Origin of the sequence: Bacteroides sp. 1001136B_160425_E2, assembly GCF_015559655.1 — a bacterium.
GTDB classification, from domain to species: domain Bacteria; phylum Bacteroidota; class Bacteroidia; order Bacteroidales; family Bacteroidaceae; genus Bacteroides; species Bacteroides luhongzhouii.
The window spans coordinates 141,506-199,176 of sequence record NZ_JADMQH010000002.1 but is presented as its reverse complement, the minus strand read 5'-3'; the positions used below and the strand labels follow the sequence as shown (position 1 = coordinate 199,176).

Sequence of the window (57,671 nt, the reverse complement as noted above, 5' to 3'; positions counted from 1 at the left end):
GCACCCAGATAAGCTTCAGCACACAAAAGGTAAGTATCTCCCAAACGGAAAATGACATCTTCACGAGAACCGCCTTCCCCCCACTGTATCTTAGTATCACTAAACTTCTGTACCATCGGCATACGGTCTGAAGCCGTTTCCAATACAGGAAGTGCTGTAGATTGCGGATACCACACATATTCATCATCTTGCTTGAATGGATAAAACTTCTTCGCATTATTACTCATGCCCGATTTATCGTTCCAGCGGGGAAAATAGATTCCTAACTTGCCATAATCAGCATTATCAGGGTTGTTTATGTAATATTCACGTTTGAAAGTCACATCATAACGAGTATCTGCTTCCGGATCTGTATAAAGTTCATGCGCTTTGGGATTCACCCAGTATTTACGGGAAATATTAGAATAATCGTTCTGGTTCTTAATAAACAAATCCGGTTCCAATGCAACAATATTAAATCCAAATTGTGCCTGTTGCGGATTTCCGCTACCCCGATAATTCTTATCCAGTCCATACTGAATGGCCCAGATCACTTCTGAATTGGCTTGATTGTTTTCATCAAACAAAGCTGCATAATTTTCCTGCAAGGCATAACCTGAAGCCGGATTCTCTACCAACAAATCGAAGGTCATTGCCGCATTAGAAAAATCATCCGCTTCGGCAAACGATTTATAAGCGCGTGTCAGATACATTTTTCCTAAGAAGTGTATTACCGCTGCATTAGTTACCTTTCCGGCCGAAATAGTGGTCATCTCCAGTTTGTCTTTTATATCATTTAATTCGGTAATGATAAAAGTATAGATAGCCTGTTCACCGGTACGCTCTGCCTGCTGGATAACATTTGTGTTCTCTTCGGTGAGCAAAGGCACAGGACCGAATGTTTCTACCAAATAGTAGTAAGCCATCGCCCGGAAGAAACGGGCTTGTGCAGTCAGCGAAGTATAATCGCTTCCTGCAATATCCGGCGTACAGCGATTCAACAGAATATTGCTTTCCTGCACAATCTTATAGAGAACTTTCCAGTAATCGCCTACGATGGGAGCTGTTGAATTAAAAGTCTTGTCATAACCGTTAAACATACGCTCTGCCGGTTCTTCCGAAATTGCCATATAGATATCTGTTCCATAATACTGCAACTCACCCGTGTTAAAGACATCACGATAACGTGCATTAATATCAGTTAACAACTTCCGCTGCCCTTCTTTGGTATTATAGAAATCATCTGTCACTGCCGAAGGGTTATAACTATCCAAAAAATCAGAGCAACCACTTAGCAAACATATTGCCAACAGTGCTAAATATTTAATTTGTTTTTTTACTCGTTTCATAAGGTTTCAAGTATTTAGAAGGTTAAATTCACTCCAAAAGTAAAGGTCATCGGATAGAGCGATAATGATTTGTATACATCTTCACCAATCGTTTCCGGATCCGGGCCGAGATAGTCGGTAAATGTAAACGGATTCTGAACATTGATGTAAGCACGCGCATTTTTCATTTTCATTTTCTTCATCCATGTTTCCGGAAGGGTATAACCTAAGGTGATATTCTGTATTTTCAGGAATGAACCGGAAATCTTACCTAATACCTGAGTATGATAGGATTGTGCGCCGATTTGTTGGTACTCGTTACTACGATTCTCTGGAGTCCAGTAGTTTACATTTAATTTATTCCAATGTTCATTATCCCATGCAGTAAACATATAAGTGAAGTCATCATTATAAATACCACCGATACGAGCATACATATAGAAAGATAAATCCCAATTCTTGTAGGCAAAGGTATTGGTCATACCTGCTGTCCAATCGGGCGACGGAGTACCGAGTACTTTATAGTCGCGCTCATCAATTACATAATTATCATCCAAATCAGCTACACGAATATGTCCCGGCACCTGCCCATATTTAGCTGCCAGTTCCTTATCTTCTATTTGCCAGATTCCAACCTTTTCTAAATCATAAATCACTTTCATCGGTTGACCGATAAACCAGCGGTTGGCTAAATCATCCTTTTTATCACCATATAGATCTACAATCTTGTTACGGTTTAGAGAGAAAGTCAGGTTTGTTTTCCAAGTAAAGTCTTTAGTAGAAATATTTACTGTGTTCAAACCTATTTCTATACCTTTATTGGATGATGTTCCCACATTTTCAAGAATAGAGCCATAACCATTAAGGCTACCTACCGAACGGGCGAAAATCAAATCCTTGGTAGTACGGTTATAAACATCAATTGTACCATTAATTCGATTATTCAGGAAACCGAAGTCAATACCATAATTCCATTCTGAGGTCATTTCCCAACGAAGATTTTTGTTACCTTTCCGATCACCTAATCCAAACGCATTTTCACCTTTTCCCCCATAGATATAGTGTGCCAGATCCAGCTTTGTCCAAGTAATATCATGGTCGATGCTATTGTTTCCCGATCTACCCCAGCTAACACGAAGTTTCAAACTATTCAGCCAGTCTACATCTTTCAGGAAGTTCTCATTTTTCATCTGCCAACCAATAGCAGCCGATGGCATAAATCCCCATTGATTACCGGTAGCCAAACGGGAAGTTCCATCGTAGCGTCCTGTTATAGTAAACAAGTAACGATCCAGCAATGTGTAATTAGCACGTCCCATGAAAGAAAGCATGGATGATTCCCAATAGTAGCTTTTTACATCACGGATTTCTTCAGCAGTCTCAATTGCATGCCAGTCCGAATTATAAGGCAAACCATCTCCCCGCATTTCTGAACCTTTATGAGTTTCCTTCTGCGCGCTATATAAACCGATAACATTCAAACGATGGATATTCTTCCAGGTTTTATCATAAGTAATGATATTATCCCACACCCAGTTCATATTCCGTCCTTCCTTCCGGTAAGCTTCCGGCGCATTAAGTCCTCCTTTGGCTTGTGTCATTGTACCTACCCATTCTCCATAAACATCCGAATCGTACTGAACGGCAATCTGTGATTTAAAGCTCAATCCTTTTATCGGTTGATATTCCAGATAACCGGAGAAGTTAGTATAATTAGCTTCCTTCTCTCTCTTATTGTTTTCTATCTGAACAAACGGATTGATCTTACTGGAAGTCGGTTGGCAATTAAACAAGTAGCTTCCATCCTTATCATAAGGACTTACTGTCGGTGGTAGGAAGTATGCATTAACCAATGCATCATTCGCTCCTTCATTGGTATTATTCAAAGAAACATAGCTATTAACACCAGTCTTGAACTTATCTGAGAAACGATATTCTAACCCTATATTAGCTGTGATACGTTCAAAACTTTCATCACCTATCATACCATCATCCTTCAAATATCCCAAGCCAAAAGAAAAAGACAGTTTGTCTGTACCTCCAGTGGTGGAAATAGAGTGACTGGTAGTCAATGCATTCTGCGATAATTCGCGCAACCAATCATAATATTCGCCATACTTAATACGACGTTTCTCGTCATCTGTCAGAAAATCCGGACGGCTTAATGAAGCATCCCCATATTTTTTCTTCCACAAAGCGGTACGATAGTCTACATATTCCAAACCGTTACCCATATTACCAATCATTTCAGGAATACGGGTAGGTGTCTTGAAACCGACATATCCCGAATAATCAATATTAAATCCCTGACGTTTGTTAGCTCCTTTAGTAGTGATAATCACAACACCGTTTGCACCACGAGAACCATAGATAGCACTGGAAGATGCGTCTTTCAATATGTCGATAGATTCAATATCGGCAGAGTTCAAATGACGCATTCCTGTTTGAGAAGGTACACCGTCAATCACGTACAAAGGTTCATTTGAGAAATTGAACGAGTTAATACCGCGAATTTCTATTTTTGTATCCGAACCGGGACGATTGGATGTCTTATTCACAAGCACACCTCCTACACGTCCGTTCAGTGTTTCTGTGACATCAGTAGTTACCAGTTTGCTTAATTCTTTGCTAGTCACAGATTGAATAGAACCGGTCAAATCTTTCTTTTCTACTGTTCCATAACCAATTACAACTACTTCGTTCAACTGTTTAGAGTCGTCTTTCAACTGGATAGTAAGGTTTGTCTGATTTTGATTTACAGTCAGTTCCTGTGTCACATATCCTATAAAAGAAATAGCTATCGTTTTTCCTTTCGGAACCTGAATATTAAAGTTACCATCTAAATCGGTTACCGTACCGGTAGACATTCCTACTACCTGAACACTAGCCCCGGGAAGCGGTTCTTTTAATGCGTCCACCACTACACCCTTCACAGTAAGCATTTGCTGTGCTTGTACACTTCCCCACCCGCATAACACAAGAAGCAGGAAAAAGAAAGATCTTATTTTTATTATATTATTTTTCATACTTTCCATCTGTATATTTAAGGTTAGTTCTCAACTTTAAACCACTTGTAGTTACCTACAATTTTTGCAACATGTTTTCCTGTCTTATCAGGGATATTGGTTACATCTTCAGCCACCGTTGTAAAATCCCATGCACACACCAGTCCGCTTTCTGTCCCCGTCACATCCGAGTTCATCAATGATTTTATTTCATCAGCTGATTTTGCAGTACTCCACATACGGAACTTCTTAATGAATCCGGTCATACAACGTGAGTTATCAGTCGGTTCCTGAAATGCCCACATATTTTGGTTACGGGTGTTAGGCATATAGTTTTGTAATACTCCGGCATCATTCTTCACATCATTGGTCTTACTAAAGAATAATTCGCCATTAACATACATCTTCAACTGACCTTCCGAAAGAGTACTGTTCCATACCGTCACAACATGATTCCACTTACCGAAATTATCAGGATATGCACGTCCTTCTTCCAATACGCGACCTTCCTGTGGTCCCATACCGATAGTTGTACGAAGATTAGAACCTAAAAAGTTGATCATCCATCCCTCGTTCGGTTGATTTCCGTCAAAAGTGGAAAGGAAACTACCAATTCCCGACTCAAAGAAGCCGGCATCATATTTCATCCAGCTTTCAACCGTGAATGTGTTGCCACCACCATAGGCCGGATCTGAGCCAAATTCAATACGCCCCTTTCCATCAATACCGAATATTTTCAGTTCAGCGGGAGTACCCGGTTGTAATGTTTGTTGATAAGAATCCTGAAATTCGGCAATAGCTTTTTCAGCCGCGATACAGTAGTTATCTATTTCATACTGTAATACAAAGTATCCTGCCATACCTTTAGAGATACCGATTTGTAATTCTTCAACAGCCTTTTGTAAGTTTTGAGCATTTGCCAAAGGAAAAGTTCCGTCACTTGTACCAATCTTTGCGGTATCAAGCATGTTCGTCATGTCAGTCAGATGTGTATACATGCATTCAAGTGCAACGGGCCGCACCGAATCGCCATTATCGCTCTTGCACGAGCTGATACACCAAACCAACAAACCGAATAAACAAAGTTTCATTAAGAATCTTGTTCTCATACGTATTAGGTTTTAAATAAAACAATAAGTGAATAACATCGCTGCAAACATAATGTAGCGAGGTTAAGCAACTTATTAGTGGTGGGTTAATAGCGGATTAATAAGTGAATAATTATCATTAACCAACTAGCTTTTTATCGATGAAAAGGGGGATTTTTACTCATTAGTTCTACATATGAAATTGAATACTCTTCATTCATCATTTGTTTATACTCACGAACAAACAAAGAATATTGAAGAATTGCCTCTTGTGACGAACCCGTATTATTAAGTGCATGCATACAATATGCCAATGCCAACTCATTAACCGGATCTACCCGGAAAAGCACATTGCAAAAACGAATGACAGCATCATACTTATGTTCCTGATACAAACGTTCAATTTCCAAGGGTAAAAAGGAAGACAAGAATTCTTCTATCTTTTGTTTGAAATGATCCATCATTCCGACATCCAAACCATCAAGAAATTTGCCACGCATCAGTAAAACGCCTAATTCATTTTCCACCTCTTCAACATTCTTCAAAGTACGGAAGCGGAAATAATCACAGTAACAGTCTGTAAATACCAATCTGAAATATCCTTTATCATATACAAGTTCCACTCCATCCAGTGCGGTCAGATTCTTGCGTATTTGATTAATCGTTACTCCTTTCAGATTTTTAACTTTATCGTCAGGCTTATCAGACCAAAATACTTCATTTAATGAAGCAGACAGGACGCCATTATGGGTGCTATGAAGCAATATATAAATGAAAACCTGCCGTAAACGGGAACTGAACAAATGTGTAATATCCCGCCCATTCCGGTCAATCACTGTAAAGGGTCCAAATAAATAAACGGCATTCGGACGAACGATTGATGATTCAAAATCTTTTTTAGAGAAAGTTTCTTTTCCAGATATGAGGATATTCGGTTTCCTTTTCTCGGCTGATGACACGGACGATTGTACCGGAATCACATCAGCCTGTCTCCTTCGCCTCCTTCGGACAATCAAATAACCTCCCAAAAACAATATAACTCCTACTATTATCCATAACCAGCGAATATCAAAAGAAGACTTTGAATTGTAAGAGCGGACTTCATCCAAAGAAACTGGAGGAGCAGACAACACATAGGTCCGAATCACTGTATGCCCCTTTTTATCAAATTCTGTAGTCGTGCAATAATATTCATGCGTCAGTGAATTATAATAAAGGTTAGCATTCGTCATAATTTCTTCCGAACGCATCGGAATTGAATCTCCCAGGATTTTTATAGTTCCATCATCAATAGTCAAACGATAAAGCTGTAAATAGGTTTCTGAAAGATATTCGGGATAACACAAGGCGTAGATATATTTTTCATCAGGCGTTAGTATCATATCTCGAGCCACAACCCAGCGATACTCCGGAGTTTTCTGCCACAAACGTTGAACAGACTGTTGTTTTCTGTCAAGCAAATAAAGATCATGGAGATAATTTCGACCTACGCTCTGTTCACCAGATTCATTTCCCATTCCTCCAAAGATATAGACGTGTTCTCGATTTTTATTTACTGCCATGCCGGAAAAATAACGAGAAATAATCGGGTCACCGGAATATGAAAGGGTATCCCATCGGTCAGCTTCAATATCATATTCCAAAAATGTATTATTAAAACGTTTATTTCCAAAACCGCCAAAAACAAGATATTTCCCAACTGTTTCATCCCAAAAACCATCATGATGATGTAGCTGTACTGGTAAAGCTGCTATTCCAGTCTGCCTCCACTTCCGTTTACCCAGGTCAAGAGCTGCCACAGTAGCATCTCCTAACGGCAGGTTATTCAATTCATAAACATAAAGTTTGCCATCCGTCGTATTCATGAAATGAGTAGCTAACTGCATTTTAACAGGAAGCTTATTGGCATAAGAATATTTTTGTAGCTGACGTTTCAACAGATTAAAAGTAAGGAGTGAATCCTGACTAAAAAGAATCAACCTTTGACTGTCCGGTTCAAAAGTAATCCCAGAAGGAGTCTGGAAAGAATATTCAAAAAGTTTATCCCAATGATATGAACCGTTAATGAGCCACACAGGATTTACAACCGTACCCAACACATCTCCAGTAGAAGTATGTACTTCTTCTCCTTCATTCTCATTCAGTGGAAATATATACGAATATTTTTTATCACCCTCTAGTTTCAAATTACGGATAGCAAAGGTGGGCATATCCAAAATATAGTCATAACGTCCAAAAAACAAATGCGGACAAAAAGTATCTTTCAATCCTAAAGAAGTGATTTTCTTTTCATAATCTCCGATACGAATTGTTAGCAAGTCGTGTTGTAAATCGAATGTAAAAGAGACAGGGATCCACTGATAAGCTAATGCATCATTCCGCAGATTCAAAGAATAATGATTTTCCTTCCCATCAGTATTAAATTTAAATGTACTATTTTCACTATCCAGATATGTATATGTAAAGCTATATTTGGTTTTCCCCCGATTTTCCTTTAGTAAAAACACATATCCAAAAGTATCAAAATCACGAATGGAAAGTTCGAAACTTAACTGAAAGTTTTTTGTAAAACAGGGTATCTTCTCTTCCTGAAATATCTGAAGAGAAGTTCTTTCTTTGATTTGTTTATCATTAGCCTGAAATAACAATCCTTGCGAATAAGCAGACAAGGTCATTCCAGTTAAAAGGTATAAGAGGCGGAGCCTACGTCGTATCATAGTCTTTCGATTTGTTATCACAAATATACAGTATTATTTTAAATAACCACACTAAGCAAATCAAAAGAATCAATACAAGACATGAATTATGTAAATTATAATCGCATCCCCAAATAAACACCTATTAAATAAGGTATAAGCCAAATGCACCAAAACACAATACTGAAACGATTAAAATGCCTCTTTTCTATAGGTGTTCCCTTCACATAGGTCCATATCGCCCATAAAGCATGTACAAACATCAGAAGAATAGCAATTACCCCTGTCACCGTATGCATTTCGTCATGCAGATGAGTCAGTTCGGCAATATGCTCCATCAGGCTTGTGCCAACTGTATCGGCCAGCAACCCGAGAAGAAAGAAAATGATATGCCAAAACTTTAATTTCCTTTGAAGACGTTCTCCCCAAACACCTATCGTATAAAACACAAGCGCAGATGAAATAACACAAATTGCCGCTATTAAATAATGTATATCTATCTGATTTAGTTCCATAAATTTTCATTTTCTAATAACAACAAAGCACAAGATAGATAGTTCTCCCGGTCTCAATCTTTCACAAATGCAATCCCGACTTTACAAACGACGAAAAAACGTAAACAGATTTGTTCCTTTTCACAAAAAAGTAATAAAAGGCGATTTGCAGAAACAAATAAATCGACTACCTTTGTGGGCGATTTAGAGAATCGTGACTACGTATTTTTAATTATATCACTAAAAAAAGAGCTAATTATGACTTATTCACACGAAGTGGAACACATGTGTGTTGTAAAGAAGGGTCCTAACCACGGACCGGCTCCCATACCCGAAGAAGGCAAATGGGTAAAATCTAAAGAAATCGTTGATATTTCTGGTTTGACACACGGTATCGGTTGGTGCGCTCCTCAACAAGGTGCTTGTAAACTGACACTGAACGTTAAAGAAGGTATCATTCAGGAAGCTTTAGTTGAAACTATCGGATGTTCCGGTATGACTCACTCTGCAGCTATGGCTGCTGAAATTCTTCCGGGAAAAACGATCCTTGAAGCATTGAACACTGACCTTGTTTGCGACGCCATCAACACAGCAATGCGCGAACTTTTCTTGCAAATCGTATACGGACGTACTCAATCAGCTTTCTCTGAAGGTGGTTTGATTATCGGTGCAGGTTTGGAAGACTTGGGTAAAGGTCTGCGTAGCCAGGTAGGTACTCTTTATGGTACTTTGGCTAAAGGTCCTCGTTACCTTGAAATGGCAGAAGGTTATATCAAACAAATCTTCTTGGACAAGAACGACGAAATCTGCGGATACGAATTCGTACACATGGGTAAGTTCATGGACGAAATCAAGAAAGGTACTGATGCTAACGAAGCTTTGAAGAAAGTTACAGGTACTTATGGACGCGTAACAGCAGAACAGGGAGCAGTTAAATCTATTGATCCACGTCACGAATAATATAAGGAGGAAAGAAACTATGATTAGAGAAGTAAAATTCGAAAGCCAAGACCGTCGTATCAAAGGTATCATTGAAGCCTTGAACGCTAACGGCATCAAAGACATCGAAGAAGCTAACGCTATCTGCGAAGCTGCCGGACTTGATCCTTATAAAACGTGTGAAGAAACTCAGCCTATCTGTTTTGAAAACGCAAAATGGGCTTATGTAGTAGGTACTGCTATTGCTCTTAAGAAAAACTGCACAAATGCTGCTGAAGCTGCTGAAGCTATCGGTATCGGTCTGCAAGCATTCTGCATCCCGGGCTCTGTAGCTGACGACCGTAAGGTTGGTATCGGCCATGGTAACCTCGCTGCTATGTTGCTACGCGAAGAAACTAAATGTTTCGCTTTCCTAGCAGGTCACGAATCTTTCGCTGCTGCTGAAGGTGCTATCAAAATCGCTGCCAAAGCAGACAAAGTACGTAAAGAACCGTTGCGTTGTATCTTGAACGGTCTTGGAAAAGACGCTGCTCAGATCATCTCTCGTATCAACGGCTTTACATACGTTCAGACTCAATTTGATTACTTTACAGGTGAACTGAAAGTTGTTCGCGAAATCGCTTACTCTGACGGTCCTCGTGCAAAAGTAAAATGTTATGGTGCTGACGACGTTCGCGAAGGTGTAGCTATCATGTGGAAAGAAGGTGTAGACGTATCTATCACAGGTAACTCTACTAACCCGACTCGTTTCCAACATCCAGTTGCAGGTACTTACAAGAAAGAACGTGTTCTTGCTGGCAAACCATATTTCTCTGTAGCTTCCGGTGGTGGTACAGGCCGTACTCTTCACCCGGATAACATGGCTGCAGGTCCTGCTTCATACGGTATGACAGACACAATGGGCCGTATGCACTCTGACGCTCAGTTCGCTGGTTCTTCATCAGTTCCTGCTCACGTAGAAATGATGGGATTCCTGGGAATTGGTAACAACCCGATGGTAGGTTGTACAGTAGCTTGTGCTGTAGACGTAGCTCAGGCTTTGAGTAAGTAATTTATTACTTCATATACAAGGAGAGTGCTTAATACAGCACTCTCCTATTTTTTTTTAAACAAAAACTTTTGGAATAGCGTTTCCATTCTATATTTATTATAAGACATCGTGGCCCATTATTATTATCTAAAAAGCCATAGATTGCAAAAAGCATTTCTTGAAATATGTTCTTTATCCATTTATTTATGATATTAGATTAAGAACTCAATCCTAACGAAAGATCCATTTGAGAACTATTATATAACTTCGATTGTTTATATAACAGATACTAAACATTATACAACAATGCTACTCACATTCTTAAATACACTCGCCACTATCATCAGTGTCATCAGTCTACTGATTGTGACCTATGGTGTGCTCGTTGGTTTTATAGCCTTCCTGCACAATGAGATAAAACGGTTCAACGGAACTTATACCATTAATAATATCCGGCAACTTAGGGCGGATTTCGGCAGTTATCTCTTACTGGGACTGGAATTTCTAATCGCATCCGACATACTGAAAACTGTAGTTGATCCTACTTTGGATGAACTGGCGATCTTGGGTGGAGTTGTTGTAGTAAGAACTGTACTTTCTGTGTTTTTGAATAAAGAGATTAAAGAACTGGCAGAAGATGGTTCATCTAAGGAAATAAAGGAAGTATAAGAAAGGTCAGCATTACTAAGTTTCTCCAAAGCTGCATGTTTTTATTACCGAATATCTCTATTTTTGGCTACCTTTGCAAAAGAAATACCTATGTATATACTGCAAAGAATAGAAACACGTCAAAAATATGGGAATAATACACTTATCTATTGAACTTACACTCGATCTGATAGCTTTAATCATAGGCATCATTCTTATCATACGCGCCAAAGACAATTATCCGAAATTATATTGGGGAATTATAGCTACCGGTATCGGTATCATGTTTTCATGGGAAAATATCGGATGGCTGACAATTGTCACAGACACTCCGGAATACAACTTCACAGAATTACTCAACATCGAGAAAATGCTCAAGTGGTATGCCTTGGCAAATATCGTAGCCTTATTCCCTATTGCTTCTTTATCACCAGGGTATCTGAACCATTTCAGAGTATTCACTTTCCTATTATTACCTATCGTTACAATAACTGTAGGGATTAGCTATTTAGGTTTTAATGGAAATATTACTCCGATTAATTCCATAAATGAAATCATTCCGAACATCGATCAGATGGACATAAAACTTAGAATATTTATATTCTTTCTATCTGTTTTTACCCCGCTCGCTCTTCTCATTTACCCTATGATGAATAACAAAACCTACCGCAGAATGAATAAAAACATGTATCTATTCATCGGTTTTCTATTCGTATTCTTAGGCATATATATCTTGTTCACTCTAAATATCAATGAATTTATTTTCAACCTGTTCGGTATTATGGCAATCGTTTTTACGGTCCTATTTTCCATACAATACTTACGCTACGAAAACCCGTTTTCGGACCATATAGACATGGTTCATAACGCAGAGAATACGAAAGAACCGATAATGTCACAAGTTGAAAAAAGATCCCATCCTCTCCCACTCTTCTCAACAATTGAAACCTATCTTCAGGAACAACATCCCTATACCGATCAACGGTATAACATCGAACTTTTAGCCAAATCTTTAAATGAACAAGAACATACCATCTCAGCAGCAATCAAGAGTCAGGGTTTTACGGGTTTCCGGGAATATATCAATTATCTTCGGCTGGAATATTTCAGACAGTTAGCCGCCGAAAATCCAAAGAGTAACGTGAAAGAACTGATGTTCGCATGTGGTTTTACTTCCCGCGCCACTTTCTACCGGAACTTTTCAGAGAAGTACGGTATATCACCCAGTAAATTCATTGATAATCAAAGAGTAGAACAATAATACCTCCTTTTAAGAAGCACTATTCTTAATAGTAAAAAGTGTCTCATTTCAAGAATGAGACACTTTTTATTTTTGCAAGTAAAACCAATCCGTTACTTTTGAAGCAAAATAAAACTACGACGTTAGCATCATTAATAAACTAATTATATACATAAGATAAACAGAATATGAATATTGATAATTGCAATCACATCAACGTTGAAAAAGATCAAGAAAAAAACATCTTCTTATATACTACAATAACCGGAAACTTACAACTAATCCATTTAGAACAGATTGGTTATTTCCGATATAACTCCAAAAGCAAACTATGGGAAGCTGTATTAAATAACAATCATATCTTAACACTAAAAAGAAATACAAACTCACAAAAAATATTGAGTCTGCATCCCTATCTGATCCAAATTAGCCAGTCATACATTATAAATATAAGCTATCTGGCTTCGATTGAAGACAACAGTTGCATATTGCTGCCTCCATTTAACGAGATGGAACTTTTACAAGTAAGCAAGTCTTTTATGAAGAAGCTAAAAGAAAAATATCCATGCATCTAATTGTATATAGCTCACCTCTATGCAACTCCAAGCAGTTCCACTTCAAATATCAATGTTGAGTAAGCAGGAATAGAATCAAACGATTTAATACCGTATCCCATTGCATAAGGTATATAGATTACCCATTTATCTCCAACGTGCATTCTCTGAAGTGCTACCTGCCACCCTTCTATTACATCACTAAGACGTAAGGCATCGGGACAAGTACGTTCATAAGAATTATCAAATACCCGGCCATCAATCAGACTTCCTTTATAATGCACGGTAACGATACTCCGTGCGCCCGGAGAAATCGTACCTTCGCCAGTCTCCAAAACTTTGTAATAAATTCCACACGGCAACGCAAAAACGCCTTCCTGAAAAGACAGGTTTTTCAGAAATCGCCGATTGGCCTCTTTGTATTCTTTCTTTTTCCCCATAAATAAATTGATTAAGAACTTGCAAAAATAATCAGAATAACAAAGGATTTAGCATAAAAACTGTATATTTGTTTGTTGAATTATAAAAAACTTTTCGCTATGGGACTAATAAAGACTAAACGTAGCATCAGTGCTACCGGACTATTCTTACTTATCATGATGACTGTGGGCCTATATTCATGCACACATGCTCAAAAAGACATCATTCCTTCCGCCGATTATGCACCGTATGTAAATGCGTATACGGGAGGAGTTATTTCACAGAATTCAACCATACGCATAGAGTTGACCCATGACCAACCCATGGTGGATCTGAACAATGAGTTAAAAAACAATCCGTTCAGTTTTTCTCCTTCATTAAAAGGAAAAGCATACTGGGTTAGCAACAACACCATTGAATTTGTTCCGGAAGAAGGAACATTAAAACCGGGAACGCTCTACGAAGGAACTTTCCGGCTTGGAGACTTCATCGAAGTGGACAAAAAACTAAAAGAGTTCAACTTCTCATTCCGTGTGCAGGAACGTAACTTCACTTTGCAGTTGGAGTCGTTACCAATTACAGCGACCCAACCGGATGAAATAAACATTAAAGGAGAAATACGCTTCAGCGATGTAGTGAAAAAAGAAGAGGTAGAAAAAATGCTGACTGCCAGCGATGGCAAGAAGAGTTATCCGGTCGAGGTTACCGCTACTGACAATCTTACCCGGTATCAGTTTAACATCAGACAAATACCCAGAGAAGCTGATGATTACCCATTGACCATTACCGCCAATGGTAACCCGGCTGGCATCGACCGCAAACAAAGCGAAGAAGTACTGATACCGGCTAAGGATTGCTTCCGTTTTATGTCTGCCGAACGCATTGAACAACCGGAAAACGGAATTGAGATTGTTTTCTCCGCTCCTTTATCCACTACCCAAGATTTAAAAGGACTGATTGAGATTCCGGAAGTCTCTTCATCTATCTTCCAAATCAGTGAGAACAGAGTCTTTATCTATTTCGAAGCAAACACGCAGAACAAACTGACATTGAATATCCATGAAGGAGTCAAAGACAGTCAAGGTAAAGCGCTGGGGACTTCTCATACAATTTCGTTCAGTGAAGTAAGTCTGAAACCACAGGTAGAAATGTCTACCTCCGCCGCTATCCTACCCGATTCAAAAAGTCTGATTATTCCTTTCAGGGCTGTCAATCTATATGCTGTGGATTTGAGTGTGATCCGCATCTTCGAAAATAATGTATTAATGTTTATGCAAACCAATTCACTCGCCTCAGCCAACGAGTTGCGCCGTTCGGGACGACTGGTTTACAAGAAAACATTGTGGCTTGCCAAAGATGCTACCAAAGACATCCATCATTGGGGGGATTACTCAATAGACCTTGCCGGATTGATTCACCAGGAACCGGGTGCCATATACCGTGTCATACTTTCATTCCGTCAGGAATACTCCGCTTATCCTTGTGGAGGAAGCGAGAATCAGGATATGAAATTTGCCGCCAGTAACACATCCGACGGGTTGACCAAAGTAAGCGAAAATGTCTTGTCCGAAGAAGATGAAGCCATTTGGAATACGCCCGAAGCTTACTATTATTACAACGGAGGAACAATGGACTGGAGCGTGTATCGATGGACGGAACGCGACAATCCTTGTCATCCATCTTATTATATGAATTCAGACCGAATTGCTGCATGTAATGTATTTGCTTCCAATCTGGGAATGATTGTAAAACGAAACTCACTGAACAAACTATGGATTGCCGTAAGCAATATTTTGGACACCAAACCAATAGGGAAAGCACTAGTAACAGCATATAACTTCCAGTTACAGCCCATAGGAAAGGGAGAAACTAATGGAGATGGATTCGTTGAAATCACTCCGAAGGGCGTGCCTTTCATTATCGTGGCGGAATCGGAAAAGCAAAAGGCGTATGTCCGTGTCGTAGACGGTGAAGAACAGTCTGTCAGTAGATTCGACGTGGGAGGAAAAGATATTCAAAAGGGATTGAAAGGATTCATATATGGCGAAAGAGGAGTATGGCGACCGGGAGACACGCTGCACATCTCCTTTATATTGGAGGACCGCGAAAAAAGAATCCCCGACAAGCATCCCGTAGCACTGGAAATATACAATCCGAGAGGACAGTTCTACACCAAAATGATTTCAACGCAAGGAATGAACGGATTTTATACATTCGACGTTCCGACACAGGCAACAGATCCGACCGGACTCTGGAATGCATATATTAAGGTAGGTGGAACCACCTTCCACAAAGGGTTGCGCATCGAAACCATAAAGCCCAACCGCTTGAAAATAAACCTGATATTGCCGAAGGTTCTTCAAGCTACGGACAAAGATGTCTACGCCCCACTCACTTCAACCTGGTTGACAGGAGCCACTGCCTCCAGATTGAAAGCTAAAATAGAAATGTCTTTATCTAAAGTGAATACACAGTTTAAGAATTACGGACAATATATCTTCAATAATCCGGCTACGGATTTCACGACTATCAAAACAGATGTATTTGACGGTACACTGGATGCGGAAGGAAAAGCCAGCATCACACTGAAAGTTCCGACCGCAACCGAAGCACCGGGTATGTTGAATGCAACATTCACTACCCGTGTATTCGAACCGGGAGGAGATGCCAGCATCTACACTCAAACAATCCCGTTCTCGCCATTCACATCTTACGTCGGTATCAACCTGAACCAGCCGAAAGGCAAATATATTGAAACGGACAAAGACCACGTATTTGACATCGTGACTGTAAACACGCAGGGACAGTTAGTGAACCGTACTAATCTGGAATACAAGATATACCGCATCGGCTGGAGCTGGTGGTGGGAGAACAGTGGTGAATCTTTTGGTACATACATCAACAACAGTTCCATCACACCTGTTGCCAGCGGCAACTTACAAACAAGAGGCGGAAAAACATCCTTCAAGTTCCGCGTCGATTATCCGTCGTGGGGACGATATTTGGTTTATGTGAAAGACAAAGAGAGCGGACATGCTACCGGAGGAACTGTTTATGTAGACTGGCCGGAATGGCGCGGACGTTCGAGCAAAACAGATCCCAGCGGCATCAAGATGCTTGCTTTCTCTCTGAACAAAGATTCTTATGAAATTGGAGAGACAGCCACAGCCATTATTCCTGCGGCAGCGGGAGGACGTGCACTGGTATCCATCGAAAACGGTTCGACTGTACTACATCAAGAATGGATAGAAGTCTCCAACGGAGGAGATACGAAGTATACATTCAAGATTACACCGGAGATGACTCCGAACGTATATTTGCATATCAGTCTGTTACAACCTCATGCGCAAACAGTCAACGACCTGCCTATCCGTATGTACGGTGTTGTTCCGGTATTTGTCACTAACAGTAAGACAGTGCTGCAACCGCAGATACAGATGCCGGAAGTGTTACGCCCGGAAACCAACTTCAACGTGACTGTCAGCGAAAAAAACGGAAAACCGATGACTTATACATTGGCTATCGTAGACGACGGTTTATTGGATCTTACCAACTTCAAGACACCGGACCCATGGAATGATTTCTATTCACGCGAAGCGCTTGGCATCCGGACATGGGATATGTATGATAATGTATTGGGAGCTTCTTCCGGAAGCTACAGTTCGCTTTTCAGCACAGGGGGAGACGCTACGTTGAAACCTGCCGATGCTAAAGCAAACCGTTTTAAACCGGTAGTCAAGTTTATAGGCCCTTTCTATCTGGGAAAAGGAAAGAACCAGACGCATACATTGAAACTTCCGATGTATGTAGGTTCGGTACGTGCCATGGTGGTTGCCGGACAGGATGGTGCTTATGGTAATGCGGAAAAGACTGCCTTCGTACGAACTCCATTGATGATGTTGTCTACTTTGCCCCGTGTGCTTAGTATCCAGGAAGAAATTACCGTTCCGGTCAATATCTTCGCGATGGAGAATCAAGTGAAGAATGTAACCGTATCCCTTCAGGCATCCGGTGGAGGAGTACAGATTGTAGGAGCTAACCAACAATCGCTCAAATTCACCCAACCGGGAGACCAGCTTGTCTTCTTTACCTTAAAAACAGGCAGCAAAACCGGAAAGGCTACGATCCACCTGACAGCAAATGGTGGCGGACAACAAACCAAAGAAACCATTGAAATAGACGTACGCAATCCGAATCCGGTAGTAACCCTGCGCAACAGTCAATGGATAGAAGCCGGGCAAAGCAAAGAATTGTCATACAACCTAAGTAGTTCTTCTGCAAACAATCAGATCAAGCTGGAAGTATCCCGCATACCTTCGGTAGATATCAGCCGTCGGTTCGACTTCTTATACAATTATCAGCATCATTGCACGGAACAGTTGACTTCCAAGGCCCTGCCTCTTCTGTTTGTCGCTCAATTCAAAACGATAGATAAGACGGAAGCCGAAAAGATAAAGACGAATGTACAGGAAGCCATCCGGCAGATTTATGGTCGTCAGCTCCCCAACGGTGGATTTGTATATTGGCCGGGCAATGCTGTTGCTGACGAATGGATCAGTTCTTATGCAGGAATGTTCCTGACGCTGGCACAAGAAAAAGGATATGCCGTTCATGCGAACGTACTGAACAAGTGGAAGCGCTTCCAACGTGCTGCCGCACAAAACTGGCGTATGCCGCAGGAGGCAAGTGGCTGGCAGCAATGGCAGTCGGAATTGCAACAGGCCTTCCGTTTATATACCCTTGCATTGGCAGGAGTACCGGAATATGGAGCTATGAACCGAATGAAAGAACAGACCGGATTATCTATTCAAGCCAAATGGAGACTGGCAGCCGCCTATGCACTGACCGGAAAGATGAAACCGGCTGAAGAACTTGTGTATAATGTAGAAACAACGGTGAACCCTTACTCTTCCATGAATCAGATTTATGGATCTTCCGACCGTGATGAAGCAATGATTTTGGAAACACTCATCCTGATGAACCGGGAACGGGATGCTTTACGACAAGCGAAAGTCGTTTCTAAAAATCTGTCACAAGAGGATTGGTTCAGTACACAATCTACCGCTTTTGCTCTGATGGCAATGGGACGTCTGGCAGAAAAGTTATCAGGCACACTGGATTTTGTGTGGTCATGGAATGACAAACAGCAACCGGCTGTAAAATCAGCCAAAGCTGTATTTGAAAAAGAGATCGCTACCACTCCAAAATCCGGCACTGTTTCTGTGAAGAATCAAGGAAAGGGAGCGCTTAGCGTAGACCTTATCACACGTACGCAGTTACTAAACGATACGTTACCGGCTATCAGCGATAACCTCCGCATGGATATAAGATATGCCAACCTGAACGGTACGCCGCTCTCTGTCAATGACATCATACAGGGAACTGATTTTATGGCTATCACCTCGATATCCAATATCAGCGGTACTTCCGATTACACTAATCTGGCACTGACGCATATCATACCGTCCGGTTGGGAAATATACAATGAAAGAATGGTTGCTCCCGAAACGGAAAACGTAGCACCCGATGGATCTGGTAAATCAGTCAGCAAGTACAGCTATCAGGATATACGCGATGACAGGGTGTTGACCTATTTCAATCTGCGCCGTGGTGAAACGAAGGTATTCACTGTTAGGTTACAAGCCACCTATGCAGGTAACTTTATTCTCCCTGCCGTTCAATGTGAAGCGATGTATGATGTAAACGTACAGGCACGAAGCAAAGCAGGAAGAACCACTGTCAGTCGATAATTTTAGGCACGGATTACACGGATTTCACGGTTCTACTCGTTCACTTAAACCGCGTAATTCGTGTAAGCCGTGCCAAATTATTTCGCACCTTATTATTTCGTACTTAATCATTTGTCACAAAGATATGTCTCTTAGCTTTTAATATTTAAATGAATCCTATAAAATTCTTCAAACGATTATCTGTCACTAAGAAAGTAATGACAATAAGCATTGCTCTTTTGATGATAGGGTATATCTTTTGCCTTCCCCAACAACTGTTTCATGTACCCTACTCCACCGTTGTGACTGATCGAAATGAAGAATTATTGGGAGCACGCATCGCCTCGGACGGTCAATGGCGGTTTCCTCCCCGAAAGACAACACCCGAAAAAATCAAGCAATGCCTCATTACCTTTGAAGACAAACATTTTTATCACCACTGGGGAGTTAATCCGTTAGCTACCGGAAGGGCGCTCTACCAAAATTTAAAGAACAAACGTGTCGTAAGCGGAGGCAGCACCCTTACCATGCAAACCATCCGTCTCGCCCGGAACAAACCCAGAACACTCGGAGAGAAAGTCGTTGAAATGATATGGGCTACCCGTCTGGAATTTCGGGCTTCCAAAGAAGAAATCTTATCCATGTATGTCTCTCATGCACCATTCGGAGGAAATGTTGTAGGATTGGATGCTGCTGCCTGGCGTTACTTCGGTCATGCTGCCGAAGATTTATCATGGGCGGAATCGGCTATGCTGGCTATCCTGCCCAATGCCCCTGCCATGATTCATCTATCCAAAGGACGGAAGACACTGCTTTCCAAACGCGACCGTTTATTAAAGCAACTTCTTGAAGAAGAGATTATCAATGCGTCTACCTACGAATTAGCTGTCAGCGAACCGTTACCCGACGAGCCACACCCGCTTCCTCAAATAGCTCCCCACCTAGTCAGTCGTTTCTATCAGGAAAGAAACGGGCTATATACCCGTTCAACTATTGACAGAGGGATACAAACCTACATAGAAAGTTTGGCAGAACGGTGGAGCAATGAGTTTAATCGAAGTGATATCCGCAACCTGGCAATTTTAGTTATCGACATTCCCACCAATCAAGTAGTAGCATACTGCGGAAATGTACATTTCGACCATAAACAAGGAGGAAGCCAAGTAGATATAATCCAAGCTCCCAGAAGTACAGGCAGTATTTTAAAGCCCTTTCTCTACAATGCCATGTTACAGGAAGGAAGTTTATTGCCGAAAATGCTGTTGCCGGATGTACCGGTTAATATCAACGGCTTTACTCCTCAAAACTTCAGTATGCAGTTTGAAGGAGCCGTCCCCGCTTCCGAAGCCCTTGCACGTTCATTGAATATTCCGGCTGTAACCATGTTACAAAGATATGGAGTACCCAAGTTTCACCATTTGTTGCAACAGATGGGATTCAAGACTATCAATCGGGCAGCATCCCATTATGGTTTGTCACTGATTTTAGGAGGTGCAGAAACAACATTATGGGATGTAACGAATGCCTATGCGCAAATGGGACGGAGCCTTTCCAACAACAGTGTTTCTCCGAATGTCTCTCAAAGAAAGGGGGCACAGATACTGCTGGAAACAGAAGGCATAGAGCAAACAAGTAGCAATACAGAGCAAATAAATCGTAATCATAAAAACAATCATAACGAACAGGAAAAACGAGAACAAAGTAACTCCAGTCCTCTCTCTATAGAAGAGGGTTCGGAAGAAACTGGTTCGGCTAAAGCAGGAGCAGCCTGGCTCACCCTCTCCGCCTTAACAGAAGTCAACCGCCCCGAAGAGATTGACTGGAAATCAATTCCATCCATGCAGACCATCGCATGGAAAACCGGAACCAGCTACGGATTCCGTGATGCATGGGCAGTGGGTGTGACTCCGCGTTATGCAGTAGGCGTATGGGTAGGCAATGCAACCGGAGAAGGAAAGCCCGGATTGGTCGGTGCACAAACAGCCGGCCCCGTATTATTCGACATATTCAGCTATCTCCCTTCTTCACCATGGTTCGAGCGTCCCACAGGCGTTTTCGTTGATGCAGAAATATGCCGCCAGTCCGGTCATCTGAAAGGACGTTTCTGTGAAGAAACTGATACCGTATTAATTCTTCCCGCCGGATTAAGGACGGAGGCTTGTCCTTACCACCATCTCGTCACACTATCCGCTGACGAAAACCACCGCATCTATGAAAACTGTGCAAATACGGAGCCTACCATTCAGAAATCATGGTTTGCCCTGCCACCCGTATGGGAGTGGTACTATAAGCAACACCATCCGGAATATAAACCACTGCCACCTTTCAAAGCCGGTTGTGGAGAAGATGCTTTCCAATCCATGCAGTTCATCTACCCTCCGATGAACGCTCGTATCAAGTTGCCCAAACAATTGGACGGCAGTAAAGGGTTTATCACAGTCGAACTAGCACATAGCAATCCCAATGCGATTATTTTCTGGCATCTTGACGACACTTATCAGACACAAACACAGGATTTCCACAAAATTTCCCTGCAACCCGCTCCCGGCAAACATTCCCTGACGGCAGTAGATGGAGAGGGTAACACAGTTTCCACTACTTTCTTCATCGAATAAACATCTTATTTTATTATCTTTGCCGCATGAAACAGCCATTAAAAGAAAACGGAGGACTACCGGCATCCATCCTCTGGACACTTGCTATTGTGGCAGGTGTCTCGGTAGCCAACATCTATTATATCCAACCACTGCTAAATATGATACGCCATGAACTTGGCATATCAGAGTTCAGAACTAACCTGATTGCCATGGTCACACAAATAGGCTATGCGGCAGGACTGTTGTTCATCACCCCTTTAGGCGACTTATATCAACGAAAGAAAATCATCCTTGTCAATTTCATCGTCCTGATATTCTCCCTGTTGACGATTGCCCTGACACGCAGTTTCCATCTGATACTCATCGCTTCATTCCTCACAGGAGTCTGTTCCATGATTCCACAGATATTCATTCCCATAGCCGCCCAGTTTTCCCGTCCGGAACACAAAGGCAGAAACGTAGGAATTGTCTTATCAGGACTATTGACCGGTATTCTGGCTTCACGTGTCGTCAGCGGATTTATCGGTGAACTGATTGGCTGGCGGGAAATGTATCACATCGCTGCAGGCATGATGTTTATCTGCGCGATTGTTGTATTAAAAGTCCTTCCTGATATTCAAACCAACTTCCAGGGAAAATATAGCGACCTGATGAAATCTCTGTTAGCCTTAGTGAAAGAATATCCGCAACTACGCATTTATTCGATTCGGGCGGCACTGAATTTCGGTTCTCTCCTCGCCATGTGGTCCTGTCTGGCTTTTAAAATGGGACAAGCTCCATTCTTCGCCAACAGCGACGTAATCGGTATGCTGGGACTCTGCGGAGTGGCAGGAGCACTGACTGCTTCTTTTGTAGGAAGATACGTAAAACGAGTAGGCGTACGCCGCTTCAACTTTATCGGCTGCGGCTTGATTCTCTTTGCATGGTTGTTGTTCTTCGTCGGCGAAAACACCTTTGTCGGCATCATCGCCGGAATCATCATCATCGACATAGGAATGCAATGTATTCAGCTAAGTAACCAGACAAGTATCTTCGAACTGAATCCGCGTGCTTCGAACCGCATTAATACAGTTTTCATGACTACTTACTTTATCGGTGGTTCTATGGGAACATTTCTGGCAGGCAGCTTCTGGCAACTATATGGCTGGCACGGAGTTATCAGTATCGGAGTCGTTTTAACCGGGATTTCTTTATTAATTACGATTTTCTACAAGAAATGAGTCAACAAAACAAACGGTCAAACCGTTTATTACAAAAAAACGCCAATGAAATACGGAGTTAACAGACAAATCTTACTTATCACAGCCGGCACTGTCTGGATTATAGCCGGTGCCAATATTCTGCGAATAGGGATTGTGACTTGGTTAAACACTTCCCAAGATTGGATGTTCAAAATAGGAGAAGCTACCGTGGTTTTCTTATTATTCTTCGTATTGGTTTTCAGAAGACTCTACTACAAACATACCCAGCGAATCGAGCAAAAGAAAGAACACCGGAATTGCCCGTTCTCCTTTTTCGATGTGAAAAGCTGGATTACAATGATATTCATGATTTCCCTGGGAATCACCATTCGTAGCTTCCACCTCCTGCCCGAAACATTCATTTCAGTTTTCTATACCGGATTATCCATCGCCCTCATCCTAACCGGGGTGCTTTTCATCCGTTACTGGTGGATCAGACGCAAGACTTTTGCCAGTTGAGTCGTCTCCTACATATTCCAATCAAATATAAACATCTAATAATTTTTATTACCTGATGTTTTGAAGCAAAAGATTTCATTGTTTTTTGTTGTATCTTTGTGCGGCTATCAACAAACAGTAGCCGGAAAATAAATAAAAGGTTATAAGAATCAAGATGAAGAAAGCTCCCTCTCCCCTCGTATCGTTGATACCGATCATTGTACTAGTGTTATTATTGTTTGCCACTATCCGCACCTTTGGCAGTGATGCCCTAAGCGGCGGAAGTCAAGTGTCACTGCTTACCACTACAGCTATTTGTATCCTGATCGGTATGGTGTTTTATAAGATTCCCTGGAAAGATTACGAGCTCGCCATCACTAACAATATTGCCGGAGTGGCAACAGCCATCATTATTCTGTTGATAATCGGTGCGTTGAGTGGCATCTGGATGATTAGCGGAGTAGTTCCGACTTTAATCTATTATGGGATGCAAATCATCCACCCCAGTTTCTTCCTGGCGTCAACTTGCATCATCTGCGCATTGGTTTCTGTAATGACCGGAAGTTCGTGGACTACCATTGCCACTATCGGTATCGCATTGATGGGTATCGGAAAGGCCCAAGGCTTTGAAGATGGATGGATTGCCGGAGCTATCATTTCGGGGGCATACTTCGGAGATAAAATATCTCCTTTATCCGAAACCACTATCTTGGCATCTTCCATCACAGACACTCCCCTGTTCCGTCACATTCGTTATATGATGATTACTACGGTACCGTCTCTTATCATCACGTTGATTATTTTCACAGTGGCAGGACTCTCCCATGATGCCAGCAATACACAACATATTGCGGAGGTGGCAACCGCTTTGAATGAAAAGTTTCATATCACCCCGTGGTTGTTGATAGTTCCTGTTGTAACCGGAATACTGATAGCACGGAAAGTGCCCTCTATCGTAACGCTGTTCCTGTCTACCCTGCTGGCTGGTGTCTTTGCTTTGATATTTCAACCGGAGTTGTTGCAGGAAATTTCCGGAGTTGCCGTTTCCGGATTCGATTCTTTGTTCAAAGGACTGATGATGACTGTTTATGGAGCGACAAATTTACATACAGACAATGCCGTTCTGACAGATTTAATCGCCACACGTGGTATGGCGGGAATGATGAATACGATTTGGCTGATTCTATGCGCTATGTGTTTTGGCGGAGCAATGACAGCAAGCGGTATGCTGGGAAGTATCACTTCCATCTTCGTCCGCTTCATGAAGAAAACAGTCAGCGTGGTTGGCGCGACAGTCTGCTCCGGCCTGTTTCTTAATCTGACAACTGCCGACCAGTATATCAGTATCATTCTGACGGGAAATATGTTTCGCGATATTTACACCAAGAAAGGGTATGAAAGTTGCTTACTAAGCCGTACGACGGAAGATTCAGTAACCGTTACATCTGTATTGATTCCGTGGAATAGTTGCGGAATGACACAAGCTACCATCTTGAGTGTACCCACACTTGTGTATCTTCCTTATTGTTTTTTCAACATTATCAGTCCCTTAATGAGTATCACTGTGGCAGCCATCGGATATAAAATTGCAAGACGTTCGTGAACAATCTGGCATACACTTTGTTTTTGCAATAAACGAACAACGTATTAAACCTAAACAAAAAAAAGTTATGAAAAAGTTTATTGCATTAGTAGCATTAGTATTAATGAGTGCAAGCACAATGATGTACGCACAGGAAAGTAACGCAGCAGCACGCCGCGCAGAAAGAAAAGCCGAAAGAGATGCAGAAAGAGCGAAACTCCGTGCCGAAGAAGAGGTGCAGGACATGGTAGCCTACCAACAAGCTGTACAGGCTTTGAAGAACAAGCAATTTGTATTGGAAGCTAATCAGGTGGTCTTCCGCAACGGTATGAGTGCTTTTGTTACTTCAAACACCAACTTCGTCTTGATGAATGGAAACAGAGCCACCGTACAGACTGCTTTCAACACTCCTTACCCAGGTCCTAACGGAATCGGTGGTGTTACAGTAGATGGTAATTCTTCGGATATGAAGATGAATATCGACAAAAAAGGAAATGTGAACTGTTCATTCAGCGTTCAGGGTATCGGCATCTCCGCTCAAATATTCATCAATATGAGTAGCGGAAACAATACAGCTTCGGTTAGCATCAGCCCGAACTTCAGCAACAACAACCTGACATTGAACGGAAATATCGTTCCGCTTGACCAGTCAAATATCTTCAAAGGACGTTCCTGGTAATCCGGATACAAGAATCTTATCATAACTCCGCTACAAATCGTGCAAAATGCGTACATTTGTAGCGGAGTTTTTTTATTCATCATTGCTTATGAGAGAATTTATCATCGCAGACAATCAGGATATCAGTAAGGCGGGAATGATGTTCCTGCTAAGTAAACAAAAGGAAGTGTCCCTCCTTTTAGAAGCTGATAGCAAGGCTGAACTGATTCAGCAGCTACGATTGTATCCGCAAGCGGTGATTGTATTGGATTATACATTGTTCAATTTCGCCGGGGCGGATGAATTGATTGTCTTGCAGGAAAGATTCAAGGAAGCCGACTGGATTCTATTCTCTGACGAACTTAGCCTGAACTTTCTCCGCCAGGTACTGTTCAGCAGTATGGCTTTCGGGGTAGTGATGAAAGATAACTCAAAAGAAGAAATCATGACCGCTATTCAATGTGCCACCCGCAAACAACGGTATATTTGCAATCATGTCAGCAATCTGTTGCTTTCGGGCGCTTCTTCTCCGCTGGCTGCCTCAAGCGTAGACGATCATCTATTGACACAAACGGAGAAGAATATCCTAAAAGAAATTGCATTGGGGAAAACGACGAAAGAGATTGCAGCAGAGAAAAATCTTAGTTTCCATACGATAAACAGTCATCGTAAGAATATCTTTCGCAAATTGGGAGTAAATAATGTACATGAAGCTACTAAATATGCGATGAGGGCTGGGATTGTGGATTTAGCGGAATATTACATCTGAGATGCCGCCTTATAAGAATTACCCCCTACACATCCTATTAGCACAAACTAGTGAACAGTGCCTTTCTCTATTCTATTTCAATCCATTCTGTTTCAGAAGTTGTTCTATTTCCTTTTCTGATATAGACGCTCTATCTGCTTTATCATAAATATAGAGAAGATTCAAAACTGCATCTTGTTGAGAAACGACTAAAGTAAATGTTATAACCCTTGCTCCTCCACTTTTACCTTTTCCTTTTGAAGTTATTTTCATACGAACTTTGCGCAGTCCATGTCCCAAGTCCGTTCCTAGCAGAGGATTCTGTTCTAAATCATCAATCAATGAAACAAAATCCTCCTTAAAAGAGGAATAGTGTTTCGCCAGCCTTTTAGCCTCCCGCTGAAATGTCGGCTTAACTATAATTTCATAATTCATTAATGAACTCTCTTGCGGTCTTTACCTCCAACTTACCTTCCATTGAAAGTTTTACCTCTTTCAGTCCGGCGTCAATCCCTGCTAGAACTTCTTCTTTCGTGATTTCTTCCTCTTCTTTTTCAGCTTCCATTTTTTTCAGTCGTTTCAAATAGTTCTTCACTCGATTGAGCATCTCTTTGTCATTCAAACTCAGGAGTTCCTCCACCAAATCCATCTTCAGACTTTTCAATTCCATCGTTGTCATAAGCAATCCTCCTTTATTTATATTCTACGAAACAAAAGTAGTGAAAAATCTCCTGATAATCCAATCTTCACCAATCAAAATAAACTATTTAACAGATGATTTCACCGCTCCCCACACAAACTGTTGCTTCTTCATCATAAATCACTCCAAACTGTCCCGGAGCAATGCCTTGCAACTTTTCGGACGACAAAATGTGAAACTGCTTCTCCCCTTCCTGTATCAGTTTTCCTTTTGTAAATTCGGGAGTGTGACGAATCTTAAAAGTAATGTCTATCTCCTTCTTCTGACCTTTCCAGGGATTATCAGTAATGAAATGGAAATCATGCATCCGGAATTCATTACCGTATTGTGTCTCTACACCATAGCCACGGGATACGTAGATGGTATTTTCCAAAATATCCTTCTTGACAACAAACCAGGGACCACCACTCAATCCGAGCCCTTTCCGCTGACCGATTGTGTGAAACCAATAGCCACGATGTGTGCCCACTTTCTTTCCAGTTTCCAGTTCAACAATCGCCCCTTCCTTTTCTCCCAAAAAACGACGGACGAAATCATTGTAGTTTATCTTTCCAAGAAAACAAATCCCCTGACTGTCTTTCCTTTTGGCACTAGGCAATCCGGCACGGTTTGCAATCTCACGTACCTCCTGCTTCATCAACCCTCCAATGGGAAACATGAGTTTGGAAACTTGCAGGTAATCAATCTGGGCGAGAAAGTCTGTCTGATCTTTCACGGGATCTTTTGCCGTGCCCAGCCAAGTTTTACCATCACATTGCAAGGTGGTGGCATAGTGACCGGTTGCCGTAAAGTCGAAATCTTTCCCGACACGCTGTTCAAAGCAGCCGAATTTGATAAGCTTATTACACATCACGTCCGGATTCGGTGTCAATCCCTGCCGGACTTTATCAATGGCATACGCCGCTACGTTTTCCCAATACTCCTGATGCAGGTCCACCACTTCCAAAGACAGACCGTATTTACGTGCCGTAGCAGTAGATAATTCAATATCCTCCTCTGCCGAACAGTCCATATATTCCGCTCCGTCCCTACCTATCTTAATATAAAAAAGAGTAGGCTTATATCCTTGCTCACAAAGGAGATGTACGACAACCGAACTGTCGACACCTCCTGATAATAATGCAGCTATCTCCATGAATGAAATCGTCTATTAATAACTTTCTATATTTAAGCTAATACCTGTCGAAAACTTTGATGTCACAAAGATAAGGCAAGATTCTCTAACAGCCAATCACACATTGAAGGCATTTTTATACCATAAATGTGGTAGATAAGCAAAGTATTTCCTACATTTGCACAGTAAAAAGCTTTTTATGATGACGAAATTAAGAAAGATAATCCTCATACCTGCCCTGATCCTCGTTTCTATCAGTGGTTTCTTCTCCTGTGGCGTTGACCGCTGGCCGGAGTATGCCCATCAAACTGCACTGGATACATGGATGTACGACATTATGCAACAGAATTATCTGTGGTATCAAGATCTACCTTCTTACGATGATGTGAATCTGTTTCTGGAACCTGCCTCGTTCTTATCTAAAGTGAAATCAAAAAAAGACAGTTACTCGTTTGTAGACTCTGTGATGGAGACTCCGCTGCCTACTTATGGATTTGATTATTCACTGGTTCGCAACCCGGACATCGATACTGCCTACAACGCATTGATTACTTATGTAATTCCTGGTTCGCCAGCTGCTGCCGTACTAAAACGAGGCGACTGGATTGTAAAAGTAGATACATCGTATATCAGCAAAAAATATGAGGCTCAACTACTGCAAGGCACAGGACCTTTGGAAATAACTTTGGGAAAATATCAAAAAGTACCACCTACAGAGCCGCCAGTAGAAGGCGAGGAAGAAGAAGATATTTACCGAGTTGTACCGGTAGGCGACCCTGTAGAAATGGGAGCAGCCGTATCATTGGTAGACAACCCTATTCACTGCAAGAAAATATTAACGTTGACTGATGGAAGTGAAGTCGGTTACCTAATGTACAACAGCTTTACAGCCGGTACTAAAGACAATCCGGAAAAATACAACACCGAATTACGTGAATGGTCGGATGAACTTGCCCAAAAGAATATCCATCAAGTGATACTCGACCTACGATATAACAAAGGAGGAAGCATTGATTGTACACAACTATTAAGTACTATTCTTGTGTCTTCTTTTTACCTTGACCAAACAATGGCATTCTTGGAATATAATGATAAGAATACGGCAAAAGATGCAACTCTGATCTTTAATTCTGATTTATTAGGTACCTCCGGTGGCAAGAACCTGAATTTAACGACTCTTATCGTTTTGATCAGTGGAGAAACGGCAGGAGCTCCGGAAATGTTGATGCATAGCTTGAACGGAAAAATCCAACAGTTAATAGCTATCGGCAGTTCAACCAAAGGACAAAATGTAGCTACGGAACAATTTATCAATGAAGATTTTTTGTGGTCTATCAATCCGGCTGTATGCACTATCTATAATTCAGAACATGACACTTATGGTGGATTCAAACCGACATACGCAGTCAATGCTTCAACCGATTACTTAACTTTCCTACCTTTCGGCGATGAAAAAGAGACTTTGTTGAGTGTAGCTCTCGGGGTATTGAACAAAACTTATCCACCAAAGGACGAGGAAACCGAAGAGACGACAAAAGCACAATTCAAAATAGAGAAAAGCGTAATAAGTCCGGCCAGCAGGCGTTTTAGTAGTAACGGATTACGATTAAAATAAGAAAGGATGAAAAAAATAGCTATTTTATTGCTGGCAATACTGACATTCAGTTGTTCGGATGATGACGAAAAGGGCACAGTAGAGGATAAAGGGCAATGGGCTATGATTTTCAATGAAACCGTCAAGAACGATTCGAACCCTGTAGATAGAATAGAGGAGTTTATGTTCGATGGCGAGCGTCTGATTCAACATATTATAAAACAACGTTATTTCGGAGAAGAAATCAGTAACGAAGTAAACTTGAGCTACTCTGATAATCAGGTAACAGTTACCACTGACTATCTCACTTTAGTATATACATTAAATAGCGAAGGCTATGCCAGTCAATGTGTATACAGGTTGTCTTCACAAAATCGTATTTATCAATTTTCTTACTCTGCAGAAGGATACTTAACCGGAATTGTCGAGAATATTGGCGATGCAGAATATTCATCAACATCACTTACATACGAAAACGGAGATATAACTTCTATCAGTTCCAAGATGAACGGCCTTGAAAACAAGTTCATTTATGAACCGGGAGAAGAAAGTTCGACATACCATTTGCCCTGCCTCGGTTTATTAGAAATACACCCTCTGACATTCCATATTGAAGCTCTTTACGCAGGATTATTGGGTAAAGACCCGCGCCATTTCACCATACGCAGTTATCCTGCAGGAAGTAACGATGAAAAGACAGGCTATTCGTATGAGTTTGATAAAAAAGGAAATCCATCCAAGATGATTTGTCAGACGACCTATGCCGGAGGACAGGCCAGCTATTATCCATACACACGCAACATTTCGGTTTCTTTCGAATAATCTTTCATTCCGAACATCGAATTCTCTTTTAAAGCAGCATAATCACTCTATTTCTGTCAAGAGCAGAATTATAGATTCTTAACCTACAAAGGCGCTTTTCATGCCTCAACTTTGTTTATTCCGAAAAAGGCTCTGATTTTACCTAACAAAGGCTCTTACTTCTCCTAACGCAGCGTTTAATGAGTCGTAACGCACCGTCTAATTTTTATAAAGCTACGGTATAAAACACGTTAATCTCCGGTTTCATCCCCTTTATAAGCCCGGCTAAAGCTCACGCCTCTCCAAGGTACAACAAAAAAGGAGAAAGCTTCCGCTCCCTCCTTCTATCGTAGTTTAACCTCAATCTATTTTATGATTCTGTACCAAAGATACAACATTGAAAAGCCAAAGTCAAGTATTCCCGGTTTTATTTCTTGAAAAACTTATTAAAGAACAGAATCTGATAATCAATGGAGTTATTCCAATACTGCCCTGTATGTCCTCCCGGACGGGTAATAAAATCATGATCGATCTTTCTTTCCAACAGGCGGTTATGCAAATCCTTGTTCACATTCAGGAAGAAATCTCCTTCTCCACAATCGACAATGATAGCCAAATCGCCATTCTCTATCTTATCAATCTGGTTGATAACGGTGTGATTATCCCATACCTCCTTATTCGATTCATATTCTCCCAACTGTTTAGCCATGTCCCAGTTTTTCGGGAACGGGCGAATATCCATCCCTCCGCTTGTACTTCCACTGGCACCAAACGTATCTTTATGACGGATTGCATTCCACATCGCTCCGTGTCCACCCATACTCAATCCGGTGATGGCGCGTCCCTTGCGGTCGGCAATCGTCTTGTAATGTTCGTCGATATACTTCACCAGTTCCGACGAAATAAAAGTTTCATAGCGGAAAGACGGGTTGACCGGACTGTCCCAGTACCAGCTATTCTTTCCATCCGGACAAACGAATATGATTCCTTTTTCGTCCGCAATTTGAGGAAGATTAGGTTTAATGCCAATCCAGGTTTTAGCATTTCCACCGTAACCGTGCAGTAAATAAATGGTGGGACAAGCCACAGCTTTCTTTCCCAACGCAGCATCCGGCGTTACCACCACTACTTGCACTTCCTTATTCATGGAAGAGCTTTTAATTAATAAAGTATCTACTTTGGCAGCAAAGGATGGAGCTACCCAAATTAAAAGAAAGGCAATTAATAGAAGTTTTTTCTTTTTCATTGTGTGTTATAAATAGTTAGATATAGTTATTCCTCTGACTCAGCAGCAGGATTAAATTTAGCAACCGGCATTTCAAAGGTTTTATGACACTGTTTACAAGTATAGTTCCAGTGGTTATCTCCCGGAGGAATGACCATCAATGCAGAAATGATAGCAGCACCCACCGCACGCCAGCGCTTTCCTTTTCTCAACACCAACTGGATGTCCGATGAACCGCAGTACGGACAAAGCGTCAACTCTTCCGGCCAACTATCGTTATCCTTCAACACTTGGACAGCATTCTCGTAGTCTTCATCTGCCACCAATATATCCACCCCTGCTATACTACTCACGCAACTTTTATACAAAGTAGAGAAATTCTCATTGTGCAGAATAGACTCGATGCCTTCATTCTCCAATGCTCCCTGAAGGATATGTGCCTTCATCGCATCATTACAAGTTATCAATTTTACAGTCTTCATCAGGAATCTGTTTTAATATGCCCCACAAAAATAAGATATAAAAATGAAATGTGAAACAAAATACGGCTAACTTTATCAATAGGTAAAACGAACCAAATTAGGAGTGATTCTATTTTTATTCACGGAAGGTATCATTATTTAATACTTTTTTTGTACTTTCGCAGCGACAATTTGCAATCACATGAAAAAACTGTTGACACTGCTACTATTTTCCAACATCCTGCTTTCCCTGTTACAGGCACAATCTGTACATCAAATTAAGGGGATAGTGATTGAAAAAAACAGCCGTCAGCCATTAGAATTCATTAACGTTATGATTCTTGGGCTGAACAAAGGTGGCGTCACCAATGCGGAAGGGCATTTCACTATCGAACAAGTGCCTCCCGGCATCTACCGTTTGCAAGCAACAGCCATCGGCTACAAAAGTGTCACTACTCCCGAATATATCTTATCTACCAAAGATCTGAACATTTCGATAGAAATGGAAGAAAACCTGACCGAACTCGCAGGAGTAACCGTCACCGCTTCTCCTTTCCGGCGCAACCAGGAAAGCCCGGTCAGCCTGCGCATCATCGGATTGCAGGAAATAGAAAAGAGTCCGGGAGCCAACCGGGATATTTCGCGGATTGTACAGTCTTACCCGGGAGTTGCCTTCTCTCCTATCGGCTACCGCAATGACCTGATTGTACGCGGTGGCTCTCCTTCTGAAAACCGTTTCTATTTGGACGGAGTGGAAATTCCCAATATCAATCACTTCAGCACGCAAGGAGCATCCGGCGGTCCGGTGGGAATCCTTAATGCCGACCTGATACGTGAAGTGAATTTCTACACCGGTGCTTTTCCCACTGATAGAGGGAACGCGCTTAGCTCCGTGCTTGATTTCAAATTGCGTGACGGAGATATGGAGCATAACTCACTAAAAGCTACCCTCGGAGCATCCGAAGTCTCTCTGGCCTCCAACGGACATATTGGAAAGAAAACCTCCTATCTGGTATCTGTACGTCAATCTTATCTGCAATTCCTGTTTGATATGCTCGACCTGCCTTTCCTGCCGACTTTCACCGACGCGCAATTCAAGTTGAAAACCCGGTTCAACGAACAGAACGAACTGACGATATTGGGACTTGGGGGAATCGATAATATGCGGCTGAATACGAAAGCAGATAGCGAAGACAATGAATATATCCTTAGTTACCTGCCGAAAATCAAGCAGGAAACGTTTACCTTAGGTGCCGTATATCGCCATTATGCAGGTCCGCATGTGCAATCGGTAATAGTCAGCCACAGTTATCTGAACAACCGCAATACCAAATATCGTCAGAATGATGAAAGCATTCCGGAGAATCTGATGCTCCGCCTCCGTTCTGCCGAACAGGAAACGAAGTTCCGTTTCGAAAACAAATCTTCTTTCCGCAACTGGAAAGTCAATCTCGGAGTAAACCTGGATTATAGTCAATATACCAACACCACCTTTCAAAAGGCATATACCAATCAGGCACAAACGTTTGATTACCATACCTATCTGGGAATGATGCGTTGGGGACTTTTCGGTACTATCAGCTACTCTTCGATGGACGAACGTTTCACAGCTTCCCTGGGATTGAGAGCTGATGCCAACAATTATTCGTCTGCCATGAAGTCACTCTCCGACCAACTTTCTCCCCGCATATCACTTTCCTACCAACTTGCCGAACACTGGTTCGTAAGCGGAAATGCAGGACTTTATTATCAGTTGCCTCCTTACACAGCACTCGGCTTTAAAGATAATAACGGAATGTATGTCAATAAACACAATCTCCGCTATATGAAAGTCAGCCAGGAAAGTCTGGGCATCAGTTGGCGCAAAGGAGATACGTTCGAAGTCTCCATCGAAGGATTCTATAAAGACTATGATAAAATTCCGCTTTCCGTTGTAGACGGTATTCCTCTTACCTGCAAAGGAAATGACTATGGAGTGATTGGCAATGAATTGCTGACTTCTACCGCTCAAGGACGTTCGTATGGCGCGGAAATTCTGGTAAAGTGGCTGATCGCCAAGAAACTGAATCTGGCTTCCTCCTTTACCATCTTTAAAAGTGAATACCGCAACGACAAAGAGAGCGAATACATTGCATCCGCATGGGATAACCGGTATATTTTCAATTTACGAGGAACTTACAATCTGCCCCGCCAATGGAGTGTCGGCATGAAAGTCAGTTGCATCGGTGGTGCTCCTTATACACCTTATGATGAAGAAAAGTCATCCTTGGTATCCGCCTGGGATGCACAAGGCAAAGCATATTACGACTATTCGAAATACAATAAGGAACGACTTCCGGCCTTTGCGCAGGTAGACCTCCGCATCGACAAGACATTTTATCTGAAGCATTGTATGCTGGGATTCTATCTTGATTTGCAAAATATCACGGCAAGCAAACTGAAACAGCAGGATGTACTGATGAGCACCAGCATCATAGAGAATCCGGAAGCTCCTGCCGACAATCAGCATTATAAGATGAAAAGTATCAAGCAATCGAGCGGGACACTACTCCCTACATTAGGAATCACATTTGAGTATTAATTTATGCATTAAATATTAAACTAGAAAAGAGTATGAAAAGAGAAATTGTAATGATTGCCTTCGTCTTGTTAGGCATGGGAATGACAGCTTCTGCACAATTCGGCAAGAAGATTAATTTAGGAAAAGCTTTACAAGCAGGTAAAGATGTAGTATCAGCCGTTACGTTATCTGATGCGGACATTGCTAATATGAGTAAGGAATATATGGCATGGATGGACACTCATAATCCATTGACAAAACCTGATACCGAATATGGCAAACGTCTGGAGAAACTGACCGGACACATAAAAGAAGTGGACGGACTGAAACTAAACTTTGGTGTATATGAAGTGGTAGACGTAAACGCCTTTGCCTGCGGTGACGGTAGTGTACGTATCTGCGCTGGTCTGATGGATGTTATGACGGACGAAGAAGTTATGGCAGTGGTAGGTCATGAAATCGGTCATGTGGTTCACACTGATTCCAAAGACGCTATGAAAAATGCCTACCTACGATCAGCTGTGAAAAACGCGGCAGGTGCAGCCAACGACAAAGTTGCCAAACTGACAGACTCCGAACTAGGAGCTATGGCGGAAGCTCTTGCCGGTGCACAATTCTCACAAAAGCAAGAAAATGAAGCCGATGATTACGGTGTTGAATTCTGCGTAAAAAACGGTATCGACCCGTATGCAATGGCAAATGCCTTGAGTAAATTAGCAGAACTTGCAAAAGATGCTCCTAAAGCATCCTATGCACAAAGAATGTTCTCTTCACATCCGGACACTCAAAAGCGTATTGAACGTACAAAAGCCAAAGCAGACAGCTACGCCAAGAAGTAAGGAACAATACTTTCGTATAATTACTACCAGGAGGGTATCCGAAAAGGGTACCCTCCTGAATATTTATCAATACAACCTATATTCAAATGCCTTAATTTATCCGCATATTCTCCTCCTTTTTTGTAAAATACCGACATAGCGAAGCAAACAATTTTACCTAATTATCATTAATATATACAGAGAGTATTCTTTTTTTATATAATTTCGAAGCAATAACCATTTTAATCCATTTATGGAATTTCTTATCATACTTTTCTTACTTATACTGAATGGCATTTTTGCCATGTACGAAATTGCGTTGGTATCATCCAGCAAAGCACGTCTTGAAACACTTGTCGCAAAAGGTAACAAATCAGCCCGTGGAGTTTTAAAACAATTGGAAGAACCGGAAAAGTTCTTATCTACCATTCAGATTGGTATCACGCTGATCGGTATCGTATCCGGTGCGTATGGTGGTGTGGCTATTGCCGACGATCTCGTTCCTTTCTTTTCTCTCATTCCGGGCGCAGAAGCTTATGCACGCAACCTGGCAATGATTACTACCGTAGCAATTATCACCTATCTTTCTCTGATAATCGGAGAGCTGGTTCCTAAATCCATTGCTCTTAGTAATCCGGAGCGATACGCCACTTTGTTCAGCCCGGTCATGATTCTGCTGACGAAGGTTTCTTATCCTTTTGTATGGTTGCTAAGTGTCTCTACCCGGTTACTGAACAAACTTATCGGTCTGAAAAGCGAAGAACGCCCCATGACGCAGGAGGAAATCAAAATGATTCTGCACCAAAGTTCGGAGCAGGGTGTGATTGACAAAGAGGAAACGGAGATGATACGTGACGTATTCCGTTTCTCTGATAAACGCGCCAACGAACTGATGACACATCGCAGAGATCTTATTATCCTTCATCCCGATGATACACAGGAAAAAGTGATGAAGATTATCGAAGAAGAACATTACAGTAAATATCTATTGGTAGACGAACGGAAAGATGAGATTATCGGTGTGGTTTCCGTAAAGGATATTATCCTGATGGTAGGTAACAAAAAGGTGTTTAACCTGCGCGAAATTGCCCGTCCTCCCCTCTTTATTCCGGAAAGTTTGTATGCAAATAAAGTTTTAGAGCTATTTAAGAAGAACAAAAACAAGTTCGGAGTTGTTGTTAACGAGTATGGCAGCACAGAAGGCATTATCACACTGCACGACCTGACCGAAAGTATCTTTGGAGACATCCTTGAAGAGGATGAAATGGAAGAAGAAGAAATCGTCACAAGGCAGGATGGTTCAATGCTGGTGGAAGCTTCAATGAATATCGACGACTTCATGGAGGAAATGGGTATCTTATCCTACGAAGATCTGGAATCGGAAGACTTCACCACTCTGGGTGGACTGGCCATGTTCCTGATTGGTCGCATCCCGAAAGCAGGAGACATCTTCACCTACAAGAATCTGCAATTCGAAGTGGTGGATATGGACCGCGGACGAGTAGACAAACTGCTTGTCATCAAACGGGATGAGGAACAAGAATAGGATAGCAAAAAACGAGCAATAGCTCACTATATTTATATTAACTTAAAGCACTTAACGATGAAAAAAGTAATTATGTTAGCAGCAGTCGTAGCTGCTTTGGCATCATGCCAATCAAAAGCAAACAAAGCCGCAGAGGCACAAGCAGACAGTCTAGCTCTTGCTATGACTCCGATTACCGAATTGACTGAAGTTTATGAAGGTACTCTTCCTGCTGCCGATGGTCCGGGTATTGACTATGTACTGACCCTGAACGCTGCAACTGACGGTGTGGATACTGCGTATACACTGGATATGACTTACCTCGACGCTGAAGGTCAAGGACAGAACAAGACTTTCACTTCAAAAGGAAAACAAGAGACTGTACACAAGGTAGTGAACAAAAAACCTGTTACAGCTGTAAAATTAACTCCGAAAGATGGTGAGGCTCCGATGTATTTCGTGATTGTTAATGACACCACTCTTCGTTTGGTGAACGATAGCTTGCAAGAAGCTGTCAGCGATCTGAATTATGACATCATCAAGGTAAAATAATAATAAGCCTAACCCTAACCAGTAAAAAAAGCTCTGTATAGAACCCTTCGTTCTTACAGAGCTTTTCCTTTTTCACTCTATCATCTATACTAATCTAATTATTCACTTTATTAGTTCTACCGATACTTTGATATTACCATATTCATAAGCCCGGTAATACTATTATCCCAATACCCCGTGTCCTTCTTGCAGACGTTTCAGCCTCAACAAGGCTTCGATATAATAATAATCTGCATAAATAATAGAAGCATCTATTTCCGAATGAGCCGGCCAGTGTCCTACACTATGCAACAGGAATGACGGTTTGCTTTTACCACTCTGATAACTGTCAGAGTTCAGGCTTGCCAGCATTTCAATAGCTGCATCTTTATAACGTTTTCCTGTTCCATTCGGGAGGTAAGTGGATAATTCAAGCAAAGCAGAGGCCACAACTGCAGCAGCAGAAGCGTCACGGGGAGCATCCGGTATTCCCGGTGCACTGAAATCCCAATAAGGAACCTTGTCTTCCGGCAGACGTTCGAGATAGACATCTGTCACTTTCTGCGCGAAATCAAGATACTTCGGATCTTTCGTTTCACGATAAACAACAGTATATCCATAGATTGCCCATGCCTGACCACGCGCCCACATGGTGCTGTCAGCGTAACCTTGGTGGGTTACTCCTTTTATCAGATTACCTGTAATAGTGTCGTATACCGCTACATGGTAAGATGTATAGTCGGGACGGAACTGGCATTTCATCGTTTTATCGGCATGAGAAACGGCAATATCATATAAATAAGGATTTCCACCATTCTTCGCTGCCCAAAAAAACATTTCAAGATTAATCATGTTATCCATGATGGTATTGTGCGGCCAGTTGCGGGGTTCCACTTCACGAGGCCATGAAAGGATAGTTCCTACGATGGGATTGAACAGAGTAGCCAACGTATCGGCTGTATCAAGAATCACTTGTTTGTAAGCCGGATTCTTGGTCAGGCGATAACCGTTTCCGTAGCTACAGAACACGAGAAAGCCCAAATCATGGTCGAAAGCCGGAGTCTTGGAAAGGAATTCCAGAGAGTTCGTGAACTTCTCCGCTTCTTCCTGAATCTGTTTATCTTTCGTATATTCGTAATCATACCATAATACTCCGGGCCAGAAACCGGCACACCATTCTTCTTTTGTCGCTTTCCGACAATTCCAATGATGTTCGTCAGTCATGATATTACGTGGCATCATTGTATAGTCGATGCCGGAGTCTGTTTTCAGTTCCGCAAGCGTACGTTGTGTCTGCTCTGCACAATAGTCCAATGCCTTATTCACATCCAATGTACCGGACGGCTGATGAGCACACGTACAGAAACCTAACATCACAGCCCAACCTACTACAATCTTTTTCATCTTAATCTGATATCTTCGAGTTAATTCTTAATCTTTATTTCTCTTTGTCAATTATTGATTGGTCAATTACTTATTCATCCGAAACCAATCTACATCTGCCCATCCCCGATTGCCTTCATTCGGAGTCACACAGAATAATCCGACTTTGGCTCCAATCCATTTGCCTTGACGGGCTGTGAAAGGCTCTCCCACTGGCGTATATTTCTTCCCGTCCAGACTATAAGCAAATGTACAAACGGCTCCTTTCCGAACCCTTACCTGTAAATAAACTGTTTGCCATTCATTATCTGCTACTCCCGGCATCTTTAGATATTTTACCGGAATGTTTGCCAATTCTTTTATCTGCTCGGGATTTTGCTGTTCCGCATCCTTACAAACTGCCTGTTGCAGAATAAACTGATCCCCCGCCTTGCGAATAGAAAGATAACTATAATCCCATCCCATCACAATAATTCCGGTTTGTTCTCCATCCTGCTTGGCAGTAAATGTCAGCTTGGTCGTAGCTGTAAACTCTTCAGCCGGAAACTTTTGCATCATCAGGTTAGGAACTTCCCAGAAGTTCACAAACTCTTTCGAAAGGCTGCCTGCATAAAGACGGATAAATCCCAAATTGGTAGTAAACCCGTAAGTGTCTTTTTTATTGGCATGCCATTGCCATTGTAATCCCAAATGCCGGGTATTGAATTCATCACTCTCCGGCGGAGTAGCGATCGGATAGGTCTTTCCTACATCCGGTTTCTTATAGGCCGTTACAGGTTCGCCGCAACCGTCTTTATCCTTATCTACTCCGATTACAGGCCAGTCATTTATCCACATCATCGGATTCAAATGAATCACACGTCCGTAAGCGCCTTTATCTTGAAAATGGACGAACCAGGATTCTCCTGTGTTGGTGTCTACCCAACCGCCCTGATGAGGTCCGTTTATCGTTGTCTTTCCTTGTGCCATCACGATTTTCGATTCGTAAGGGCCATAGATGTTCTTTGAGCGAAGTACCAATTGCCAACCGGTTGCTACCCCTCCTGCCGGAGCAAAAATATAATAGTATCCGTTGCGTTTATAGAGCTTCGGTCCTTCTACGGTATGATTCTTTCCATCATTTCCGTCGAACACCATCACCGGATCGGAAATAACTTCTGTTCCTTCCGCATTCAGTTCGCAAATGACGAGGATACTGTTCACCCCACTACGGCTTCCGGCATAAGCATGTATCAGATATACTTTCCCGTCTTCGTCCCACAAAGGAGTTGCATCAATCATTCCTTTTCCTGCTTTCACCAATACAGGTTTGCTCCATTTTCCTTTCGGGTCTTTGGTTTTAATCATATAGATTCCATAATCCGGATCACCCCAGTAAATATAAAATTCTCCGTTATGAAAACGAATGGCCGGTGCCCATACGCCTTTACCATGCTGTGCCTTATCGAAGAAGGCTTCCGGCTCCTGAACCGGTAACGCATAGTTTACTAACGACCAATTAACCAAATCATTGGAATGAAGAATAGGAATTCCGGGAATACAATTAAAGCTGGATGCTGTCATATAGAAATCATCTCCGGCCGCACAGATATCCGGGTCTGAATAGTCAGCATGAAGAACCGGGTTCTGATAAGTTCCATTCCCCTTATCAGCCACCCAGGTCTTAGAAATTTCTTGTGCGCCTGCCAATGAACTGCAAGCCATCATTCCTGCTAAAAACAGAATCTTTTTACGCATATACCTTACTAATCAATTTCATTCAAAACTAGATTCGTTATTCCTAAAAACAGGTTCTTTCTACCTTATATAAAAACCAATCACTTTTAAAACTGAATCCTATCTCTGATTTCAAAACAATCTATTTATTGACCTATTTACTTATATATACGAAAGGGATTAGGTAAATACCTAATCCCTTTCCAACTTTTTTTTCTATTTACGCAAGATTATTGTAAAAATATCATGCTACATAACCAAAAGCATTCTTATTTATTCTTTAGCAAACATCAGGGTTCCAAAACCTAATTGATCATAACCACCGCTATTAGGTCCATAGTCACCTGCTCCACCATCTGAATTTCCGCGACTAGCATTTTGGCGCATTAGTTCCACCCATTCTTTTGCATAACGTGCCGGACGATTGTTATCTAATGCATAGCGGTAAAAAAGTTCCCACGCAGGACGCACCGAACCACGAGTTTCGTTGCCGTTCTTATGTTCTTCATAGGACATACTTGGCCAAACACCACCTTCACAATTTTCATAAGTAGTGTAAGGCAAACTAGATACGTCATATTTAAAATTACTTAGATTCCAGCTAGCAGATGCACTGCCTGTTTCTGTCGTACCATAATTATATTTAGCTATATATTCACACATAGACAACGCACGATAATTATCATAAGCAAAAAGGTCTTCACCAATATTCTTCGCCATTTGACAGAATACTCCCATCAGACTGACACACAAAGTTGCATGTCCCTGGTCGCGGCCTGACTCCTGACACTGTCCTAACAATTCTTCACTATCCGGATCTTGATGAACAAAAGGTACGCCATTTACAATGTTACCTGAACCAATACCGTATTTAAAGTATTGTATAGCTTCATTGATAAGAAAGTTATCATCATTCAAAATCCCAATTGACAATATAGCTGTCATGTTAGCCAAGTCCCAATTTAACCAATAGTGTAAAGCACATGCACGTCCCTCATGAGTACTTAGAAAGTTAGTAGCAAACGGATAAAATACATCTTTCATCCAAGCTTTGTATTTTGTAAAATCAGCTTCATTCCATCCCTTATAAGTACGCAACACTTCAGCCGCATTTGCTAATTGATGAATTTGAATAGCTATCAGATTCTCATTCGGGTCGATGAACTTACCATCTGATCCCACAATATATCCTGTACATTTCTTGGCCCAGGCATTTAATATATCCACTCCGGCTTTTGCATAAGAATCATCACCCGAAATTTTCCAACGAAGTGCCAATTGATAAGCAGACGCAGCATCTCTCATCAGATGCGTATAATTATTCCAATCATTCGGATACTTATCAGACCAATTTTTCTGATCCAAACGGGCCAGTTTCTCCACTGGAGATGCGGTCCATGTATTTTGCGAGTGCTGGCTTTGACATAAATGATCATAAGCATTTTTCCATGGTTGTAGTCCGGCATCCACTTTCTCCTTCACAAACTGAAAATCTGCTTCAGTATGCAACATACAAGGATGTTGTAAAGTGGAAGTATAATCTACCACATCAGGCCAACTATCAATGTCGTTGTAACCGTCTTCTATTTCACTACACGCTAAGAATGAGGGAGAAAACAAGGCTATCAGCCCTGCTCCTAAATATGTATCAAATTTTTTCATATCTATAAATTATTAATTATACTCCTTGATGAATTCAGCCAATTCTTCTTCACTCTTGAATGTTCCCATCCAATACATATCATACCATTTAGTAGTTCCGTCATCTTTTACATCAGGAACCCATATGGAGAATAAAGTCATTTCGGCAATTCCTGAAGGATCAGTAATAATAGGAGCTCCTTTAATTGCATCATTTACAGATAAATCAATAACATAAATGTTAGGTTCTCCAAATTTTTCATTTGCCTTATCTTCTATTTTACCACTTTCAACATTAAATATAGAATAAGGGTTACTAGTGTTCCGATAATTTCCAGCGGATCCACCTGCCCCAAGATCATATTTGATAACACCACTTCCGCTGACGTTAGTTCCTTCCTTATAAGGTCTCAAAGACTTGTAAGCAAAATACTTGTATGTTTGAGGAGTTAAATATAACTTAGGATTTGCGCTGTTCACCACCTGGAAATCCTGTCGCCAATTACCGTTCCCTTGATTTCCCAATTGAATTCTTGTTTTTGTACCGTCACTTGAATAAGATCCTTTATGTCCGGCGTTCAACTGGCAGGGCACGATATCATTCTCAAACGAATAGAAGAAATGTCCGGCCGTAACATTGATATCCAACGTTACATTGACTCCATTAGGAGTAGAAGCTGTCAGCTTTATTGCATTTCCGCTACCGGTAATCCTGTTGATACTCAAAGTTCCATTCTCTTTTACCGTAGCCACATTCTCATTATCACTGGACCATGAAATCAATCCGAATGTAGCATTCTCCGGTTCTAACTTACAGAATGAAGCCAAATCAATTTCTTGACCATAAGCCAAATCTTGCAGTTTTTCTGTATTTACAAACGTAATACCCTCAATAGCAATAGCAGGCTTAACAACAAAAGTAAATTCTCCCGATGCATTACCACCATCCAATGATGTTACGGAGATTTTAGCCGTACCGGCAGATATTGTTTTTACATAGCCTTGCTCATTCACTGTAGCAATATCCGGCTTATCAGAGCTCCATTTGTATTTAGAATACGTATGATTCTCCGGAAGTACAGCCATTAGTAACTGTCTCTGATCACCTGCAAAAAGCTCAATAGAATTGCCTTCATTGCCTGCAACCGACAATTCTATATTTTCCACCTCAATGACCCGTTCTATAACTTTCACTAAACGAGTCGGAGTCGCCTGTGATCCCCCGAAGCCAACACCGGGTGTTACACTAATCACGGTACTTCCACATTTATCTTTAGTAATTAATTTCCCGTCCTGAGATACTGTTGCTATCGTCTCATCGGAAGAAGTCCATAATACAGTATTATCTGTAACATTTTCCGGTTCTATCGAACAAGACAATTGCAATTCTGTATTGCGTAAAAGACAAATCGTATTCTTATCGACATCATATTCAGTTGGAGCTATTGTTATGGATGAAATAGTAGTTACTTCATCCATTTTTCCTCCAAAATCTTTGTCATCACTGCAGGAAGTCGTAACCATGGTAGTTACAAGCATCAAAGCCACTCCCCAATATGTTATTCTATTTTTTTTCATAAAATACTATTTTAATAAATTTCAGGTTACTTATTGCCAGCCGGAATTCTGACCCAAATTCGGATTCAATTGTATTTGATCTGCAGGTAGTGGATAAAGGTCATTCTTGCTGCTCCAACTACGTCCACTTTCCATAACCAAACATCCGTCTTCATTTCTAGCCATAGAAGAAGCATTCGACCATACCGTTTCAAATTCCGTACCCTTCCATTGTATTCCCAGAATATCTTTCGGCATCTCCACAATAGCTTCATTCCAACGCTTTAAATCATCAATACGAAATCCTTCATTATAGAGTTCCACTGTACGCTCTCTACGAATTTCTTCTCGCATATCCAACCCATGATCTTTCACAAAATCATTAGTCAATTTCGGCATATCCGCATTTACACGAGTTCGAACTAAATTTAAAGATATATTCAAATCTGAGTCTGAGATTTTATCATCACGCTCATACAACGCTTCTGCATAGTTCAACAAGACTTCTGCATAACGAATAATGGGAAAGTCATATCCTTCTTGTTCATCTTTCACTTTTCGTTCTGTACACCATTTCTGATTCTGATATCCTGAACCTGTACGGACATCACATGTCATTGCATGTGTAGCATCTTCCCCTTCCATACCTTTCCAGTCAATACGACACTCTGCATCCTTATTTGCCCAGTATTTTGTTCCATTAGCCAGCAAACAATTTTTCATACGGTTATCCCGATTCTCAAATTCGGAAGTCATACTTGCATACTTACTAAATTTATTAGACTTCCCTATCGGTAAACCATCACTACAAAGATATAGATTCACAAACTTACGATTAATATACTGTACGTTCTTCAAACAATTGTGAGTAATATTCTTTCCTATCGGTGCAATCGTTTCATCATGACGACGAGAGAAAATGTACTCTTTGTTATCACTCTTTGTCAGATTCGCCGGGTTAGATTGAACATTTTCCAATGTAAACAAATACTTATAAGCCATTTCACCTAAAGCAGCCGGCTTAAACAGTTCATATTGCTTACTATCAATCACTTTCTTTGCAGCATCTGCCGCAATAGTCAACAGAGACTTACCCCGTGTTTCATTATTACGGAATTTCTGCCATGTACCTTCATAAAGAGCTACTCTTGAAAGAAAAGCATATGCTCCCCATTTGGAGATCTTACCGGCATCTTCCGTACCAATCGTTTCCGGAAGATCCGGTGCCGCCTCCTGCAAATCCTTGATAATATAATCTATAACTTCTCCACGATCGTTACGGGTAGTTCTCAATTCCGGAGAATTAATGTCCAATGGTTCAGCGGTCCAAATCACATTTCCATATAATTGTACCAAATCAAAATAACAATATGCACGGAAAAACTTAGCTTCTGCCACATAACGGCTGATAGATTCAGCCCCCGAATAGGAAGCGGCATTCTTCAACAGAAGATTACAACGGCGAATATGTGCATAATTACTTGTATAATTACCATCCGAAGTAGGGATTGAATTATTACCATGACTATATTCATTGATCGTGTTAGAAGTCATCAAATCCGAACGTGTATCGGAATGAGGAGCGTCATAGACCGCAGTAGAAAAATCACGTGTCCAACCGTAAAAGTTGTTAGCGAAGTATTCGAAATCGCTAGCCGATTCCCATAAATTACCATCAGCCAACTGGTCTTGCGGATCAAGATCCAAGCAAGAGTTTAAAGTCATACCGAATGACAGTAATAAAAGAGCTTTTTTATATGTTTTCATAATTATCATTCAATTAAAATGTTACATTCAATCCAAAAGTTACTGTACGTACAAATGGGAAACGTCCGGCATCCGACACTTTACGACTTGCTTCGGGATCCCATCCGTCATTAATTTTGGAATGTTCCCAAAGGTCTGCGCCCGATATATATAAACGACAAGCACTTATAGATTTCAATTTATTCAAGAAAGAAGCAGGCACGGTATATCCCAATGTCACATTCTTCAAGCGTATATAAGAACCATCCTCAACTGACCATGAAGAAGCCTGATAGTTATAAGTATTGATAGTATTATTATTGGTATATGAGGGATAGAATGCATCCGGATGTTCCGGACTCCATGTATTGCCTACAGATTGATTGGAGGTGTTCATATAAACCGCCTTCATCGGAATACGCCAAGTTTCATTACCATCATTACTATTACCACCACCTGTACGGAAGATCGTACGTTTAGCTACTCCTTGAAATACCAAAGACAAATCAAAACCTTTCCATTCCGCACCCAAATTAAATGAATAAGAAATTTTCGGGTCATCAGTTCCTAAATACACATAGTCATTATAATCCAATTTGCCATCATTATTTATATCTGCGTACATATTGTCTCCCAAACGTATGTCGTTGGTCAGACCAATAGAATTACTTGATAAGAAACGATACAAATATTTCTGACGCTGTTCTTCAGTCTGAATCTTACCAGCATAGCGCAAACCGAAAATACTGTTTAACGGATACCCTTGCTGCTTGTCCTTAAATCCTGACGAAAGAACTGTCACTCCTCCGATATCAGTCAGTTTATTATTGGCATAAGAGAATGTACCACCTACATGGTAACGTACATTTCCTATCTTATCAGACCAGTTTAGATTTCCTTCCCAACCATAAGCTTTAAATTTACCACTATTAGACATACCGGCATTATCTCCCAATATTCCCGGATACGAAACGTTGATCAACATATTATCATTGCGTTTCATAAATGCTTCTACAGTACCGCTCAAACGAGAACTCAATAAAGAAAAATCGACACCTATATTGTAGTTTTTAATCCGTTCCCACTCACGCCCAATTGAAGCAATTTTACCATTCGTATCAATAATAGTAGCTTTACCAGCCCCCAAATAGGCTCCACTTTGAGACTCAAATTTATAGAACTGCGCCCCATCATAGCGATCTACTCCACTCTGATTACCAACTTCACCATAAGACAGACGGAGTTTTAAATCATTCAGCCATTTAATATTCTGCATAAATGATTCTTGAGTAATACGCCACCCAGCAGACAATCCGTAAAAGAAATCCCAACGATTTTCCGGTTGGAACTTGGAAGAACCATCATAACGCATATTCACTTCAAACAAATATTTCTCGTTATAATTATAATTCAGACGAGAATAATAAGACATTACAGCCTCATGCCATTTTGTTCCATGCTTATCTTTCAAAGAAATCTCTCCGGCACCGTTAACCGTTTCTAAAGAATTCTGAATATCTTTTACTGAAACCCCAAAATAATCGTATTCTTTGAGTTCGTACTGTGTACCAATCATAGCACTCACATTATGTTTCTTTGCAAATGTGTTATGGTAGTTCACATAGCCAGTCATTGAATAGAAATCAGTGCGGGAATCTGTTTTCTCATAAGAAGAATTAGCCTGGTTAGAAACAGACGGTCCTCCATTAATTTCTGTTCCGGCGTAATTGTAGGAAGTGATAGCCATCTTCTTGATGTCACGTGTAGCTGTGCCTGAGTTATAACCGAAATTAGCCACAACGTCCAAATACTTATTTATATTATAAGTAAACTTCTCGCTAATGTTTATTTCTGATACTTTCAGATTATTGTCACCACCTTTCTCTGCATACCAAATAGGCGACATCCAAGTACCCCATGAATAAGGTTTACCATCAATAGTAGCAGCCGGCAGACCTGGTTGCGGATAACCAGATGTCAATGTATTACCAATCATAGAGGGAGAAACCTGATCTTGCCGATTGTATGCAATAACAGACTCAATCGTAAAATTATCAAAGACTTTCAGCTTATTAGTCAAACGAAGATTAAAACGTTTGTTATTGTTATTTCCCCATTTCAGGTTACTATCATCATACATAAATCCTGCCGATAAACGATATAGATTCTTCTCCGTACCACCGGATATAGCCAAATCATGTTGTGTAGAAGCTGCATTACCAAACAGAATATCCGTCCAGTTCGTATCCATAAACACAAAGTCTTTTACATCTGTGAAAGCCGATGTAAACGGATTGGCACTGTGACTCAAATCTATGTATTTTCCCTCATTGGCCAAAGCTAGTTTTGCATATTGAATCCAAGTGTCTGTGTCTGTATATCCGTCGTTATAACGAGCCTGCAATACAGCATTAGACCACTCTCCCAAGCTCATTAACTCTGGCTGAAGACCTACCATCTTATAGGTATACGAACCGCTATACTCTACTTTCGCTTTTCCTTCTTTTGCTTGCTTAGTGGTCACTAATACTACACCACCGGCAGCACGTGAACCATAAATCGCAGCCGAAGCATCTTTCAAGAAATTGATAGACTGAATATCCGAAGGGTTGATATTACGTAATGCATTTACACCATCATAAGCAACTCCATCAATGATAATCAGTGGATCAGTAGCATTAGCCGAAACAGCACCGCGCAATTTCAATCCCCAGCTTTCATCACCCGGAGCCGAAGAGTTACGCGTAATCATGACACCCGGGACCTGTCCCTGCATCGCTTGCAACGGACTAGACATAGTTCCTTTTTCTTTCAGCATTTTATCACTCACAACTGTCACAGCACCTGTCAATGTCTCTTTCTTCTGAGAACCATAACCAACCACCACTACTTCGTCAAGCACTTCCGTACTTTCTTTCATGGTTACGTTCAACACTGTTTGATTTGTCGTATGAAGCACTTGATCCTGATAGCCGATATAACTGAATTTCAACTGAGCACCCGCAGGAACATCAATCGAGTATTTGCCATCAATATCCGTTATAGTTCCTCCTGTCTGACCGACTACACTTACATTTACACCAATCAAAGGCTCGCCTGTAGCATCAATCACAGTACCTTTTATTTTCTTCTGAGCTTGAGCTATCACCTGACTGTCATCAACAGCCGCATTTGTCCATGCCCCTGAGAAGGGAAACAGACCGAACATCAGACCTAATGTAAGAATAGTTTTCTTATCAGGTCTAAAATAACACATTAATCCTTTTCCAGATTTCATAAAATTAAATTTGAGGTTCTAAAAATAAAATCATTTTTTCATTCTCTAAAGCTAAATCTGACATAAATATGTCTTTTTTGTCTTTCATTCCTTTTTCCATAAGTACAAAGGGTTTATTTATTAAACAATAAAATTAAATACAGTTCTTAAAAAACTCACGCATCTCACGGCGTCCCAGAAAAAGATGATTCTCCACCGTACGGCGGCTAAGATTCATTTCTTCTGCAATTTCCGTAGATGTTTTAGCCTCAAAACGGTTCATTGCATATACCAAGCGTCTCTGTTCGGGCATCATTGCCAACTTGCGTTGTTCGGTTGCCATCAAATCATTGGCTATGATGCCTTCTTCTGTTTCATTAGTGGAGGTGACAGCACAATCATACATATAGCTATCCACCTCCTGCTTCTTATAATAGCGGCGGATATAATCAGTTACTATATTACGTGCGATAGTGAAGAGGAAATACTTCACTGTATCGGGACGAAGCATTTGCTTATAATCCAGCAAGCGTATAAATACATCTTGGGTTAAATCTTCCGCTTCGTAACGGTGAGTGATACGATAGGTTATATAGGTAAGTATTACCTGATAATATTCTTCGTAAGAACGAGTGATAATGTTGTCGGAAGTGTTAGCTGTTGTCTCCATAATACTATCTTTTTCGGTTTTGATCACGATGCAAATATAGAGGTGATTTTGGATATAACAGCCAGAAAATAAAGCAGATCAATCTCAATGAATCTAGATATACTCATTCAAAGATATAATACTAATTATCAACACATTACATTAAAACAAAACGAAGTCTCACTTTATAAAATGAGACTCTTCACCTCTTCAATCTTATCATTTGATTGTTTCATTGTCACATCAAAGCTATTATGAAGTAGGAACATTAATAGATAAGTTCCGTTTCATTAAAGATAAACTTGCTCTGTACTTATGGCAAAGTTACATTTTGCTAAGGATAAACTATAAATGAAAGTTACATTTATATAATTGCAAGCTTTGTTTTTATAAACGCAAGCTTCATTTATAAAAACAAAACTTGCATTTATAGATTGATCTATATGAAAAGTAACTTTGCAATAGGAGCAAAAGAAGTTTGCATAGGGAAGAGAACAACTTATCTATTAATAGATAACAAGCAAGAGAGAAGTAAAAGAGAGATTCACCGGGTGAAGGGAGGGCCTTCACCCTCTAATCCCGATTAATAGGGCGGTGTGAAGGGTGAAAGGAATATGAGCATAAAATAGATTTCAGTGATAATAAGTCGAAAAGTTACTCTTCTTTGGCAGTTCCACCGATGCTACGGATATATTCGTTCGGAGTGACTCCCGTACTCTTTTTGAACGAACGAAAGAAAGAAGCACGTGAGCTGAATCCGCACAGTTCTGCCAATGCCACCAATGTATAACGCGAATACTTGCTGTCGACTACCAGTTTCTTAAACTCGGATATTCGATACTCATTGATAAAGTCGTAGTAAGACTGATTCAGATACTGGTTCAATAAATAAGATAAAGAATGGGAAGATGTTCCTAATGACGCTGCCAAATCTCCCATTTTCAGATCCGGATTAATATAGGGACGTTTCTTTTCTACATAAGCAACCAACTTCTCATAAAGTTCCTTGCATTCAGCATCACTCAATCGATTGGTCTTATACTTCTCTTCGATAGATTGTTCCTGTTTGCTTTCAACCGTCAATCCTTCTTCTTCCACAACTTGTTGCTTACCTGACTGAAAAGCTGGAATACTCAAGCCACGAATACGTTTCCAAAGATAATATCTAATAAGCAGTACCCCTAAAATAAGCAATATAACCATCACTCCCCATGCCCACCAAGGAATCAGAGAACGAATTTCCAAAGTCAAAATAGATTCCGACTGATTATTACCCGGAAGACGAACACGAAAAGTATATTCTCCCGAAGAAAGCCCATAATAAGAGACTTCACTTTGCGCTGCAAGCAATTTCCATTCTGTATCCGCTCCATCCAGTCGATATTCATACATCATAGCAGATGGAAGCCCATACGAAAAATCGGTAAAACAGAAAGTCAAATTATTCTGATCGTGCTTCAGAGAATAGTCATGAACGGATATTCCATTTGCCATTACATCAGTAAACACAATCGGATGTACTGTCTGATGACGCACTTCATCCACCTTTTTCGGATCGGCATAAATCAGTCCACGGGTATTTCCAAACCAAAGTATTCCTTTTTCATCCTTAGAAGCGGCGCCATTGGTAAAGGTCGGTCCCGGAAGACCGTCATTAAACGTGAAAGCATCATACTCCTTCCCTTCATCTTTAAAGCGAATCAGACCATCATTGCATCCCAGCCAAAGCCACCCAAAGTCATCTTCGACGACAGACATCAATGAATTTTCCGGCACTGCAGGGATAACCGGCAATTGTTGGAAACGATCCATCGTCAAAGTCGAAGTAAACAGATTGCCTTTTTCACGCAGAAAATGAAGATTATTTTTAGAATCTTCATAGATACAGCGCACCTTATCTTTATTCACAAACCCATTCGGAAATACATTAGAACGCAGACTTTGCGAAGCAGGGTCGTAAATGCACATTCCATTTTCCGTAGCAATCCATCCTTTTCCGGTAGAGTCGAAGCGCACTTCGTATACATTCCCTTCGGGAAGTTGAGAATTGGCACTGGTGTAAATCTTTGTTTCGCCGGAGATTTTGTTGTAACAGAAAATGCCTTGTGAAGTGCCAATCCACAAATTCCCCATTGAATCGGGAACGAGGCTGAAAACATGTCCGTTAAGCAGCAATTTGGTATCTCCTTGGGTGATATGTCCCAGCGACAAAGTCTTCGGATTCAATACCATCATTCCTCCACCATACGTGCCGATATAATATTCTCCCTGATAGAAACACATCGAAAGAATAAGATCAGAAGGCAGTTCCGGTTTCATAAAGCTTTTCACGACACCGGTCGCTTCGTTGATATAAAACAAACCGTCGCGGGAGCCTATGAGTTTTTCTATCCCCCGATTCAGGAATGAACGGACGGAAATATTAGCCGAATTAAACAATGGTGGATAGGTATAAATATGAAATAATCCATTCTGATAAAGTGAATAATCCACCCCCGCCTGAAAATGTCCAATCCAAACCGCCCCTTTATCATCCACCAGCAAAGAATAGATTGAATTGCTACGAATTCCGTCTTTATCACGTACATCATGACAAAAACTTTGCACAACATGCTGATCTTTATGAGAAAGGAAATGCACGCCATTGCCATCCGTTGCGACATAAATCAGTTCTTTACCGTCACTGGAAATATCAGAAATCACATTACATCCCAAGTCCGTTGTATGCGAAAAAGTGCTTCGCTTCATATCAAAACGAATCACTCCCTGACTCATTGTGCCCAAATAGAGCGTATCACCGATGCGGGTTATACACCGAAAATAATCGGCTTCGGATACATTCTCACGAAAATGCCAGGAAGAAATATGCCCGTCAGAAAGTGAGTAAGCAAATAGTCCTTGCACCGTAGCCAGCCAAAGTTGTTTTTTCTCCTCGTCCAGGCACATATCCAAGATTCGGTTACAGGCGGCCAGCATATTTTTATCGACAAGTACTTGTGTCAATTTTCCGCCTATTTGAACAAAAAGTCCGCGATCCGTTCCCATATAGAGTGCTTCGTCATTGCAGAGCAACGCATTAACAGAACAATCTATTTTCTCGGGGACGATTCGCTCCAGTTCGTTTTTCGTACGGTTCAATCTCCACAGACCTATCCCGTTACCCACCCACAGCTGTTTATCAGATGTTTCCACAATAGCGGAAACTCGTTTTTTACGTACTTCCTCTACACCTCGGAACTCAAAATGCTTCACTTTCACACCATCAAAACGGTCGAGGCAGTTGTCCGTACCCAGCCATACAAAGCCCTCGGAATCTTTATAAATTGTATTCACCAATAGCCCCGACAGACCATCAGCCATTACTACATTGCGAAATGTATAGGGTTGCGCTGACAAAAGCATGTGCCAACACAGAAATATAAAAAATGAAATGCTATATTTTAAAGTGCTCTTCACGAAACAACTGATTTTATTAACATGTACGATGCAAATATACATATTCTCTTTTAAAGAATGAAAGAAATGTATTATTTACATTGGCAAAAGCGCATCTTCCTTCCGGATGATACGCTTGCACCGAATTACTGTTTTGAGCCAGCTTTTATTTATCTTTATAAAGAATCCGTACGGGACCCAATAATCCGGATTCCAACAACGGGGCTTCCTTCGTATAATATTTCCATGGAGCAAAGAGAACACGCTGACGGTCGTCGTCTTTCTCCTGATTGGTATACCATGCAGGAAACTGACAAATACGCCCATATTCATCATACGGATATTTTTCCGGCAGATATTCATCACCTATCAAACGATTGGGGTAGAGATTGGTAACGTCCACTTTCAGTTCATTCACCCCCGCTTTTATCAAAGAGGTGATATTCATCTGATATGGTGCTTTCCATATCAGCACAGGCGCACTCCCGTTGATACTTACTTGTGCTAAATTCTCTACACGTCCCAAGTCTAACAAAATCTGCCTGGAAACTCCCTTTTTCGTCAGATTCTTTATTTCTTTCTTTGTGAGAACGAACGTTCTTGAATAAGTAGAAGTACCGGAGAAATGTTTTACGTTAAAATCTGAATGTTTGTGAAGAGATTGCAGTACCGGCAACGTTATTTCGGTAGGAGCTTTGCTCCAAGCCGGAAATTGAACAGTCCAACTTTCATTCAAGGTCTGCAAAATACAGTTCTCTTCAGAAAGTAAAGGAACCGGTAAGCCGGAGGCCACTTCCGCTTTTATCTTTTCTTCTGACCAAGCTTCAGGTACATAAATAGTCTTTGTCTGATCTCCTTCAAAACTACCGATATACTGTTCTTCCGCCATCGGGACATCATAGGCCGGAGAACAAATATACGGAGACTTCTGACCGGTTGCTACTCGATGTCCATTCAGATAAAGTATCGGTACCCCTTTGTGGTAGACTAATGCTACGTGCGTCCATCCTTCTACCGGAGTTTTTGATTCAAGCACCACACTGTTAGCGGAAGCACGTTCATAGACCCGGACGGTATTCTGCCCCATGGCAAGCCCTACCGTAGCATGTCCTTTACCATAACGTTCCTCGCCTTTATCGGGGAATATAAGGAAACCACGCCCCGCAGCTGCAAATGTTTCCGGTTTGGCCCACATTGAAATAGTGAACGTATCATATATAGGCGAATCTAAAGTAGAAACAGAAGTTACTTCTTTAAAATCAGTCGTTTCCTTTTCTATGTTCTCCGAACGGCGGAATACAAGAAAAGCGGAACCACTTTCGGCCAGTGATAAATTCACTTTCGTTACTCCGTTTTTTTCTTTGTAAGGAACCGGAATATCTGTTTCACCCGTCTCTGCATTCCAAAGTGAGGGTTTCATACCACTGATACGGAAAGTGGCTGTCAACTGTTCCGGACGACGGCGATGATTACTGATAAAATAAATTTCATCACCTGCCACTGAACGATGTATAAAATGAATTTGTGCATCCTTATTGATTGCGGTAAAAGAGAAATCAGGACGTATATTTTCCATATCCAATACTTCTTGCAGGTTCTTTGTATGATAGATACGAGCATTGCCGGTGGGCTGACGCTCCCATAATTCGCCCGCCAAGACTTTTACTTCTTTGTCTTTCGCAGCATCCATTCCCATATATCCTGCCGGCTTTTCACCCGCAAGCACAATAGTAGCTCCCTGTTGCATCAATCGTTTCACTTGTTGAAGCAATTCAGGTGAACATTGCTCCATAGGTGTCAGGACCAATATCCGGTAACTCATTCCGTGCGGTAACAAGAGTCTTCCGTCTTTTACTTCCAAACGAGAAAGAATATTCCTGCTGCCAATATCCCATCGATAGCCGTATGGAGTGGCGGGAGTTTCAAAATCATAATCCGCTATTCCGGATGAGATACCTTCATCCTTAATATATAATATATCTGCCGCATACAATCCTTGTTGTAACATGTATGCACAACGGGAATTATAAGTGTTCCATCCTATGGCTTGTTCCGCCCAAACGGAGTTACGGTTAAGATGAGTTCCGAAAGGTCCCATTGTCATGAATGTTCCCGGCGTACCACCCACATAAGGTTGATGTGCAAACACATGATAAACAAAACGGTTCACTCCGGTAGTCATCATATAATCTCCTTCGGCTTTCATTGCATACGGGTGTTCCGTCAGTTTACTGTTGAAAGGAGTTCCTGTGAAACACTCTGCTCCCACAACCGGACGGTTCCAAAGATGTGCCGTACTGGCCGCCATCTTTGAAGTGGTAACGCCTCCATAAATATAATGTATCCAAAATTCACTCATCGGATAATCCAGATATTCGGCATATTCAAGGCTTTCGAAATTCCCGTCACCGTATGGTTCTGCAGCGAACTTTAAGCCATGACGGGCGGCTCTCTCTTTGAAGTGAGCCAGAAAGTTTTCATTAAACATATCAGTATGTGTGCGACGCATATCATACAGGAAACGTTCGGTTGCCTCTACACTTTTCACGATGCGTCCGGTCATGGCCAATAACCAGGGAGTCACATCGTATCCCCGACGTTCGCAGAAGAAATCCGGAAGAGAAGAAGTCCAGTTCTGCTTTCCGGCTTCCCAACTATCCATCATCAACGTCGTCAACGTCTTGCCACACCATGGTTTCAATTTATCCAATAAAGGGTCAAGAAAAAGATCGAAATGCTGGTCCAATGCTTTTTTACTGAATTTATCACAATCCAGACCAACACCACTATCGGGAGCGGCAGCTACTACTTCTCCGGTAGTAGTGGAACCGATACGAAGAATTGTCCAACGCCCGCTACCCTTCGGAGCTTTCCATTTTAATAATCCATTAGCATCCATACAGGAGGTTATATCAACCACTTTATCCGGATCAATTATTTGATTAAGATTCACTTGTTGAGAAGAGAATCCCAATGATACAGGATCTTTCACATAATTAGTTTTAGCCGGCCAGTTCTCCAACCGATCGGAAGCGTGAAGATTCACTTCACTCAAATTCGTACTGCGGTTCGATGTTAATCGGAAATAACGCCCTTTTGCAGGAGTAAAACGAGCGATACCCGGCGTATCCATTTCACGCAAAGCAGGACTGTTTAAAGTAGCAATCTTAGTATATTGTATTCCGTCTTGAGATACTTCGAGAGTCAATACGGGAGCATAATCACGGGGGCCGTCATGTGGATCGAGAGGTTTCTCCCGGTCACCACGACGAACTGTAATAGCTTGCGCTTCGAAGGGTTGGTTCAATTCAAAAGTCAACTGTCCTTTCTGTTTATCCAAATGAATTTGAGATTCCAGATCATTATCGAAGAACAGTTCTTTTTCGACTTCTTTTCCATTCAGAAGTACTTTTGCTACTAAAGAATGAAACAAACAAGTTTCTGTCTCCAAAGCCGGATATGCCAATACAAAGGCATCTTTATAATAGTCTCTTTTTGCATAAGGACGGGGAAGCCGGACATTCACATTTCCCTTTTTATCCGAAGTTGCCAATACTTCCGTCCATTCCAGTTGTTGCATGGAGTTTTCCAATGTGATCCACGGACCACCTGTACCGCTATATCCCGGTGAATTCTGTAAATAGAGTTCCAATCCCAGCCGTTCTGCTTCTTTAACGGCATGAATGGTCATTTCTTCCCATTGCGGAGAAGCATAATCAACACTTCCACGCACGATACCAACACCGGTATTAAACATCATAGCGGCTCCATAAGAAGAACGCTTCATATATTCCAAATCAGCAGTTAATCCTGCTTTGGATATATTCCCATTCATCCACATCCAGTACGTACTGGGACGTGCCTGCATAGGTGGATTCACAAACTCTTCACGGGTAATCTGTGCCTGCATCAAACTACAAAGATATAATGCAGACAGTAACATTGTCCATTTCTTCATCATCGTCATTTATACATATATACATAGAAATACGAAAGAGGTAAACAGGTTACTCAATGCAAGATAAAATTTATAAAAAAGCCGCCACCAAAAGTAGTGACGGCTCTTATAAAACACACATTCTGAATACGTATAATCTATCCCCACTTCAATCCGCCTTGTTCAGTTACCGGCAGAGACCTCTTTCGTATTCCTGAAACAGACTATTACCGGACTTCCAGTACAACAGTTGTCCGAGGGCTAACTTTTAAGACGTCTTCTTCCACCTTCTTTTTATGATCTGTCAAATTAAATACAGCCTTTGCTTTCGGAACAGATAGTTCAAAGGTTTTATCAGTAGAACCATTTATGGCGATCACATAATTGCCGTATTTCAGTTCATAATAGTCCGCCTTTCCGGCATAGATATTTTCATCTCCCGGTTTAAACTTTACTCCTTCCGGTATTCTGGCTATCGGCAGTACTTCTCCGGCATGAGCAGAATGAATACCCTTATACCACTCACGCCAACCGGCAAAACCCAGATTCACCCAGTCCGGACGAGCATATCTCATTCCGCTATCTTCAAATTTCGTTTCAATATGTAC

At 41.3% G+C, this 57,671-nt stretch carries 39 protein-coding genes (2 of these 39 running past the window's edge); 18 read left to right on the top strand and 21 right to left on the bottom strand.

The features are described 5' to 3' along the window. The 5 genes from I2I04_RS02705 to I2I04_RS02685 all read right to left on the bottom strand — a co-directional run. Window positions 1–1,328, bottom strand: partial view of a RagB/SusD family nutrient uptake outer membrane protein gene (locus I2I04_RS02705; protein WP_195654234.1) — the 5' portion only. The gene continues 316 nt to the left of window position 1, outside the view; only the first 1,328 of its 1,644 coding nucleotides appear in the window; the start codon lies at window positions 1,326–1,328; its stop codon lies off the left edge, out of view. 14 nt (window positions 1,329–1,342) lie between these two features. After that, window positions 1,343–4,333 (bottom strand): SusC/RagA family TonB-linked outer membrane protein, encoded by a 2,991-nt coding sequence (locus tag I2I04_RS02700; protein ID WP_195654233.1) that lies wholly within the window; start codon window positions 4,331–4,333, stop codon window positions 1,343–1,345. Window positions 4,334–4,356: 23 nt separating this feature from the next. After that, on the bottom strand, window positions 4,357–5,421 hold the full coding sequence (locus I2I04_RS02695) for a LamG domain-containing protein (protein ID WP_195654232.1): 1,065 nt from the start codon (window positions 5,419–5,421) through the stop codon (window positions 4,357–4,359). Between the two features lie 134 nt (window positions 5,422–5,555). Next, on the bottom strand, window positions 5,556–8,117 hold the full coding sequence (locus I2I04_RS02690) for a hypothetical protein (RefSeq protein WP_195654231.1): 2,562 nt from the start codon (window positions 8,115–8,117) through the stop codon (window positions 5,556–5,558). Window positions 8,118–8,212: 95 nt separating this feature from the next. After that, complete coding sequence (locus I2I04_RS02685) at window positions 8,213–8,611, bottom strand: HsmA family protein (RefSeq protein ID WP_195654230.1); 399 nt, start codon at window positions 8,609–8,611, stop codon at window positions 8,213–8,215. A 237-nt stretch (window positions 8,612–8,848) separates the two neighbouring features. Here I2I04_RS02685 and I2I04_RS02680 point away from each other — a divergent pair, with 237 nt between their 5' ends. From I2I04_RS02680 to I2I04_RS02660, 5 genes are all read left to right on the top strand, one after another. Further along, window positions 8,849–9,550, top strand: coding sequence for an iron-sulfur cluster assembly scaffold protein (locus I2I04_RS02680; protein WP_007759112.1), 702 nt, complete (start codon window positions 8,849–8,851; stop codon window positions 9,548–9,550). 19 nt (window positions 9,551–9,569) lie between these two features. Further along, window positions 9,570–10,580, top strand: coding sequence for a GGGtGRT protein (locus tag I2I04_RS02675; RefSeq protein ID WP_005677721.1), 1,011 nt, complete (start codon window positions 9,570–9,572; stop codon window positions 10,578–10,580). 285 nt (window positions 10,581–10,865) lie between these two features. Then, window positions 10,866–11,228 (top strand): DUF1622 domain-containing protein, encoded by a 363-nt coding sequence (locus I2I04_RS02670; RefSeq protein WP_195654229.1) that lies wholly within the window; start codon window positions 10,866–10,868, stop codon window positions 11,226–11,228. Window positions 11,229–11,355: 127 nt separating this feature from the next. After that, window positions 11,356–12,468, top strand: a complete 1,113-nt coding sequence (locus tag I2I04_RS02665) for an AraC family transcriptional regulator (RefSeq protein ID WP_195654228.1) — start codon at window positions 11,356–11,358, stop codon at window positions 12,466–12,468. Window positions 12,469–12,635: 167 nt separating this feature from the next. Then, window positions 12,636–13,022 (top strand): LytTR family DNA-binding domain-containing protein, encoded by a 387-nt coding sequence (locus I2I04_RS02660; protein ID WP_195654227.1) that lies wholly within the window; start codon window positions 12,636–12,638, stop codon window positions 13,020–13,022. Window positions 13,023–13,039: 17 nt separating this feature from the next. On the opposite strand, the gene I2I04_RS02655 is transcribed toward I2I04_RS02660, so the two are convergent. Beyond that, window positions 13,040–13,441 carry an FKBP-type peptidyl-prolyl cis-trans isomerase gene (locus I2I04_RS02655; RefSeq protein ID WP_143257276.1) on the bottom strand — a complete coding sequence of 134 codons (402 nt, stop codon included), beginning with the start codon at window positions 13,439–13,441 and terminating at the stop codon, window positions 13,040–13,042. A 99-nt stretch (window positions 13,442–13,540) separates the two neighbouring features. On the opposite strand from I2I04_RS02655, the gene I2I04_RS02650 reads away from it, so the two are divergent. The 7 genes from I2I04_RS02650 to I2I04_RS02620 all read left to right on the top strand — a co-directional run bounded on the left by I2I04_RS02650 (window position 13,541) and on the right by I2I04_RS02620 (window position 26,435). Beyond that, window positions 13,541–19,171 carry an alpha-2-macroglobulin family protein gene (locus tag I2I04_RS02650; protein ID WP_195654226.1) on the top strand — a complete coding sequence of 1,877 codons (5,631 nt, stop codon included), beginning with the start codon at window positions 13,541–13,543 and terminating at the stop codon, window positions 19,169–19,171. A 149-nt stretch (window positions 19,172–19,320) separates the two neighbouring features. Further along, complete coding sequence (gene pbpC / locus I2I04_RS02645) at window positions 19,321–21,765, top strand: penicillin-binding protein 1C (RefSeq protein WP_195654225.1); 2,445 nt, start codon at window positions 19,321–19,323, stop codon at window positions 21,763–21,765. A gap of 26 nt (window positions 21,766–21,791) precedes the next feature. Beyond that, entirely contained in the window at window positions 21,792–22,967 is a 1,176-nt protein-coding gene (locus tag I2I04_RS02640; protein WP_143257274.1) for an MFS transporter, read from the top strand. Window positions 22,968–23,012: 45 nt separating this feature from the next. Next, window positions 23,013–23,447, top strand: coding sequence for a hypothetical protein (locus tag I2I04_RS02635; RefSeq protein WP_143257273.1), 435 nt, complete (start codon window positions 23,013–23,015; stop codon window positions 23,445–23,447). A gap of 154 nt (window positions 23,448–23,601) precedes the next feature. Beyond that, window positions 23,602–25,029 carry a Na+/H+ antiporter NhaC gene (nhaC, locus tag I2I04_RS02630; RefSeq protein ID WP_143257272.1) on the top strand — a complete coding sequence of 476 codons (1,428 nt, stop codon included), beginning with the start codon at window positions 23,602–23,604 and terminating at the stop codon, window positions 25,027–25,029. Window positions 25,030–25,096: 67 nt separating this feature from the next. Further along, window positions 25,097–25,687, top strand: coding sequence for a DUF4251 domain-containing protein (locus I2I04_RS02625; protein ID WP_099146392.1), 591 nt, complete (start codon window positions 25,097–25,099; stop codon window positions 25,685–25,687). 88 nt (window positions 25,688–25,775) lie between these two features. Then, a complete protein-coding gene (locus tag I2I04_RS02620) occupies window positions 25,776–26,435 on the top strand; it encodes a response regulator transcription factor (RefSeq protein ID WP_143257271.1) in 660 nt (219 codons plus the stop codon). A gap of 72 nt (window positions 26,436–26,507) precedes the next feature. On the opposite strand, the gene I2I04_RS02615 is transcribed toward I2I04_RS02620, so the two are convergent. The 3 genes from I2I04_RS02615 to mnmA form a co-directional block, all read right to left on the bottom strand. Continuing rightward, window positions 26,508–26,849, bottom strand: a complete 342-nt coding sequence (locus tag I2I04_RS02615; protein ID WP_008643242.1) for a type II toxin-antitoxin system RelE/ParE family toxin — start codon at window positions 26,847–26,849, stop codon at window positions 26,508–26,510. Further along, window positions 26,839–27,093: a hypothetical protein gene (locus tag I2I04_RS02610; protein WP_004316007.1), complete on the bottom strand. Its 255-nt coding sequence runs from the start codon at window positions 27,091–27,093 to the stop codon at window positions 26,839–26,841. Before I2I04_RS02610 ends, I2I04_RS02615 begins: the two co-directional genes overlap by 11 nt. An 88-nt stretch (window positions 27,094–27,181) precedes the next feature. Beyond that, window positions 27,182–28,249, bottom strand: coding sequence for a tRNA 2-thiouridine(34) synthase MnmA (gene mnmA / locus I2I04_RS02605; RefSeq protein ID WP_195472731.1), 1,068 nt, complete (start codon window positions 28,247–28,249; stop codon window positions 27,182–27,184). A gap of 178 nt (window positions 28,250–28,427) precedes the next feature. Here mnmA and I2I04_RS02600 point away from each other — a divergent pair, with 178 nt between their 5' ends. Together I2I04_RS02600 and I2I04_RS02595 are read left to right on the top strand one after the other, a co-directional pair. Then, complete coding sequence (locus tag I2I04_RS02600) at window positions 28,428–29,843, top strand: S41 family peptidase (protein WP_195654224.1); 1,416 nt, start codon at window positions 28,428–28,430, stop codon at window positions 29,841–29,843. 6 nt (window positions 29,844–29,849) lie between these two features. After that, window positions 29,850–30,644, top strand: a complete 795-nt coding sequence (locus I2I04_RS02595) for a DUF4595 domain-containing protein (RefSeq protein ID WP_195654223.1) — start codon at window positions 29,850–29,852, stop codon at window positions 30,642–30,644. Window positions 30,645–31,050: 406 nt separating this feature from the next. Here I2I04_RS02595 and I2I04_RS02590 read toward each other — a convergent pair whose 3' ends face one another. After that, window positions 31,051–31,869, bottom strand: coding sequence for an alpha/beta hydrolase (locus tag I2I04_RS02590; RefSeq protein WP_195654222.1), 819 nt, complete (start codon window positions 31,867–31,869; stop codon window positions 31,051–31,053). Between the two features lie 26 nt (window positions 31,870–31,895). Next, the gene (locus I2I04_RS02585; protein WP_195654221.1) at window positions 31,896–32,330 is read right to left on the bottom strand and encodes a DUF2007 domain-containing protein; all 435 of its coding nucleotides are present in this window, start codon (window positions 32,328–32,330) and stop codon (window positions 31,896–31,898) included. A gap of 181 nt (window positions 32,331–32,511) precedes the next feature. Here I2I04_RS02585 and I2I04_RS02580 point away from each other — a divergent pair, with 181 nt between their 5' ends. The 4 genes from I2I04_RS02580 to I2I04_RS02565 all read left to right on the top strand — a co-directional run bounded on the left by I2I04_RS02580 (window position 32,512) and on the right by I2I04_RS02565 (window position 37,764). Further along, window positions 32,512–34,890, top strand: a complete 2,379-nt coding sequence (locus I2I04_RS02580) for a TonB-dependent receptor (RefSeq protein WP_195654220.1) — start codon at window positions 32,512–32,514, stop codon at window positions 34,888–34,890. Window positions 34,891–34,922: 32 nt separating this feature from the next. After that, window positions 34,923–35,708 carry a M48 family metallopeptidase gene (locus tag I2I04_RS02575; protein WP_143257263.1) on the top strand — a complete coding sequence of 262 codons (786 nt, stop codon included), beginning with the start codon at window positions 34,923–34,925 and terminating at the stop codon, window positions 35,706–35,708. 232 nt (window positions 35,709–35,940) lie between these two features. After that, entirely contained in the window at window positions 35,941–37,233 is a 1,293-nt protein-coding gene (locus I2I04_RS02570) for a hemolysin family protein (protein ID WP_009040928.1), read from the top strand. A 57-nt stretch (window positions 37,234–37,290) separates the two neighbouring features. Then, window positions 37,291–37,764 carry a copper resistance protein NlpE N-terminal domain-containing protein gene (locus tag I2I04_RS02565; protein ID WP_185911454.1) on the top strand — a complete coding sequence of 158 codons (474 nt, stop codon included), beginning with the start codon at window positions 37,291–37,293 and terminating at the stop codon, window positions 37,762–37,764. A gap of 162 nt (window positions 37,765–37,926) precedes the next feature. On the opposite strand, the gene I2I04_RS02560 is transcribed toward I2I04_RS02565, so the two are convergent. The 10 genes from I2I04_RS02560 to I2I04_RS02515 all read right to left on the bottom strand — a co-directional run. Continuing rightward, on the bottom strand, window positions 37,927–39,147 hold the full coding sequence (locus I2I04_RS02560) for a glycoside hydrolase family 88 protein (protein ID WP_195654219.1): 1,221 nt from the start codon (window positions 39,145–39,147) through the stop codon (window positions 37,927–37,929). 66 nt (window positions 39,148–39,213) lie between these two features. Beyond that, window positions 39,214–40,863 (bottom strand): glycoside hydrolase 43 family protein, encoded by a 1,650-nt coding sequence (locus tag I2I04_RS02555; protein WP_195654218.1) that lies wholly within the window; start codon window positions 40,861–40,863, stop codon window positions 39,214–39,216. 252 nt (window positions 40,864–41,115) lie between these two features. Continuing rightward, a complete protein-coding gene (locus I2I04_RS02550; protein WP_195654217.1) occupies window positions 41,116–42,504 on the bottom strand; it encodes an alginate lyase family protein in 1,389 nt (462 codons plus the stop codon). A 12-nt stretch (window positions 42,505–42,516) separates the two neighbouring features. Beyond that, entirely contained in the window at window positions 42,517–44,061 is a 1,545-nt protein-coding gene (locus tag I2I04_RS02545) for an Ig-like domain-containing protein (protein WP_195654216.1), read from the bottom strand. Window positions 44,062–44,091: 30 nt separating this feature from the next. After that, window positions 44,092–45,807, bottom strand: a complete 1,716-nt coding sequence (locus I2I04_RS02540) for a RagB/SusD family nutrient uptake outer membrane protein (protein ID WP_195654215.1) — start codon at window positions 45,805–45,807, stop codon at window positions 44,092–44,094. A 13-nt stretch (window positions 45,808–45,820) separates the two neighbouring features. Further along, window positions 45,821–49,063: a SusC/RagA family TonB-linked outer membrane protein gene (locus I2I04_RS02535; protein WP_195654214.1), complete on the bottom strand. Its 3,243-nt coding sequence runs from the start codon at window positions 49,061–49,063 to the stop codon at window positions 45,821–45,823. Window positions 49,064–49,196: 133 nt separating this feature from the next. Continuing rightward, a complete protein-coding gene (locus I2I04_RS02530) occupies window positions 49,197–49,712 on the bottom strand; it encodes a sigma-70 family RNA polymerase sigma factor (protein ID WP_195654213.1) in 516 nt (171 codons plus the stop codon). A 633-nt stretch (window positions 49,713–50,345) separates the two neighbouring features. After that, entirely contained in the window at window positions 50,346–53,147 is a 2,802-nt protein-coding gene (locus tag I2I04_RS02525; RefSeq protein ID WP_195654212.1) for a two-component regulator propeller domain-containing protein, read from the bottom strand. 145 nt (window positions 53,148–53,292) lie between these two features. Next, window positions 53,293–57,087 (bottom strand): glycosyl hydrolase, encoded by a 3,795-nt coding sequence (locus I2I04_RS02520; protein ID WP_229126906.1) that lies wholly within the window; start codon window positions 57,085–57,087, stop codon window positions 53,293–53,295. A gap of 203 nt (window positions 57,088–57,290) precedes the next feature. Continuing rightward, on the bottom strand, window positions 57,291–57,671 hold the 3' portion of the coding sequence (locus I2I04_RS02515) for a hypothetical protein (RefSeq protein ID WP_195654210.1). Its footprint extends 1,908 nt past the window's final position; 381 of the gene's 2,289 nt are visible here — the last part of the coding sequence; the start codon falls outside the window, past its right edge — the gene reads right to left on this strand; its stop codon occupies window positions 57,291–57,293.

Bases quoted from the DNA above. Each gene is read 5' to 3' on its own strand.
- I2I04_RS02600 (WP_195654224.1), top strand. From the start codon at position 28,428: ATGATGACGAAATTAAGAAAGATAATCCTCATACCTGCCCTGATCCTC.
- I2I04_RS02615 (WP_008643242.1), bottom strand. From the start codon at position 26,849: ATGAATTATGAAATTATAGTTAAGCCGACATTTCAGCGGGAGGCTAAA.
- I2I04_RS02660 (WP_195654227.1), top strand. From the start codon at position 12,636: ATGAATATTGATAATTGCAATCACATCAACGTTGAAAAAGATCAAGAA.
- I2I04_RS02670 (WP_195654229.1), top strand. From the start codon at position 10,866: ATGCTACTCACATTCTTAAATACACTCGCCACTATCATCAGTGTCATC.
- I2I04_RS02520 (WP_229126906.1), bottom strand. From the start codon at position 57,087: ATGATGAAGAAATGGACAATGTTACTGTCTGCATTATATCTTTGTAGT.
- I2I04_RS02545 (WP_195654216.1), bottom strand. From the start codon at position 44,061: ATGAAAAAAAATAGAATAACATATTGGGGAGTGGCTTTGATGCTTGTA.
- I2I04_RS02640 (WP_143257274.1), top strand. From the start codon at position 21,792: ATGAAACAGCCATTAAAAGAAAACGGAGGACTACCGGCATCCATCCTC.
- mnmA (WP_195472731.1), bottom strand. From the start codon at position 28,249: ATGGAGATAGCTGCATTATTATCAGGAGGTGTCGACAGTTCGGTTGTC.
- I2I04_RS02690 (WP_195654231.1), bottom strand. From the start codon at position 8,117: ATGATACGACGTAGGCTCCGCCTCTTATACCTTTTAACTGGAATGACC.
- I2I04_RS02680 (WP_007759112.1), top strand. From the start codon at position 8,849: ATGACTTATTCACACGAAGTGGAACACATGTGTGTTGTAAAGAAGGGT.
- I2I04_RS02635 (WP_143257273.1), top strand. From the start codon at position 23,013: ATGAAATACGGAGTTAACAGACAAATCTTACTTATCACAGCCGGCACT.
- I2I04_RS02700 (WP_195654233.1), bottom strand. From the start codon at position 4,333: ATGAAAAATAATATAATAAAAATAAGATCTTTCTTTTTCCTGCTTCTT.
- I2I04_RS02665 (WP_195654228.1), top strand. From the start codon at position 11,356: ATGGGAATAATACACTTATCTATTGAACTTACACTCGATCTGATAGCT.
- I2I04_RS02595 (WP_195654223.1), top strand. From the start codon at position 29,850: ATGAAAAAAATAGCTATTTTATTGCTGGCAATACTGACATTCAGTTGT.
- I2I04_RS02580 (WP_195654220.1), top strand. From the start codon at position 32,512: ATGAAAAAACTGTTGACACTGCTACTATTTTCCAACATCCTGCTTTCC.
- I2I04_RS02685 (WP_195654230.1), bottom strand. From the start codon at position 8,611: ATGGAACTAAATCAGATAGATATACATTATTTAATAGCGGCAATTTGT.
- I2I04_RS02540 (WP_195654215.1), bottom strand. From the start codon at position 45,807: ATGAAAACATATAAAAAAGCTCTTTTATTACTGTCATTCGGTATGACT.
- I2I04_RS02585 (WP_195654221.1), bottom strand. From the start codon at position 32,330: ATGAAGACTGTAAAATTGATAACTTGTAATGATGCGATGAAGGCACAT.
- I2I04_RS02590 (WP_195654222.1), bottom strand. From the start codon at position 31,869: ATGAAAAAGAAAAAACTTCTATTAATTGCCTTTCTTTTAATTTGGGTA.
- I2I04_RS02535 (WP_195654214.1), bottom strand. From the start codon at position 49,063: ATGAAATCTGGAAAAGGATTAATGTGTTATTTTAGACCTGATAAGAAA.
- I2I04_RS02625 (WP_099146392.1), top strand. From the start codon at position 25,097: ATGAAAAAGTTTATTGCATTAGTAGCATTAGTATTAATGAGTGCAAGC.
- I2I04_RS02650 (WP_195654226.1), top strand. From the start codon at position 13,541: ATGGGACTAATAAAGACTAAACGTAGCATCAGTGCTACCGGACTATTC.
- I2I04_RS02610 (WP_004316007.1), bottom strand. From the start codon at position 27,093: ATGACAACGATGGAATTGAAAAGTCTGAAGATGGATTTGGTGGAGGAA.
- I2I04_RS02570 (WP_009040928.1), top strand. From the start codon at position 35,941: ATGGAATTTCTTATCATACTTTTCTTACTTATACTGAATGGCATTTTT.
- I2I04_RS02530 (WP_195654213.1), bottom strand. From the start codon at position 49,712: ATGGAGACAACAGCTAACACTTCCGACAACATTATCACTCGTTCTTAC.
- pbpC (WP_195654225.1), top strand. From the start codon at position 19,321: ATGAATCCTATAAAATTCTTCAAACGATTATCTGTCACTAAGAAAGTA.
- I2I04_RS02550 (WP_195654217.1), bottom strand. From the start codon at position 42,504: ATGAAAAAATTTGATACATATTTAGGAGCAGGGCTGATAGCCTTGTTT.
- nhaC (WP_143257272.1), top strand. From the start codon at position 23,602: ATGAAGAAAGCTCCCTCTCCCCTCGTATCGTTGATACCGATCATTGTA.
- I2I04_RS02655 (WP_143257276.1), bottom strand. From the start codon at position 13,441: ATGGGGAAAAAGAAAGAATACAAAGAGGCCAATCGGCGATTTCTGAAA.
- I2I04_RS02560 (WP_195654219.1), bottom strand. From the start codon at position 39,147: ATGAAAAAGATTGTAGTAGGTTGGGCTGTGATGTTAGGTTTCTGTACG.
- I2I04_RS02675 (WP_005677721.1), top strand. From the start codon at position 9,570: ATGATTAGAGAAGTAAAATTCGAAAGCCAAGACCGTCGTATCAAAGGT.
- I2I04_RS02555 (WP_195654218.1), bottom strand. From the start codon at position 40,863: ATGCGTAAAAAGATTCTGTTTTTAGCAGGAATGATGGCTTGCAGTTCA.
- I2I04_RS02695 (WP_195654232.1), bottom strand. From the start codon at position 5,421: ATGAGAACAAGATTCTTAATGAAACTTTGTTTATTCGGTTTGTTGGTT.
- I2I04_RS02565 (WP_185911454.1), top strand. From the start codon at position 37,291: ATGAAAAAAGTAATTATGTTAGCAGCAGTCGTAGCTGCTTTGGCATCA.
- I2I04_RS02620 (WP_143257271.1), top strand. From the start codon at position 25,776: ATGAGAGAATTTATCATCGCAGACAATCAGGATATCAGTAAGGCGGGA.
- I2I04_RS02575 (WP_143257263.1), top strand. From the start codon at position 34,923: ATGAAAAGAGAAATTGTAATGATTGCCTTCGTCTTGTTAGGCATGGGA.